41 protein-coding genes and 1 CRISPR repeat array (1 of these 42 running past the window's edge) are annotated in these 57,671 nt (G+C 66.3%); of the genes, 19 read left to right on the top strand and 22 right to left on the bottom strand.

The features are described 5' to 3' along the window. Window positions 1–98: 98 nt before the first annotated feature. From DFQ59_RS17610 to DFQ59_RS17625, 4 genes are all read right to left on the bottom strand, one after another. Window positions 99–1,451: a cyclic 2,3-diphosphoglycerate synthase gene (locus tag DFQ59_RS17610; protein WP_114281049.1), complete on the bottom strand. Its 1,353-nt coding sequence runs from the start codon at window positions 1,449–1,451 to the stop codon at window positions 99–101. A gap of 397 nt (window positions 1,452–1,848) precedes the next feature. Further along, window positions 1,849–2,373: a DsrE family protein gene (locus tag DFQ59_RS17615; protein WP_114281050.1), complete on the bottom strand. Its 525-nt coding sequence runs from the start codon at window positions 2,371–2,373 to the stop codon at window positions 1,849–1,851. Window positions 2,374–2,509: 136 nt separating this feature from the next. Continuing rightward, window positions 2,510–3,085 (bottom strand): TetR/AcrR family transcriptional regulator, encoded by a 576-nt coding sequence (locus DFQ59_RS17620; protein ID WP_114281051.1) that lies wholly within the window; start codon window positions 3,083–3,085, stop codon window positions 2,510–2,512. A 212-nt stretch (window positions 3,086–3,297) separates the two neighbouring features. Beyond that, the gene (locus tag DFQ59_RS17625; RefSeq protein WP_114281052.1) at window positions 3,298–3,717 is read right to left on the bottom strand and encodes a hypothetical protein; all 420 of its coding nucleotides are present in this window, start codon (window positions 3,715–3,717) and stop codon (window positions 3,298–3,300) included. 435 nt (window positions 3,718–4,152) lie between these two features. Between DFQ59_RS17625 and DFQ59_RS17630 the strand changes: the two genes are divergently transcribed. From DFQ59_RS17630 to DFQ59_RS17670, 9 genes are all read left to right on the top strand, one after another. Next, complete coding sequence (locus tag DFQ59_RS17630) at window positions 4,153–4,530, top strand: c-type cytochrome (protein ID WP_114281053.1); 378 nt, start codon at window positions 4,153–4,155, stop codon at window positions 4,528–4,530. A 168-nt stretch (window positions 4,531–4,698) separates the two neighbouring features. Then, on the top strand, window positions 4,699–7,884 hold the full coding sequence (locus tag DFQ59_RS17635; protein ID WP_114281054.1) for a response regulator: 3,186 nt from the start codon (window positions 4,699–4,701) through the stop codon (window positions 7,882–7,884). An 8-nt stretch (window positions 7,885–7,892) separates the two neighbouring features. Further along, entirely contained in the window at window positions 7,893–8,285 is a 393-nt protein-coding gene (locus DFQ59_RS17640) for a response regulator (protein ID WP_114281055.1), read from the top strand. Next, window positions 8,278–9,918 carry a diguanylate cyclase gene (locus DFQ59_RS17645; protein WP_114281056.1) on the top strand — a complete coding sequence of 547 codons (1,641 nt, stop codon included), beginning with the start codon at window positions 8,278–8,280 and terminating at the stop codon, window positions 9,916–9,918. Before DFQ59_RS17640 ends, DFQ59_RS17645 begins: the two co-directional genes overlap by 8 nt. A 134-nt stretch (window positions 9,919–10,052) precedes the next feature. Continuing rightward, window positions 10,053–11,153 carry a polyamine ABC transporter substrate-binding protein gene (locus DFQ59_RS17650; RefSeq protein WP_114281057.1) on the top strand — a complete coding sequence of 367 codons (1,101 nt, stop codon included), beginning with the start codon at window positions 10,053–10,055 and terminating at the stop codon, window positions 11,151–11,153. 127 nt (window positions 11,154–11,280) lie between these two features. Continuing rightward, window positions 11,281–12,423 (top strand): ABC transporter ATP-binding protein, encoded by a 1,143-nt coding sequence (locus tag DFQ59_RS17655; protein WP_114281058.1) that lies wholly within the window; start codon window positions 11,281–11,283, stop codon window positions 12,421–12,423. Then, complete coding sequence (locus DFQ59_RS17660) at window positions 12,420–13,424, top strand: ABC transporter permease subunit (RefSeq protein WP_114281059.1); 1,005 nt, start codon at window positions 12,420–12,422, stop codon at window positions 13,422–13,424. The genes DFQ59_RS17655 and DFQ59_RS17660 overlap by 4 nt, the downstream gene beginning before the upstream one ends. After that, complete coding sequence (locus DFQ59_RS17665) at window positions 13,421–14,257, top strand: ABC transporter permease subunit (RefSeq protein WP_114281060.1); 837 nt, start codon at window positions 13,421–13,423, stop codon at window positions 14,255–14,257. Before DFQ59_RS17660 ends, DFQ59_RS17665 begins: the two co-directional genes overlap by 4 nt. Window positions 14,258–14,465: 208 nt before the next feature. Further along, window positions 14,466–16,604, top strand: coding sequence for a putative bifunctional diguanylate cyclase/phosphodiesterase (locus tag DFQ59_RS17670; protein WP_170142212.1), 2,139 nt, complete (start codon window positions 14,466–14,468; stop codon window positions 16,602–16,604). 73 nt (window positions 16,605–16,677) lie between these two features. On the opposite strand, the gene DFQ59_RS17675 is transcribed toward DFQ59_RS17670, so the two are convergent. Next, window positions 16,678–17,790 (bottom strand): Glu/Leu/Phe/Val family dehydrogenase, encoded by a 1,113-nt coding sequence (locus DFQ59_RS17675; protein ID WP_211314991.1) that lies wholly within the window; start codon window positions 17,788–17,790, stop codon window positions 16,678–16,680. 234 nt (window positions 17,791–18,024) lie between these two features. Next, window positions 18,025–19,749, bottom strand: a complete 1,725-nt coding sequence (locus DFQ59_RS17680) for an AMP-binding protein (protein WP_114281062.1) — start codon at window positions 19,747–19,749, stop codon at window positions 18,025–18,027. Between the two features lie 230 nt (window positions 19,750–19,979). Between DFQ59_RS17680 and DFQ59_RS17685 the strand changes: the two genes are divergently transcribed. Together DFQ59_RS17685 and DFQ59_RS17690 are read left to right on the top strand one after the other, a co-directional pair. Continuing rightward, window positions 19,980–20,906: a homocysteine S-methyltransferase family protein gene (locus DFQ59_RS17685; protein WP_114281063.1), complete on the top strand. Its 927-nt coding sequence runs from the start codon at window positions 19,980–19,982 to the stop codon at window positions 20,904–20,906. A gap of 74 nt (window positions 20,907–20,980) precedes the next feature. Then, window positions 20,981–21,229 (top strand): hypothetical protein, encoded by a 249-nt coding sequence (locus DFQ59_RS17690; protein ID WP_114281064.1) that lies wholly within the window; start codon window positions 20,981–20,983, stop codon window positions 21,227–21,229. 206 nt (window positions 21,230–21,435) lie between these two features. Here the strand turns inward: DFQ59_RS17690 and DFQ59_RS17695 are convergent, their stop codons facing one another. Then, the gene (locus tag DFQ59_RS17695; protein ID WP_114281065.1) at window positions 21,436–22,056 is read right to left on the bottom strand and encodes a hypothetical protein; all 621 of its coding nucleotides are present in this window, start codon (window positions 22,054–22,056) and stop codon (window positions 21,436–21,438) included. Between the two features lie 163 nt (window positions 22,057–22,219). Here DFQ59_RS17695 and DFQ59_RS17700 point away from each other — a divergent pair, with 163 nt between their 5' ends. Next, window positions 22,220–22,810, top strand: a complete 591-nt coding sequence (locus DFQ59_RS17700; RefSeq protein ID WP_114281066.1) for a DNA-3-methyladenine glycosylase I — start codon at window positions 22,220–22,222, stop codon at window positions 22,808–22,810. 41 nt (window positions 22,811–22,851) lie between these two features. Here the strand turns inward: DFQ59_RS17700 and DFQ59_RS17705 are convergent, their stop codons facing one another. Next, window positions 22,852–24,015 carry an MFS transporter gene (locus tag DFQ59_RS17705; RefSeq protein WP_114281067.1) on the bottom strand — a complete coding sequence of 388 codons (1,164 nt, stop codon included), beginning with the start codon at window positions 24,013–24,015 and terminating at the stop codon, window positions 22,852–22,854. A 137-nt stretch (window positions 24,016–24,152) separates the two neighbouring features. Between DFQ59_RS17705 and DFQ59_RS17710 the strand changes: the two genes are divergently transcribed. Beyond that, window positions 24,153–24,488 (top strand): cupin domain-containing protein, encoded by a 336-nt coding sequence (locus DFQ59_RS17710; RefSeq protein WP_211314992.1) that lies wholly within the window; start codon window positions 24,153–24,155, stop codon window positions 24,486–24,488. Here DFQ59_RS17710 and DFQ59_RS17715 read toward each other — a convergent pair. Both DFQ59_RS17715 and DFQ59_RS17720 read right to left on the bottom strand, forming a co-directional pair. After that, window positions 24,467–25,816: an ATP-binding protein gene (locus DFQ59_RS17715; RefSeq protein WP_211314993.1), complete on the bottom strand. Its 1,350-nt coding sequence runs from the start codon at window positions 25,814–25,816 to the stop codon at window positions 24,467–24,469. The genes DFQ59_RS17710 and DFQ59_RS17715 overlap by 22 nt on opposite strands. 10 nt (window positions 25,817–25,826) lie before the next feature. Then, entirely contained in the window at window positions 25,827–26,531 is a 705-nt protein-coding gene (locus tag DFQ59_RS17720) for a response regulator (protein WP_114281069.1), read from the bottom strand. Between the two features lie 172 nt (window positions 26,532–26,703). Here DFQ59_RS17720 and DFQ59_RS17725 point away from each other — a divergent pair, with 172 nt between their 5' ends. The 3 genes from DFQ59_RS17725 (at window position 26,704) to DFQ59_RS17735 (ending at window position 28,768) form a co-directional block, all read left to right on the top strand. Continuing rightward, the gene (locus tag DFQ59_RS17725) at window positions 26,704–27,327 is read left to right on the top strand and encodes a cytochrome c (protein WP_114281070.1); all 624 of its coding nucleotides are present in this window, start codon (window positions 26,704–26,706) and stop codon (window positions 27,325–27,327) included. A 66-nt stretch (window positions 27,328–27,393) separates the two neighbouring features. Further along, the gene (locus DFQ59_RS17730) at window positions 27,394–28,545 is read left to right on the top strand and encodes an OmpP1/FadL family transporter (protein WP_114281071.1); all 1,152 of its coding nucleotides are present in this window, start codon (window positions 27,394–27,396) and stop codon (window positions 28,543–28,545) included. 19 nt (window positions 28,546–28,564) lie between these two features. Beyond that, complete coding sequence (locus DFQ59_RS17735; protein WP_114281072.1) at window positions 28,565–28,768, top strand: YgaP family membrane protein; 204 nt, start codon at window positions 28,565–28,567, stop codon at window positions 28,766–28,768. A gap of 299 nt (window positions 28,769–29,067) precedes the next feature. Here the strand turns inward: DFQ59_RS17735 and polX are convergent, their stop codons facing one another. The 6 genes from polX to DFQ59_RS17765 all read right to left on the bottom strand — a co-directional run bounded on the left by polX (window position 29,068) and on the right by DFQ59_RS17765 (window position 36,555). Continuing rightward, window positions 29,068–30,792: a DNA polymerase/3'-5' exonuclease PolX gene (gene polX, locus DFQ59_RS17740; RefSeq protein ID WP_114281073.1), complete on the bottom strand. Its 1,725-nt coding sequence runs from the start codon at window positions 30,790–30,792 to the stop codon at window positions 29,068–29,070. Window positions 30,793–30,968: 176 nt separating this feature from the next. Then, window positions 30,969–32,399, bottom strand: a complete 1,431-nt coding sequence (locus tag DFQ59_RS17745; protein ID WP_114281074.1) for an RtcB family protein — start codon at window positions 32,397–32,399, stop codon at window positions 30,969–30,971. Window positions 32,400–32,505: 106 nt separating this feature from the next. Beyond that, window positions 32,506–32,922 carry an archease gene (locus tag DFQ59_RS17750; protein ID WP_114281075.1) on the bottom strand — a complete coding sequence of 139 codons (417 nt, stop codon included), beginning with the start codon at window positions 32,920–32,922 and terminating at the stop codon, window positions 32,506–32,508. Window positions 32,923–32,926: 4 nt separating this feature from the next. Beyond that, the gene (gene ftsH, locus DFQ59_RS17755) at window positions 32,927–34,837 is read right to left on the bottom strand and encodes an ATP-dependent zinc metalloprotease FtsH (protein WP_170142213.1); all 1,911 of its coding nucleotides are present in this window, start codon (window positions 34,835–34,837) and stop codon (window positions 32,927–32,929) included. 86 nt (window positions 34,838–34,923) lie between these two features. After that, window positions 34,924–35,778, bottom strand: a complete 855-nt coding sequence (locus DFQ59_RS17760) for an alpha/beta hydrolase (protein WP_114281076.1) — start codon at window positions 35,776–35,778, stop codon at window positions 34,924–34,926. Window positions 35,779–35,829: 51 nt separating this feature from the next. Further along, window positions 35,830–36,555, bottom strand: a complete 726-nt coding sequence (locus tag DFQ59_RS17765) for an MlaA family lipoprotein (RefSeq protein ID WP_114281101.1) — start codon at window positions 36,553–36,555, stop codon at window positions 35,830–35,832. Window positions 36,556–36,856: 301 nt separating this feature from the next. Here DFQ59_RS17765 and DFQ59_RS17770 point away from each other — a divergent pair, with 301 nt between their 5' ends. Further along, complete coding sequence (locus tag DFQ59_RS17770) at window positions 36,857–38,056, top strand: MiaB/RimO family radical SAM methylthiotransferase (protein ID WP_170142214.1); 1,200 nt, start codon at window positions 36,857–36,859, stop codon at window positions 38,054–38,056. A 188-nt stretch (window positions 38,057–38,244) separates the two neighbouring features. Beyond that, window positions 38,245–46,742: a CRISPR direct-repeat array (repeat unit 28 nt; unit sequence TTTCTGAGCTGCCTGTGCGGCAGTGAAG). 129 nt (window positions 46,743–46,871) lie between these two features. Here DFQ59_RS17770 and cas6f read toward each other — a convergent pair. From cas6f to cas1f, 6 genes are all read right to left on the bottom strand, one after another. Beyond that, on the bottom strand, window positions 46,872–47,438 hold the full coding sequence (gene cas6f / locus DFQ59_RS17775; RefSeq protein WP_114281078.1) for a type I-F CRISPR-associated endoribonuclease Cas6/Csy4: 567 nt from the start codon (window positions 47,436–47,438) through the stop codon (window positions 46,872–46,874). A 3-nt stretch (window positions 47,439–47,441) separates the two neighbouring features. Continuing rightward, entirely contained in the window at window positions 47,442–48,476 is a 1,035-nt protein-coding gene (gene csy3, locus DFQ59_RS17780) for a type I-F CRISPR-associated protein Csy3 (protein WP_114281079.1), read from the bottom strand. A gap of 12 nt (window positions 48,477–48,488) precedes the next feature. Then, window positions 48,489–49,463, bottom strand: a complete 975-nt coding sequence (csy2, locus tag DFQ59_RS17785) for a type I-F CRISPR-associated protein Csy2 (RefSeq protein ID WP_114281080.1) — start codon at window positions 49,461–49,463, stop codon at window positions 48,489–48,491. Next, the gene (gene csy1 / locus DFQ59_RS17790) at window positions 49,456–50,760 is read right to left on the bottom strand and encodes a type I-F CRISPR-associated protein Csy1 (RefSeq protein WP_245937312.1); all 1,305 of its coding nucleotides are present in this window, start codon (window positions 50,758–50,760) and stop codon (window positions 49,456–49,458) included. Before csy1 ends, csy2 begins: the two co-directional genes overlap by 8 nt. 197 nt (window positions 50,761–50,957) lie before the next feature. After that, window positions 50,958–54,212, bottom strand: coding sequence for a type I-F CRISPR-associated helicase Cas3f (cas3f, locus tag DFQ59_RS17795; protein WP_114281082.1), 3,255 nt, complete (start codon window positions 54,210–54,212; stop codon window positions 50,958–50,960). Beyond that, entirely contained in the window at window positions 54,209–55,186 is a 978-nt protein-coding gene (gene cas1f, locus DFQ59_RS17800) for a type I-F CRISPR-associated endonuclease Cas1f (protein WP_114281083.1), read from the bottom strand. The genes cas3f and cas1f overlap by 4 nt, the downstream gene beginning before the upstream one ends. A 507-nt stretch (window positions 55,187–55,693) precedes the next feature. On the opposite strand from cas1f, the gene DFQ59_RS17805 reads away from it, so the two are divergent. Beyond that, on the top strand, window positions 55,694–55,933 hold the full coding sequence (locus DFQ59_RS17805) for a FeoA family protein (protein WP_114281084.1): 240 nt from the start codon (window positions 55,694–55,696) through the stop codon (window positions 55,931–55,933). A 199-nt stretch (window positions 55,934–56,132) separates the two neighbouring features. After that, window positions 56,133–57,671, top strand: partial view of a ferrous iron transport protein B gene (gene feoB / locus DFQ59_RS17810; RefSeq protein WP_114281085.1) — the 5' portion only. 249 nt of this gene lie beyond the right edge of the window; only the first 1,539 of its 1,788 coding nucleotides appear in the window; it begins with the start codon at window positions 56,133–56,135; its stop codon lies off the right edge, out of view.

Genomic DNA, 57,671 nt, shown 5'->3' on the forward strand with positions numbered 1-57,671 from the left:
ACACGGAACACGGAACACGGAACACGGAACACGGAACACGGAACACGGAACACGGAACACGGAACACGGAACACGGAACACGGAACACGGAACACCCCTCACGCTTTGTCCGCCAGCCCCCGTTCCCGCAGGAAGGCGTCCACCAGCGTTCCCAGTCCCGGCTCGCCCACCTCGGCGAACTCGTAGCGGGCGTGCACCACCGGCTTGTCCAGCTGCAACAGGGCGCCCAGGTCGCAGGGAGTGGCGGCCACCACCACATCGGCCGCCACGGCATTGATGGTGGCCTCCAGCGCCCGCAGCTGCTCCGGGTTGTAGCCCACCGCGGGCAGCACGGGACCGATGTGGGGATACTGGTCGAAGACCGCGGCGATGGCCTCCGTCGCGGCACTGCGCGGATCGACGATGGTCGCCGCCTGGGCCCGGGTGGCGGCAACGAAGCCGGCGCCGTAGGCCATGCCGCCATGGGTGAGAGTGGGCCCGTCCTCCACCACCAGCACCCGCCGGCCGCGGACCGCCTCCGGGTTGTCCAGCGTGACCGGGGAGGCGCCGCGGATCACCGCCGCGCCGGGATTGATGCGCCGGGCCGCCTCGGTGACGGCCTGGATGTCGGCGTCGGCGGCGGAGTCGACCTTCGCCACCAGGATGATGTCGGCCATCCGCAGCACCGCCTCGCCGGGGTGATGGGTGGTCTCGTGGCCGGGCCGGAGCGGGTCCACCAGGACCAGGTGCAGATCCGGGCGCAGGAAGGGAAAGTCGTTGTTGCCGCCGTCCCAGAGCAGGATGTCCGCCTCCGCGCCGGCCCGCTCAACGATGGCGCCGTAGTCCACACCGGCGTAGACCACGCTGCCCAGCGCCAGGTGCGGTTCGTACTCCTCGCGCTCCTCCACCGTGCAGGCGGCCGCGTCCAGGTCGGCGCGGGTGGCGAAGCGCTGTACCGCCTGCCGCTCCAGGTCGCCATAGGGCATGGGGTGGCGGATGACCGCCACCCGCAGGCCGCGGGACTTGAGCCGCTGGGAAAGCCAGCGGGTGGTCTGGGACTTGCCGCAGCCGGTGCGGACCGCCGAGACGGCAATGACCGGCACCGCCGCCCGCAGCATGGTGCGTTCCGGCCCCAGCAGGAGGAAGTCGGCGCCGTTGGCCAGTGCCACCGAGGCGGTGTGCATCACGTGGGCGTGGCTGACGTCGCTGTAGGCGAACACCACCTGGTCCACCGCCTCGCGGCGGCACAGCGCGGCCAGACCCGACTCCTCCACGATGGGGATGCCCTCCGGGTAGAGGGGGCCGGCCAGCGCGGGCGGGTAGCGGCGCCCGGCGATGCGCGGTATCTGGGCGGCGGTGAAAGCCACCACCCGGCTGCCGGGATCGTCGCGGTAGATCACGTTGAAGTTGTGAAAGTCCCGCCCCGCGGCGCCCATGATCACCACCCGCAGGGGAACCTCGCCCGCTGCCATCGCCGCCTCCCCGGTCCGTGGCCCACTAACAGTCTAGTGTACTGCGCCACTCCGGGAGGCACATTCAGCGAGTTGCCGGCCGGTCAGATGCAAGGGCGCTTGCGCAGGAAGGGCAGGCCCCCATTCAAGCGGGCGCAACGCCGCAGATGGCCGGCCGGCGGCGCGCCCGCAGGGAGTCCCCCGAGAGCACCATGACCGCGTTGCAGCGCTTGACAGGGGAACAACCATTGCCTGCGCACTGCGCCTTGTCCTGGCGCTTTCGGGGGGCTCTGAACGTACCTCCAGGAGTGGGGCAGTACACTGGTGCACCGCGCCGTCGGCGAATGGCCGGGAAACCCTCTGCCGGAGACAAAAAAGCCCCCGCATCGCGGGGGCAGGTCGAGGGAGGAAACGGTCGTTACTGCTGCTTCAGCTCGGGGTGTTCAAGGTAGCGCACATCCTTCACCGACAGGGGCAGCGGATTCACGTAGGCGTAACCCTGGGACTGGAGGGAGGCGATCTCGGGGAAGCCCGCGGGGACGACGGTGATGAACCCGTGCATGTCCTCGGCGCTGAAGCCGGCGGCCCGCATGGCGTTGTTGCACATGCGGAACTCCACGCCCTGCTCGGCCAACTCGGCCATCTTGTCCACCACCGGCTGGTATTTCTCGTAGTTCTCCTTGGCGAAGACCCGCAGCTCCGGCCCGTGGGTCACCACCACCATCTTGCCGTTCAGTTGCTTGGAGGTGTTCTTGACGAAGTTGTAGAGGATGTTGAGCTTCGCGGGGTCTTCGTAGTTCACGTCGAAGACCGCGTTGATGGTCTGGTACTCGTGCATGTCGGTTGCGGCCGTGCCGTAGGGGGCGAAGCCCTCCGCGGCATGGGTGGGCCCGAGGGCGAACAACAGCGCGGCGGCGGCCGCAAGGATGCTGGTTCTCTTCATCTGGCAATTCTCCGCACAATCATGATTGGAGAGGACCGGTGGCATGTCCCCTGTGTCACGCCTGCCCGCTGGGCGGCGCTGTCGCGGCATCCGGCCTGTGTGGTCCCGGACCGTCCGCGGTCCGGTCGTTGTGGATTCAGTTCGCGACCCGCTGCCTCAGCCAGGTCTTGAGGCGATCGGTCTCGCGTACGATGGCGCCGGGATCATGAAAGGCGTTTCCCACCAGGCTGGCGCCCTGCAGCGCCATCACCAGGTGTTCCGCGCCACCGCCGGGATCGGCCGCACCGAGAATCCGGAACTGCTTTTCGCTCCATTCCCGCAGCAGCAGGAGCGGCCTGGCCGCCAGCCCGGCCATCCGTGCCCCGGCCCGCGACAGTTCGTAGCAGAGGCTGCCGATGGGGCAGCCGTAGCGGGCGTCGATTTCGGAGTCCTCCCGCCAGATATCCACCAGGGCCTCGAGGCGGGCGAGGGGAGGTCGATCCCGCTCCCACTCCTCCATGCGCCGGGTCAGCTCCGCCATCCGGGCGGTGATGATCTGCTCGACCATGCTCTCCTTGGTGCGGAAGTAGTAGTAGATTCCGCCCACCGGAACATGGGCCTCCCGGGCGATATCCGCCAGGGTGGTGAGGTGATAGCCCTGCCGGTGCACCACCGCCTCGGCCGCCTGCAGCAGGCGTTGGTGCTTGTCGATGGAACGCTGTTGTCTGGTCATGAATAAAGTAAGTTGGCTGACTTAAATAAAGGCCGGAAATCGAACCCTGTCAAGCGCGGCGTCGTTGTCGGTCATGGCTGCCGCCGCTCCAGGGCTGGAGGGGAGCCCGGCCGGTGAGCTTCCGGAGTGGAGCGGCGTCGTGGTACCCGCCTCAGCTGTTCCCATGCACCGCTGTGGCGGCGGAACGACTGTTCCGCGGCGGTAATCCCTGTTCAGGTATCCGCGCCCCAGTCCTCATCGTCGGCAAAGCCCTCGTCCGATGATTCCGGATCGAGGGTCTGTTCTTCATCGAGGGGGGCGGATAGCGGTTCCGCGTCCGGCTTCCGCCGGGCGGCACTCTGGCTCGATGAAGCCAGCCGGACCCGCAGTTCCCGGGCCCGCTGATCGGCCAGCAGAGCCGCCCGCGCCGCCTCGAAGTCGGTCAGGGTGGCGTCCAGGTCCTGGAGCGTGTCGGGCTCGACCCAGCGCACCCGTTCGAGCACCCGGGCGGCCTCGAACTCGACGATGGCGCCGCGGCGGCCGTGGTAGAGGTAGATACGCCCCGGGGTGACGGGCTCCGGCAGCTGGGGATCACGGATGACCAGCGTGCTCCGCAGCCCGGCCTCGAGCCAGCCGAATATGATGCCGTTCACTTCTGTGCGACTTTTCCTGCCCATGTTCCGCGCACCTTTCTCAATCAGGTCGTTCTGGATGGCCCCGGGCTTTCCTGGGCCCGGAAGGTCCGACCCGGATCCGGGCCGGCGGCATCCTCCGCGCGCCGATATTACGACGAATTTCCGTATCGGGTCACCGGGTCTGGCGCGGCTGATTCATGGGCTGCCGGCCCGGAATCCGGGAAAATTTGCCGATGGTCAGCCGTGATTCTGACAACTGTCTGACGAAAAACAAAAAATAGCCTGCGGTCACGGCATGCCCTAGACTGTCCCGTAAGGGCGGTTGGAAGACTCCGGCCGGCCCGGGGCCGTACCGGGGAGCGGGCGGCAATCCAGGGTGGCGATCGCCGTGAAGTGTGCCAGGGACAGGGTGTCAAACAGCGGTGGGGCGATCGCGGCATAACGAGGTGAACCATGAAGAACCGCGTTGCGGGCGCAATCGCGCTGCTGATGGCTGTTTCCGGATCCTTCGCCATCCAGGCCTCGGAGGTGGATCAGGCGGCGGCCGAACGGGGGCGTGAGCATTTCAAGCTGTTCTGCACCAACTGTCACGGCCTGTCGGGGGAGGGTAATGGTCCCCTGGTGGCGATGCTCAAGATCCAGCCTGCGGACCTGACCCAGCTCGCCCGTAGGGATGGCGGTCATTTCGATGCCGAGCGGGTGCTGAAAGCCATCGACGGACGCCATGAGGTGGGTTCGGAAGGCACGAGAAACATGCCGGTATTCAGCGAGAACCTGGCCATCAGCACGGTCATCGATCTGGTCGAGTACCTCAAGACCATCCAGCGCTGAGACCGGTCCTGCCGGATCCAGGGGCGCAATCAGCCGCCCGGGCGTCTGCCCCGGGCGCGCTTAATCTCGCATTGCCCGGTTCAGGGGCGCTAAACTGAACCCGGTGCTCCGGCGCTGGACCCGGGTTCAGCCGGTGCCGTTTCCGAGACAAACCGGCGGCGAGAGAGCGTGAAATTCAGCGTCCACTTCAATCAGCCAACACGCATCGTCCTGCTGGTCGCGCTGGCGCTTCTCTCCCTCCTTGGCAACTACCAGGCCTTCCCGCTCTTCTTCCGCGTCGAGTTCCTCTTCGGCAGCATCGCCACGCTGATCGCGCTGCAACTGCTGGGTCGCCCCGCCGCGATGCTGGTGGCGGTCGTGGGGTCGCTGTACACGCTGCTGGTCTGGGGGCACCCCTATGCGCTCATCATCGCCCTGCTGGAGGTGGCGGTGGTGGGAATGCTCTCCCGCAGCCTCGTGCGCAGCATCGTGGCCGCCGACATCCTCTACTGGACCTTCCTCGGCGCACCCCTGTCCATCCTCTTCTATGCCGGGTTGATGGGTGCGCCCAGCGAACAGGCGGCGCTCATCGGGATGAAACATGCCCTCAACGGGGTCTTCAACGCCATCGTCGCGAGCATGTTGCTGTCGGTGCTGGTGCTTTATCAGCGCGGCTCCGGCCGGGGCATCGTGGTCCACAGCCTCTCCCTGCGCAACCTGGTGCTGAATATCCTCATCACCTCCGTATTCATGCCCTCGCTGGCGCTCATCGTCTACCAGAACCGCAACGCCTTGAGCGAGGTGCAGGCCGCCCTGGAGGGAGAACTGATCCTCCACGCCCGATTCCTGAAGGATTTCGTCGCCTCCGGCGCCCGGGAGCCGGATTTGCCCAGGATCCGCCGAGTGCTGGAGGTCTGGTCGCGGGGGGACGGGATGCACACGTCGCTGTTGCGAGCCGACGGCTCGGTACTGCTGAGCACGACCACCGCCCAGCGGATCCGGAGAGTGCTTGGCACCGGCAGGCAGACCCTACTGGGAGGGGGGCTGGTGCTGTGGGTGCCACCCGGCACCATGCCCGAGGTGGTGCGCTGGAACGAAGCCAGCTACTTCGTCCATGAGATGGTGGGCGTCGGGGAGATCGGGTCGGTGCTCGTACAGGTGCCGGCGGCGGAGAGCCTGCACCAGTTGGAGCGGACCTACCTGGAGGCCTTCCGGCTGCTGGGCGGCATCACGCTGCTGACCCTGCTGCTCGGGCCCGTGGCGAGCCATCTGCTGGTCCGGCCCCTGCGCCAACTCTCCGAGGTGAGCCGTGATGTCCCGGCCAAGCTGATGCACGCCACTCCCATCGACTGGCCGGTGAGCGGTGTGAACGAATTCGCCCGTCTGACCGAGAATATCCGCTTGATGGCCACCTCCCTGGGACGGACCTTCGCCGAGCTGCGGGCCGCCCGCGACGAGCTCGAACGTCGGGTGGAGGAACGAACCGCCAGCCTCAAGGAGAGCGCCGCCCGCACCCAGGCCATCGTCGACAATGCCGTGGAGGGCATCATCACCATTGACGAGGAGGGGCTCGTAGAGAGCTTCAATCCCGCCGCCGAGCGAATCTTCGGCTACTCTGCCGGTGAGGTCCTGGGGCGCAATGTCTCCATGCTCATGCCGGAGCCCTACCACACCGGTCATACCGGCTACATCCGCCGCTACCTGGAGACCGGCGAGCCGCGGATGATGGGGGCGGGCCGCGAAACGGAGGGTCGGCGCAAGGATGGCACCGTGTTCCCGCTGGAGATCGCGGTCAGCGAGGTGCCGTTTCCCGATCGCCACCTGTTTACCGGGATTGTCCGCGACATCAGCGAGCGCAAGAAGATGGATCGGATGAAGAGCGAGTTCATCTCGACGGTCAGCCACGAGCTGCGCACGCCGCTGACCTCCATCCGCGGCTCCCTGGGGCTGGTGATCGGGGGCATCTCCGGTGAGCTCCCGGAGCAGGCCCGGGGGTTGATCGAGATCGCCAGCAAGAACAGTGAACGCCTCTCCCGTCTCATCAACGACATCCTCGACGTGGAGAAGATTGAGTCGGGGCACATGGCGTTCGATATCCGCCCGGTCGCCCTGTGGCCCATCATCGAACAGGTGATCGAGGCCAACCAGGCCTATGCCACCCAGTACGGGGTGCATATCGTGCTCGAATCGGTGGACGAGGGGCTTTCCGTGCTGGCCGATCCCGACCGGCTGACCCAGGTCTTTACCAACCTGCTCTCGAACGCGGCCAAGTTCTCACCCCAGGGTGGCACGGTGAACGTCGCAGTCGCGGAGAACGCCGGCGAGGTGCGCATCGCCATAGCCGATCAGGGCACCGGCATTCCCGAGGAGTTCCGGACCCATGTATTCGAGAAGTTCTCCCAGGCGGACGCCTCCGATACCCGCCGCAGCGGCGGCACCGGTCTGGGCCTGAGTATCGCCAAGGCCATCGTTGATCGGCTCGGCGGACGCATCGATTTCGAGTCGATGCCGGGCACGGGTACCACCTTCACCGTCGACCTGCCCCTTTGGTCCGGTCCCGGCGCCCAGGTTTTCACCCGCCGGAGTCCTGGCGTCCGCGGCCGGGGGCGGGGCATAAGCCGGGTGCTGGTCTGCGAGGACGATCCCGATGTGGGCAACCTCCTGCGCCTGATGCTGGAGCAGGAGGGGTATCGTGCCGATATCGCCACCAGCCTCGGTCAGGCCCGCACCCTGCTGGCCAAGGAGCGGTATGCGGCCATGACACTCGATATCATGCTGCCGGACGGCAACGGTCTCGAGCTGCTCCACGAGCTGCGCCGGGATGAGCGTACCGTGGACCTGCCGGTGGTCATCGTTTCGGCGGTGGCCGACCTGCACCGGCAGGAGGTGGACGGCGAGGTCCTGGCGGTGGTTGATTGGTTGCGCAAGCCCATCGACCAGGACCAGCTGATTCGGGCGGTACGGCGCGCGGCCTCAGGGCCGCGCCCGCGGATTCTGCACGTTGAGGATGATCCGGATGTGCAGCGGGTGGTTGGGGACATCCTGCGGGATTTCGCCCAAGTGGAGGTGGCGAACAACCGCACCGATGCGGAGGCGGCGCTGGAGCAGGGCGGCTTCAGCCTGGTGATCCTCGACCTGGAGCTTCCGGATGGTTCCGGACTCTCGCTGCTACCCGTGGTGGGACGCTTCCATCCGCCGATTCCGGTGGTGATCTTCTCCGCACACCAACACAATCATGCGTTGGCCGACGAGGTGGCGGCCGCCCTCGTGAAGTCGAGAACGACAAACCACGAGCTGGTCGCCACCATCCGTGGCATTCTCGGCGAGCACGGGAAGCTGCCGGTAGCCGCGGATGGCCACCCCGAGAGGAGCTGAGGGAAGCGATGAGCACACAGCAACTGCGCCGAATTCTCTGTGTCGAGGACGAGCCGGACATCCAGACCGTGGCGCGTCTGGCCCTCGAGACGTTGGGCGGGTTCGAGGTGGCGTTCTGCGATACCGGACCGGAGGCCATCGAGAGGGCTCCCCGCTTCGGACCGGACCTGATACTGCTGGACGTCATGCTGCCGGAGATGGATGGCCCCCAGACCCTGGCGGCACTCCGACAGTTGCCGGAGCTGGGTGCCGTGCCCGTCGTGTTCATGACCGCCAAGGTGCAGCCGGGCGAGGTACGCCGCTATCTCGAGCTCGGCGCGGTCGACGTCATCGCCAAGCCGTTCGATCCCATGGTGCTGCCCCAGCGTGTTCGCGCCATCTGGGAGCGGGTGCATGACTGAACGCCAGCAGGAATTCGAACAGCAACTCGCCGAACTCCAGCGGGGGTACCGGGTGCGCCTGCCCCAGCGGGTCGCCGCCATCGCCCTGGCCTGGAACCGCCTGAGAGAGCCGCCGGGAACCGGGGAAGCGGCCCTGGACCTGCAGCGGCTCGCGCACAACCTGGCCGGGTCCGGGACCGCCTTCGGTTTTCCCGCCGTGAGCAAGGCGGCACGGGATCTGGAGACGGTGATCGAGGCCTGGCCCGGTGTCGGAGAAGGGGCGGTCGAGGAGGCGCTGGCCGTGCTCCACGGCACCGTCACCGAGTTGGCCAGCCAGGATGCCGGTTCCGCTGCCGCGGCGGCCGGGGCAGTGAAGACAACACCGTTACTGGACCTGGTTCTGGTGGCCGATTCTGGCAGCGAGCCCTGCCGGGAGCTGGCGGCGCAACTGGGCCATTACGGCTACCGTATCGAGCAGCTGCGGGATTCCGTGGCCCTGGAACAGCGCCTGGCCCAGAAGCCACCCGCGGCACTGATCGTCGATGCGAGCCACGGCCGGGGCAAGTTCTCGGGCATCGAGCAGATGGTCCACCTGCAGGAGTCCGGGGTTGCGCTGCCGCCGGTCTTCTACCTTTCGGACCGTGATGATGCGCGCACCCGCCTGGCTGGGGTGCGGGCCGGTGGTGCAGGTTTCTTCATCAAGCCGGTGGATGCCATCGACATGGCCGCGGCGCTCGAGCGCCTGATCCCCCATGAGTCACCGGAGCCCGGTCGGGTCCTGATCGTCGACGATGACACCGTTCTCGCCGCCCGTCATGCCCTGGTGCTCGAACAGGCCGGGATGCGTACGCGGGTGGTCAACGACCCCCTGCGGGCGCCCGAGGAACTGGCCGATTTCCACCCCGACCTCGTGCTCATGGAACTCTACATGCCCGAATGTGACGGGCTCGAGCTGGCGGCGATCATCCGCCAGCAGGAGGCCTACATGGGCACCTCCATCGTCTTTCTCTCCAGCGATACCGACACCTCACTGCATCTCCATGCCCTGCGTGCCGGCGGGGACGACTACCTGGTCAAGCCGTTGCCCCCGGAACGGCTGGTGGCCTCAGTGGCGGCACGGGTGCAGCGGGCCCGCACCCTCAACACCTTCATGGCGCGGGACAGCCTGACCGGGCTTTACAACCATTCGCGCATCGAGGAGCAGTTTCTCCGTGAACTGGCCCGGGCCCATCGCCTGGGGACGCCGTTCGCCTACGCGTTCATCGACCTGGATCACTTCAAGCAGGTCAACGACGTCTACGGCCACGCGGCCGGCGACCGCGTGCTCATGAGCCTGGCCCGGCTGCTGGTTCACCGTCTGCGGCGCACCGACCTGGTGGGACGCTACGGCGGGGAGGAGTTCATCGTGGTCCTGCCCGACACCGACTGGGAGCAGGCCATGTCCATCATCGACGAGTTGCGGGAGAGCTTCGCCGGCATCCGCCACCAGATCGCAGGCAGCGAGTTTCGCGTCACCTTCAGTGGCGGGGTGGCGGGCTTTCCCACTTTCTCGGATGCCGTGACTCTGGCCCGGGCCGCCGATCAGGCGCTCTACACGGCGAAGCGCACCGGCCGCAACCGGGTCGTGCGTGCGCCGCTGCCGCGACCGGGCTGACGCGCATCGGCGTGTCTGGCCCCCGGCTGGAATTGACAGACCTGGACACGCGACCGAAACTCGCAACCCCGGCTCCGGTTACGGTCAGGCGCCGGGACCGTAGCTGAAGTTCCCGACCCGAGGGGGATACAACCATGCCGAGGAAGTTCGCCAAGCTGCTGGCCGTATGCCTGGCCTTTACCGCTGCGGCCGTCGCCGCCGCCGAGGAACCGGTGGTCAACGTCTACAACTGGTCGGACTATATCGCCGAGGACACGCTGCAGCAGTTCGAGGCGGCCACGGGCATCAAGGTGGTCTATGACGTCTATGATGCCAACGAGGTGCTGGAGGCGAAGCTGCTCGCCGGCGCCAGCGGCTACGATGTCATCTTTCCCTCGGCGCAGCCCTTCGCCGAGCGCCATGTCAGCGCCGGTCTCTACCGGCCGCTGGAGCGGGACAAGCTGCCCCATTACGGCAACCTCGACCCGGACATCCTCGGGGCGCTGGCGGATTCGGACCCTGGCAACGCCCATCTCGTGCCCTACATGTGGGGAACCACCGGCATCGGCTACAACGTCCGGATGGTCCGGGAAATGCTGGGCGACGAGGCACCGCTGGACAGCTGGCGGCTGATTTTCGATCCTGCCATCGCCAAGCGGCTCGCCGGCTGCGGTATCAGTGTGCTGGATGACGAGCAGGAGGCCCTGGCCGCTGCGCTCACCTACCTGGGCAAGGATCCCAACAGCACCGATCCGGCCGACATCGAGGCGGCGGCGGAGGCCTTCGCGCAGGTGCGTCCCTTTATCCGCTATTTCCACTCCTCCCAGTACATCAACGACCTTGCCAACGGCGACCTGTGCGTGGCCCACGGCTACTCCGGCGATGTGCTCCAGGCCCGCGATCGGGCCGACGAGGCGGACAACGGTGTGGAAGTGGCGTTCACCATTCCGCGGGAGGGGGCGATCCTCTGGATCGACGTGATGGCAATCCCCGTCGATGCGCCGCATCCGGACAACGCCCACCGCTTCATCGACTTCCTCCTGCAGCCGGAGGTGATCGCGGACATCAGCAACTACGTGGCCTATGCCAATGCCAACAGTGCCGCCACGCCGCTCCTGGACGAGGAGGTGCGCGACGATCCGGGCATCTATCCCCCCGCCGCGGTCAAGGCCCGCCTGGTCACCGCCAAGGTGATGCCGCAGCAGCTGCAGCGGCTCCGGGTCCGCACCTGGACCCGGATCAAGACCGGGCAGTGAGCGAGCGGACGGCCTGAACGCGGCGGCTGTGCAGCCCCCCGCCGGGCGCGGCCGCCGCCGGACAACCTCTGAGCCTCGCCGCTGGCGTCCGTCGGGCGCCGCCGGCATTTTCGGGAGCCGTCGATACATGGCATTCCCCAAACGGGAGCAGACCCGCTTCGAACCCTGGCAGGATCCGGCCACGCGGCCGTTTCTCAGGATCGAGAACGTCACCAAGACCTTCGACGACCTCTACGCGGTGGATGCGGTCACGCTGAACGTCTACCAGGGCGAGTTCTTCGCCATGCTGGGCGCATCCGGGTGCGGCAAGAGCACGCTGCTGCGTCTCCTGGCCGGGCTGGAGCGTCCCACCGCCGGGCGCATCATCATCGACGGCCAGGACATGACCGAGGTGCCCCCCTACGAGCGCCCGGTGAACATGATGTTCCAGTCCTACGCCCTGTTCCCCCACATGAGCGTGGAGCAGAACGTGGCCTTCGGCCTGCGCCAGGAGCGCATGCCCCGGGGCGCGGTGCGCGAGCGGGTGGCGGAGATGCTGGAGCTGGTGCGGATGACGCCGCTGGCCCGCCGCCGACCCGACCAGCTCTCGGGCGGCCAGCGCCAACGGGTCGCGCTCGCCCGCTCGCTCGCCAAGCACCCCAAGCTGCTGCTGCTCGACGAGCCCCTCGGGGCGCTGGACCGCAAGCTGCGCGAACATACCCAGTTCGAGCTGGTGAACATCCAGGAGCGCACCGGCATCACCTTCATCATGGTCACCCACGACCAGGAGGAGGCGATGACCATGTCCACCCGCATCGCGGTGATGGAGGCGGGCCGGATCATCCAGGTGGGGACTCCCGCCAACATCTACGAGTATCCATCCAGCCGCTTCGTGGCCGAGTTCATCGGGGCGGCCAACGTCTTCGAGGGGCGCGTGGTCGCCGACCACGACGGCCGGCTCCTGATCCATTCCGAGGCGATTCGCGGCGACCTGCTCATGGAACATGCCCAGCCCCTGGCGCCGGGCACCCCGGTCACGGTGGCGCTGCGCCCGGAGAAGCTGGTGGTGAGCGAGAGCGAGCCGGAGGGCGAGGTGAACCGCGTCGTCGGCACCGTGGCGGAGATCGCCTACCTGGGGGATGTGTCCATCTACCACGTGCGCACGGCCGGAGGACAGGTGGTCCAGGTGCAGCTGACCAACATTTCCCGCCTGAGCCAGCCCCGGCTCACCTGGGACCAGGAGGTCTATCTCTCCTGGCAGCCCGGCAGCGGGGTGGTGCTGACCGCATGAACGGCCGGCCGCGGAGACCACCGGCCCGGGCCATCCCCGACACCGTCTTCGGGCGGGTCTGGACCTGGCTCAGCGGCCTGCCGCTGTGGTCGCGGGTGCGCGGGGTGGCCAGGCTCCTGCGCGGGCGCGGGCTGGTGACGGCGCTGCCGTTCCTGTGGCTGCTGATCTTCTTCCTGGTGCCCTTCGTCTTCGTGCTCAAGATCAGCCTGGCCGAGCCGGTGCTGGGGCAGCCTCCCTACAGCGCGCTGGCCACCCTCTCCGAGGGCTTCGTCCAGCTGCGCATCAACCTGGGCAACTACCTGTTCCTGCTGCAGGACACGCTCTACGTCTCGGCCTACCTGAACTCCATCAGGATCGCGGCGGTCTCCACCCTGTTGTGCCTGCTGATCGGCTATCCCATGGCCTACGCCATCGCCCAGGCGCGGCCGGCGCTGCGCAACGTGCTGCTGATGCTGATCATCCTGCCGTTCTGGACCAGCTTCCTGATCCGGGTCTATGCCTGGATCGGCATCCTCAAGAGCAACGGGCTCGTCAACAACCTGCTGCAATGGATCGGGCTCATCGACCAGCCGCTGCCGCTGCTGCACAGCGACTTCGCCGTCTACGTGGGCATCGTCTACTCCTATCTTCCCTTCATGGTGCTGCCCCTCTACGCCACCCTGGTGCGCATGGATCCGGCCCTGCTGGAGGCGGCCAAGGATCTGGGCTGCCGGCCGCTGAAGGCGTTCTGGCGCGTGACCCTGCCCCTGTCCATGCCCGGCGTCATCGCCGGCTCCTCGCTGGTGTTCATACCGGCGGTGGGCGAGTTCGTCATTCCCGACCTGCTGGGCGGGCCCGACACGCTGATGATCGGCAAGGTGCTGTGGACGGAGTTCTTCACCAACCGCGACTGGCCGGTGGCCTCGGCGGTGGCGGTGGCCATGCTGCTGTTCCTGGTGGTGCCCATCGCGCTGTTCCAGCGTACCCAGGAGCGGCAGGCCGAGCCGGGTGAGCCGCGGTGAACGGCCGGCGCCCGTTCTGGCTGTTCACGGCGCTCGCCTTCGGCTACGCCTTCCTCTACGGCCCCATCCTCTCCCTGGTGGTCTACTCCTTCAACGCCTCCCGGCTGGTGACGGTGTGGGGCGGCTTCTCCACCCGCTGGTACGGCGAGCTGCTCGCCAACGAGCAGATCCTCGCGGCGGCCTGGCTGAGCCTGCGCATCGCCGCGCTGAACGCCTCCGTGGCGGTGGTCCTGGGGACCCTGGCGGGTCTGGCCCTGTCCCACTTCGGCCGGTTCCGGGGGCGCACGCTGTTTTCGGCCATGGTGAGCGCGCCGCTGGTGATGCCGGACGTGATCCTCGGCCTCGCCTCGCTGCTCCTGTTCGTCTCCATGGGGCAGCTGCTGGGCTGGCCGGAGGGGCGCGGCGTCACCACCATCACCATCGCCCATATCACCTTCAGCATCGCCTACGTGACGGTCATCGTGCAGTCCCGCCTGTCGCAGCTGGACGAGTCCATCGAGGAGGCCGCGCTGGACCTCGGCGCACGGCCCTGGAAGGTGTTCCTGGTCATCACCCTGCCCATCATCGCCCCGGCGCTGCTGGCCGGCTGGCTACTGGCCTTCACCCTGTCGCTGGACGACCTGGTCATCGCCAGCTTCGTCTCCGGCCCCGGCGCCACCACGCTGCCTATGGTGGTCTACTCCAGCGTCCGCCTGGGCGTCAGTCCGCAGATAAACGCGCTGGCCACCATCATCGTCGGCCTGGTGACCGCCGGCATCGTGGTGGCCGGACTGGTGCTGCACCGGCGCGACCGCCGGGCCCGATCCGGCCCTCCCGAGCCCGTTGCCCGTTAACAAAATTTTACTTTCCATCGACAGCCCGGATTATCGGTCGCAGGCATATCGCTATACTCTGGATGGAACGGCCGGCCGCGGGCGCGCCCGGGGAGGGGGAGGAAGATGCCGGCCCGGCCTGGCCGGGAGGCACTTCGGCACTTTCGCGTCAGCAGGTAAATCCATGCATGCACCCGTATCCGCGGGTGCCCGGGGAGGGCGAGGACGGATGGGAGAGACGACAGGGACGACTCACCAGATCGCTCTGGCAGTCGACGACGACCCGTCCATGCGCCTGATGTTGCGCAAGACCCTGGAGCGGACCGGGCTCGAGGTGCACGAAGCGGGAAACGGCCAGCTGGCCCTGGATCGGTTCCAGGAACTCCACCCGGATATCGTGCTGCTCGATATCAGCATGCCGGTGATGGATGGTTTCCGGGCCTGTACCGAGATGCGGCGGCTGGAGAACGACCGCCAGACACCCATTGTCATGGTGACCGGCGCCGATGACCACGACTCCATCCGCCGCGCCTACGAAGTGGGCGCCACCGACTTCATCACCAAGCCCATCAACTGGCGCATCCTGAGCCACCGGGTCCGGTACATGCTCCGCGCCAGCCAGACCATGCGCCAGCTCCGCGAGAGCGAGATGCGCAATCGCGCCATCCTCGAGGCGATGCCCGACATCATGTTCCGTATCGCCGCCGATGGCACCATCCTCGATTTCCGCCCCGGACAGGCCTCCGCCCTGGATCTGAAAACCAGCCGGCCGGTGGGCCGTACCGTGAGCGAGGTGCTCTCCGGGACCACCGGCACCCTGATGGAAAACCACTTGCGCCGCGCCCTGCGCGCCAACGGGATCCAGCAGTACGATTTCGAGGTCAAGAGCGCCCTGGAGGAACGGGTCTACGAGTCACGCCTCGTGGCCAGTGGCCGCGACGAGGTGTTCGCCATCGTCCGCGATGTCACCGACACCAAGCGCGCCGAGGAGCGAATGCGCCAGCTGGCCTACTTCGACGAGATGACGGGGCTGCCCAACCGGCAGTTCTTCAAGGAACAGCTGGAGCAGAGCATTGCCCAGGCCCGGCGCTACAAGCGCCAAATGGCGCTTCTGTTCGTGGATCTGGACCGCTTCAAGCGCATCAACGATACCCTCGGTCACAACATCGGCGACCTGCTGCTCAAGCGCGTCGCCCACCAGATTTCCCACTCGGTGCGCGAGAGCGACGTGGTGGGTCGGGCGGGGGTGGAGGAGCTGGGCCAGATCGCCCGCCTGGGCGGGGACGAGTTCACGGTGGTGCTGAGCGAAATCAAATCCCCCGAGGAGGCCGCCCAGGTGGCGCGCCGCATCCAGGAATCCCTGGTTCAGCCCATGAAGGTGGGGGGCTACGAGATCGTCATCACCCCGAGCATCGGCGTGGCCATCTATCCCGATCACGGCGAGGATCTCAATACCCTGCTCAAGAACGCCGACGTGGCGATGTACTACGCCAAGGGCGAGGGGCGCAACAATTACCAGTTCTACACGCCCGCCATGAACGAACGGGCGTTCGACCGCCTGACGCTGGAGAATGCGCTGCGCCGGGCCCTGGACAACAACGAGCTGTTCATCCACTACCAGCCCCAGGTGAACCTGGAGAGCGGGGAGATGGTGGGCGTCGAGGCGCTGGCCCGGTGGCAGCACCCCGAACGCGGGCTGCTGTCGGCAGGCAACTTCATACCCCTCGCGGAAGAGACCGGCCAGGTGATACTGATCGGGGAATGGGTGCTGCGCCGGGCCTGCGAGCAGCATTGCGAATGGCTGCAGGCGGGGCTGCCGCCCCTGCGCATGGCGGTCAACCTCTCCGGGCTCCAGTTCCGCCAGGAGGGGCTGCTGTTTCTCCTGCGCGACGTGATCGAGAAGACGGGCATCGATCCCGCCTACCTGGAGCTGGAGGTCACCGAGAGCATCCTGATGCAGAACACCGAGCAGGCTCGCGAACGTGTGCAGGAGCTCAAGGACCTGGGCGTGACCCTGGCCGTGGACGATTTCGGCACCGGCTACTCCTCCCTCAGCTATCTCAAGAACTTCCCGGTAAAAACCCTCAAGATCGATCAATCCTTCATCCGCAACGTGGCGGAGGATGCCGACAGCATGGCCATTACCGATGCCATCATCGCCATGGCCCACAGCCTGGGCATGCGGGTTATCGCCGAGGGGGTGGAGAAGGATGAGCAGCTGAACTACCTGCGCCGGCAGAACTGCGACGAGGTCCAGGGTTTCCTGTTCAGCCGTCCCGTGGCGCCGGAGGTGATCGACGAGCATTTGCGCCGGCAGGCCGAGGGCGTGCTGCTCCCGGACCAGCCGCTCCTCGCCGCGGCGGAGTGAATTCAACGCCAGGGCGCAATTCTCTTGGCGTCTTGACGTTGAATCCTCGCAGGTCCAGCGCGGGGATTACCGCTCAGAACACCGACCAGCGGCGGTAGGACATGGCCCGCTTCACCCGCCGGGTGGCCAGGTCGATGGCCGCCTGCCGGGGCAGGACACCCTGGCTGCGCACCGTGTCGAGCACCTCGCGGACATTGGCGCGCAGCTTCTCCTCGATGGCCTGGAAGGCCTGGGTCTGGGTGCCGTGCAGGTACTCCACGGCGGCGCAGATCACCCCGCCGGCGTTGGCGATGAAATCCGGCACCACCAGCACGCCGCGCTCGTGCAGGGTCTGTTCCGCGTCATGGGTGATGGGGATGTTGGCGCCTTCCACCACCAGCCGGGCCTGCAGCCGGTCCACGTTGTCGGCGTGAATGACGTCCGGGCGTGCCGCCGGAATCCAGATCTCGCAGGGCACATCGATGATGCCGTCCACCGGCAGCTTCACGCCCCGGGGGTGATCGGTCACGCTGCGCCCCTCGGCCTTGAGGGCGATGAGCGCCTCCACGTCCAGTCCGTCCGGGTCGTGCAGGGTGCCGCCGGTGTCCGCGGCGGCCACCAGCACCGCGCCGCGCTCGGCCAGGAAACGGGCCGCATGGGTGCCCACCGCGCCGAAACCCTGGATGGCCACCCGTGCGCCGTCCAGGCCGAAGTCACAGAAGGGCAGGGTCACCTCCACCACGTGGCCGATACCGAAGCCGGTGGCCCCCACCTGGTCCAGGGGGATGCCGCCCACCACCCGGGGCAGCCCCACCACCCGGTCGATCTCGTCCTTGATCCAGGCCATGCAGGTCTCGTCGGTGCCCATGTCCGGGGCGAAGATGTATTCCTTCTCGCTCTCCATGGAGCGGCACAGGGCGCGGATGAGCCGCTCCTTCCCCGCAACCGGCATCTTGGGATCGCCGTAGAGCACCACCTTGCCGCCGCCATGGGGCAGCCCCGCCGCGGCGTTCTTGAACGTCATCGCCCGCGCCAGCCGGAAGCACTCCTCGGTGGTGACGTCCGGCGCCATGCGCACGCCGCCGATGGCCGGCCCCGCCGCCACGTTGTCCACCACCAGCACCGCCCGCAGGCCTGTCTTCGGCTCCCAGGTGTGCACCACCTTCGCCGGCCCCAACTCGTCGGCGAACCTGAACACATCTTCCATCGTATCCTCCCGTGTCGACCCAGTTCGGCCTGGATGATTCAACGCCAAGACGCGAAGGCGCCAAGACGCCAAGGAAAGGAAGGGTTGGTTCGGGAGGGGGTGGCCTGGCGACCTCTCCCGCGGACATTGAGCCCGGGCAGACGGCACCACCTCTCACCGTGTGAATGCCGCCGCTGCAGCGGACTCCGCCGGAACCATTGAACCTTTGCGTCCTGGTGTCCTTGCGTCTTGGCGTTAACGATTTCCCCCTTCCCCGAGCGTTTTCTCCATCGCCTCGCGCATGCGGAACTTCTGCAGCTTGCCGGTGACGGTCATGGGGAACTCCGTGACGATGCGCAGGTGGCGCGGCACCTTGTAGTGGGCGAGGTGCGCCGCGCACCACTCGCGCAGGGCCTCGACCGCCTCCGGCCGGCCCGGCTTGAGCTGCACCCAGGCGGCAACCTCCTCGCCCCAGTAGTCGTCCCGCACTCCGAACACCGCCGCCTGGGCCACCGCGGGGTGGGCGAACAGCACCTCCTCGATCTCGCGCGGATAGATGTTCTCGCCGCCGCGGATGATGAGTTCCTTCAGTCGCCCGGTGATGCGCAGGCTGCCGTCGGCGTCCATGCTGCCCAGGTCCCCGGAGTGGAGCCAGCCGTTGGCGTCCACTGTCCTGCGGGTCGCCGCCTCGTCGCCGTAGTAGCCCTTCATGACGTGGTAGCCGCGAAAGCAGACCTCGCCGCTCTCGCCGCGGGGCAGGGTGGCGCCGCTCTTGACGTCCACCACCTTCACCTCCTGGTGGGGAAGGTTGCGGCCCACCGTCTCCGTGCGCAGGCCCAGGTCGTCGTCACGACGGGTGAGGTGGGTGAGCGGCGAGGCCTCGGTCTGGCCGTAGCCGATGAGGATCTCCGGGCAGTGCAGCGCGCCCATCACCCGTTTCAGCAGCGGCACCGGGCAGGGCGCGCCGGCCATGATCCCGGTGCGCAGGCTCTCCACCGCCCGCGGCCGATCCGCCTGCGCCTCCAGCAGGGCGATGAACATGGTGGGCACTCCGTGGACGGCGGTGCAGCGCTCCGCCGCGATGGCGTCCAGGCAGGCCCCGGCATCGAAGTGCTCCGCCGGCAACACCAGGGCGGCTCCCGCAGAGAGGCAGAGCAGGTTGGCCAGCACCATGCCGAAGCAGTGGTAGAAGGGTACCGGGACGCAGAGCCGGTCGGCCGGGGTGAAGCCGAGCAGGCGGGCGGAGAACCAGGCGTTGTTGAGCAGGTTGTGGTGGGAGAGCAGCACCGCCTTGGGGAAGCCCGTGGTGCCCGAGGTGAACTGGATGTTGATGGGGTCGTCCCGGTCCAGGGCCGCCGTGGCCGCCTCCAACTCCGCGGCGTCGACGCCGCGACCGGCCTCCAGCACTTCGTTCCAGAGATTGAAGCCTGCCGCCGGCCGGGCGGGATCCGGGTCGCGGGGGTCGAAGAGCACTACCCGGCGCAACGCGGGGAACCGGGCGCTGCGCCAGTGACCGCCGGGTGCGGTGACCAGCTCCGGGACCTCCCCCGTGAGCATCGACACGTAGTCGCTGTGGCGGAAGGCGGGGATCAGGAACAGCCCCTGCACCCGGGCCCGCTCCAGCGCGTAGGCCAGCTCCCGCGGACGATAGGCGGGGTTGATGTTCACCAGCACCGCGCCGATGCGCGCCGTGGCCAGCTGCAGCAGCAGCCACTCCACGTTGTTGGTGGACCAGACGCCGACGCGATCGCCACGGCCGAACCCCAGCCCCAGCAGGCCGCGGGCCAGCCGGTCCGCCGCCGCCATCAGCTCGCCGTATGACAGGCGCCGCCCCTGGTGCCGGGAGATCACCGCCGGCGCGCCGGCCTGCGCCGCCGCCACCGACCGGAGATGCGCCGGCAGCGTCGCGCCCAGCAGGGGTTCGACGCCCCCCAGGTGGCAGTAGCTCGGCGCGCCGGAACGGCCCGGAACGGGTGTCATCAAACCGCACCTCCTCGCGTCGGTGCGCCCGCATGCCACGGGCGCCGACCAAATCCCTGAGAATAGTATGGCAGCTGCGGCGTGAAGCACTGTTCCGCGGTGGTGGAGGTGCGCACATTTGCAAAGCTCCTCCTCGCCACGCCATCCTGAGGCGGCTCCGGCGCATTCCGGGCACGGAAGTGGCCGGACCCCGGCAACCGTGCCACCACCAGAGATCATGCAGGACGCCCATGACCCCGCTTGACCGGAACACCCTCGACCGACACGACTTCATCCTGATGGAGGCCGCCATCGTCGAGCGCCTGCGCCGCGAAAGCGGCGTGGCCCTTCACCCGGAGCTGGTGAACGCGCCGCTCGTCCACGAAGAGCCGGGGCGGGCGGCGATGGCGCGCATCTACGGCGAGTACCTCGCCATCGCCGCCGCGGCGCAGCTGCCGATGCTCATCCTCACCCCCACCTGGCGGGCGAACCGGGAGCGGATCGAGGCGGCGGGGGAGGCGCGCGATCTCAACGGGGACGGCGTGCGTTTCCTGCGCGGGCTGGGCGCGGGGCGGGAGGCGGGCGCGCCGGTGTGGATCGGCGGTCAGATGGGGTGCCGCAACGACTGTTACCGTCCGGAGGAGGGTCTCTCCGCCACGGCGGCGGAGCGTTTCCACGCCTGGCAGGTGGAGCGGCTGGCGGCGGCGGAGCCGGATTTCCTGCTGGCGGCGACGCTGCCGGCGGTGACGGAGGCGACGGGCATCGCCCGGGCCATGGCCCGCAGTGGCCTGCCCTACCTCCTCAGCTTCGTCATCGGCCGGGACGGGCGGGTGCTCGACGGCACTCCCCTGGCCGACGCCGTCGCCGTCATCGACGCCGGCGTGGATGCCCCGCCGCTGGGCTACCAGGTCAACTGCTCCTATCCCACCTTCCTCGACGGCGTGCGGCAGTCGCCGGAGCTGTCCCGGCGGCTGATCGGATTCCAGGCCAACGCCTCGGCGCTGGATCAGGCGGCCCTGGACGGGGCCTGCGCGCTGCAGGCCGAGCCGGTGGCCGAGTGGGGGGAGGCGATGCTGCGGCTGCGGCGCGAACGCGGCCTGAAGCTGCTCGGCGGCTGCTGCGGCACGGGGGCCGCGCACCTGCGCTACCTGGTCGCGCACCGCCGGGAGCTGCCCTGAGCCCGAGCCGTTCCGTCCGGCTCCCGTGCTGTTACACTTCCGCCTGTCCAGGGAGCGGTGACAGGAGTCGGGTGATGGTCAGTCTGCGCATCAGGGTGTTCAAGGGCGGGGAGTCCTCCCCGGAGACCACGGTCAGCATACCCGTGGCCATGCTCCGCTTCGCCGCGCGGCTGCTGCCGCGCCAGACTGCCGGCGCCCTGCGGGAGAAGGGGATCGAGCTGGAGGAGATCATCCGCCTGGCGGACAACCCCGAGGCGCGCGGGACCCTCATCGAGGTGCAGGAGCACCGCAAGGACCAGCGCATCGTGATCGCCCTGGAGTGAGCGCCGGGTCTGATCGGGGATGGTCGGTCTTGAACGCTAAGACACCATGACGCTAAGACGCCAGGAAGCTGAGACAGGTTATTTCAGGATCCAGGTGTTGACTGCGATATCGGGCGGCCGTTTCATGGCACGGCCCGATTATTTCCTTACTCCATCTTGGCGTCTTGGTGCCCTTGCGCCTTTGCGTTGATCATTCCAGGCCGGCATCAGGGTGCGGGTACCTCGCGAACCGTGCTCTCGCCGCCGTCGGCCACGATACGCTCCACCCGGTCGCGCCAGGCCCAGCGGAAGCGGGCCCGGGTGACGGCGTCGGCGGCGCCCTTCAGCACCGCCTGCATGGCCGGGGCCAGGATCGGGTCCGCCGAGATGGACGCGGGGTCATAGGCCAGCGTCACCCCCGCGCCGGTGTCCATGCGCTCGAAGGTGCAGCGCAGCGGCCCCTCGGCCGCGGCGCCGAAGCCCAGCAGGCCGGCGCGCCGGTAGTGCCCGCCCAGGCCCTGGAAGCCGTTGCGGCCGGCGGCGCCCGTCAGCAGGGTCAGGACCTGGCTGAAGGGGCCGTTGGCGCCGGACTCTTCCGCGCCGTGCAGGGTGATCCGAAGCTCTCCGCGGATGCAGGTCTCGCCGCCATAGAGCCGCCGCACCGCCTGCACCGCGGTGACATAGGCCCCCGCCACCGTGGGGCAGGCGTGGCCGGCCAGGCGCACGGCGTCGTCGAAGGTGTAGGTCCAGGTGCCGTCGCCGGCGCCGAGCAGTTCCGCGAGCGGATCGTGGACGGTGAGGCTGGGGCCGGCGTCGAACAGACGCTCGCGGGGGTGGATATCGGCCATGATCACTCCGTGTGCGGTGTGGTTCCGTCCCCGGCAAAATAGTCCGCGTCCGCGGCACCCACCTTGACCTGTCTCAAGTGTCCCCGGGAGAACTGCCGGGGACCCTGTATCAGGGTTGGGATAGACTGGCGGTGATCATCTATTCCGTCTCCGGGAGAACAGAATGGAGAAAGCCAACGCCGCCCGCTGCCCCTGGTGCCTGGGCTCGGCGCGCTACCGCGACTACCACGACCGCGAATGGGGCGTTCCTGCCCGCGATCCCGCCCACCTGTTCGAGATGCTGATCCTGGAGGGCGCCCAGGCGGGACTCTCCTGGTCCACCATCCTCAACAAGCGGGAGAACTACCGCCGCGCCTTCCACGGCTTCGACCCCGAGCGCATGGCGCGCTACAACGCCCGCAGCATCGGGCGGCTGCTCGCCGATCCCGGCATCGTCCGCAACCGGCTGAAGGTGGAGGCGGCGGTGGGCAACGCCCGCGCCTGGCTCGATCTGTGCGGGCGGGAGGGGGACGTGGCCGCCTTCCTGTGGCAGTTCGTGAACGGCCGCCCGGTGGTGAACCGCTGGCGCGCCATGGAGGAGGTGCCGGTCACCACCCCCGCCGCGGAGGCCATGAGCCGCGCCCTGAAACGGGCCGGGTTCCGCTTCGTGGGCCCCACCATCTGCTACGCCTACATGCAGTCGGTGGGGATGGTGAACGACCACCTGGTGAGCTGCTATCGGCATGCCGAGCTGGCCGGCGCTGCCGCTGGTTGAGGGCCGGGCGCCCCCTTTACCGGCGGACGCGGGGCGCCGGGTCAGGCCCGGAACCGGCCCAGCAGGGGCAGGAAGGCCAGGGCGCAGAGCACCTCCAGGCCGCCCACCACCAGGAAGGCGGCCGGGTAGGCCGGGGCTCCCTCGCTGCCGAGCAGCGTCACCAGGGCGCCGCCGGCCAGGGGACCGGCGACGAAGCCCAGCGATCCGGCCAGGTTGAAGCCGCTCATGGCGCTCGCCTTCTGCTGCGGGCCGGCCAGCTCGGCTGTGAGCACCAGCGAGGGGGCGTACATCAGCGCCGCCACCACCCCGCCGCCGAGCATCAGCCAGACGATGGCCCTCCCGGGCGCGAAGCCCACCGCGGTCAGCACCACCCCGTAGAGGAGACTGCCCAGGATCATCATTCCCAGCCGGTTCCAGCGCCGCGACAGCAGTCCCGAGGGGTAGGTGAGCAGGGCGAAGGGGATGAGGAACGCGGCCATCACCGCCCCGATCTCGCGGGCCGACAGCCCCTGTTCGGTGGCGAGGTAGAGGGAAAGGGTGGAGACGATGAAGCCCACCGTCAGGCGGTCGATGAAGGCGAAGGCGTAGGGCACCAGCAGCCGGCGGCCGGCCAGCAGGGATCGCAGCAGGCGGCCCAGCCCCGGGCGGCTGCCCGTTGCGGGGCCTTCGCGCAGGGCGGCGAGGGCGAACAGGGCCAGGGCCAGCATCAGCGCGCTGCCGTAGCCCGGCACCCGCAGGGCGTCGCCGTGTCCCACCACGCCGCCCAGTGGTGCGCCGGTGGCCACGCCCAGGCTCACCGCCGCGCCCACCAGGCCCATGGCGCCGCCCTCGCCGCCGCGCCGGGCATGGTCCGCCCCGAGGGCCATGAGCAGGCTCAGGGCGCTGATGTGGGCGCAGCCCTCCAGGAAACGCCAGCCCAGGTAGGCCGGGTAGGACCACTCACGGGTCAGCATCCACAGCGCCAGGGTGTTCACCAGCAGGGCCGCGACGATGATCACCCGGCGCCGGCCCAGGGCGTCGGAGACGATGCCGGCGATGGGGGCGAAGAGCAGCGCGCCGGCCATGTTGGCCGACATGAACAGGTGCTTGTCGAAGTCCGTGAGGTGGGGGTGCCGCCCCAGGGTCAGCTCGTTCAGCACCGGCACCATCCCGGTGACCGGGAGCATCAGCAGGTAGATGCAGATCGTGACGGGAATCAGGTGCATGCCGGCCTCCGGGACATCTGCGGGGCTCCCTCAGGGCGAGTGGTGAATGTGGTTTTGTCCGGGTCTGGGTGGGTAAGATACCGCGACCGGGAACCGGGACACAGTGACCGGGCAGCTAGCCGGAGGAGATCGACACGGTGTTCACGAAGGACGCGATGAAGCGGGAATGGCGCGAACCGGTGGCGGGGGTGCGCCAGGTGACCACGGTCCACGGCGAGAAAACGCTCATGACCGAGTTCCGCCTGGAGGCGGGTGCGGTGATCCCGCCCCATGCCCACCCCTACGAGCAGACCGGGTATCTGATATCAGGTCGGATGCGGATGCGCATCGGGCCGGACTGGTTCGAGGCCCGGGAAGGCGACAGCTGGTGCATCCCCGGCGGCGTCGAGCACGAGGTGCGGGTGGAGGCGGCGTGCCGGGTGGTGGAGGTGTTCGCCCCGGTGCGGGAGGACTACCTGCCGGCCGCGGTCTGAGCCCCCTTCCGCTTCGTCTCCAGCGGCACGCTGACCACCGCCGCCATGCCGCCGCCCTCCCGGGGCTCCAGCCGGAGCCCCCAGCCGTTGGCGCTGGCGAGCTGGCGCACCACGGCGAGCCCCAGTCCGCTGCCGCCCGTGGCGCTGCTGCGCGAGCCTTCCAGGCGGTAGAAGGGCCGGAACACCGCCTCGAGCTGGTCGGCGGGGATGCCGGGCCCCCGGTCCAGCACCCGGATTTCCACCGCGCCGGCGTCACAGCGGCAGGTGACCTCCACCGGCGCCCCGTCCCCGTAGCGGACGGCGTTCTCCAGCAGATTGGCCACCACGCGGCGCAGGGCCAGGGCGTGCAGGGCATGGCGGCAGCCGCTGCAGCCGGGCCCCGTCACCTCCGTGCCGCGCAGCCCGAACTGCGTCACCAGGTCGGCAAGCAGCGCCCCCACCACCACGGTCTCCCCGCCGCCGCCCTCCAGTTCCCGGCTGATCTCCAGGAACTGGGCGATGAGGCGGTTCATGTTCTCCAGGTCGCGCCGGATGCCCGCCATCAGCTCCGGGTCTCCGCCCTCGTCGGGCAGCATGGCCAGCGCCAGCTGGATCTGGGTCATGGGGGTGCGCAGGTCGTGGGAGATGCCGGCCAGCAGGGTGGTGCGGTTGGCCACCAGCTCCCGGACCCGGCGCACCATGCGGTTGAAGCTGGCGGCCAGGGCCGCCAGCTCCTCGGGACCCTGTTCGGGCACCGGCTCGGGCCAGTCGCCCGCGCCGAGTCGCTTGGCCGCCCCCGAGAGCCGTTCCAGCGGCGCGGTGAGACGGCGCACCAGCGCGATGGCGGTCAGCAGCGTCACCCAGGCGCCCACGCTGAGCACGAGAATCAGCGCGACGGGTGGCTGCACCCCGATCCGGGTCCGGGAGAATCCGACCCGGATCGGGCCGTCGGCGGAGGGCAGGTCGGCCCAGAACCAGGGCTGTCCCTCCGCGTCCCGGCTGCTCAGCAGGGTCAGGGGCGCGCCCGTGCGCTGCTCCAGCGCCTGCTCGAGGAAGTAGCGGTAGGGCAGCCAGCTGCGGCTGGGGGGCAGGTCGGGGCCGGGCGCGACGATGACCAGTCCATCCCCGGCGTAGAGCCGCTCGGCGAACGCCGCCGGGTCCGCCGCGGCGCGCCACTCCGCGGCGGTCTTGAGCATGAGCGCGGCCAGATCGTCGGCCGAGCGCTGCCCCAGGGGCATCAGCAGCAGCACGGCGATGACCGCCAGGGTGAAGATCTGGAAGCCCACCGACACCAGGGCGATGGTGGCCAGGGTCCTGCCGAACAGGGTGCGGGGTCGCGGCAGGCGCATCGATCGCCGTTCAGCCGCTGGTGGAGAAGAGGTAGCCGGCGCCCCAGGCGGTACGCAGGTAGACGGGTGCGGCGGGGTCGGTCTCGATCTTGCGCCGCAGCCGGTTGACGCAGACGTCGATGCTGCGATCGAAGGGCCCGCGCTCGTAGCCCTTGGTCTGCTCGAGCAGGAAGTCGCGGCTGAGCACCCGGTCGGGGTGGAGGACGAAGACCCGCAGCAGTCCGAACTCGCTGGCGGTCAGGGCGATCTCCTCCTCCCCGCGGGTGAGCCGCCGGCGGGCGAGATCCAGGCGGAAGGGGCCGAAGCTGCGTTGCGCTTCCGCCGCGCCGGCCGGTTCTGTCGCCTGGCTGCGGCGCAGGACGGCCCGCACCCGCGCCAGCAGTTCGCGGGGATTGAAGGGCTTGGCCAGGTAGTCGTCGGCGCCCACCTCCAGGCCCACGATCCGGTCCACCTCGTCCCCCCGCGCCGAGAGGATGATGATGGGCTGGCTGCCCTGGCCGCGGAGCTTGCGCGCCAGGGACAGCCCGTCCTCGCCGGGCAGCATCAGGTCGAGGATGACCAGGTCCACGGCCTGGCGCGCCAGGTGGCGCTCCATGGCCGCGCCGTCGGCCACGGCCTCCACCTCGAAGCCCTGTTCGCCGAGGTAGCGTGTCAGCAGCGCCCGCAGCTCCGGCTGATCGTCCACCACCAGCAGTCTGTAGGGCCGTTCTGTCATCGGCTCGCTCGCATCCGGTTGATCCCGCCCCGTTACAACCTGTTACAGCCTGTTACCGCCAGGCAATCGGGTCCACACAACTCTGCGCCAGTTTTGGGGGCAGGGCGGCCACCCGCGTTCGGGCGGGAAAGCCGGCCCCTGAACCATCCCTGGACAGCAGAGGAGAGACTCGATGAGAAATGCATTCCGTGCGCACCGGCCGCCGCGCCGCGCAATTCTGGCGTTGTCGCTGGCGTGTGGCCTGTTGGTGGGCCCTGGCGCCTCCGCCCAGCAGCCGGCCAAGCCGACCCCGGAACAGATGCAGGCGCTGCAGCAGATGATGCAGCAGCAGATCCAGCTCATGCAACCGGAGCTGGCGCAGCGGGTCAAGGGACTCTCCCCCGAGACCAAGCAGCTGCTGCTGCGCATCTACTCGCAGCACAACCGCCACAGCGACAGAATCACCCTCCGCCACGTGATGCACGAGGTGCTCGCCGACTACCACAGCATGAATGCCGGGATCCTCACCGACAACCCGGAACAGGCCGCCGACAGCGCCCGGCGGCTGGCCAACCACCGCATTCCCCGCGGCGGCCTGCTGCCCTACCTGAAGCTCGACGACATCACCGACGAGAAGCTTTCGGCCCTGGCCAGCTTCAACGACAGCGTGGAGGGCAATGCCAAGCGGCTCGCCGCGGCGGCGGAGCAGGGGGACATGGCCGGGGCGGCCGGGCTGGTGGGCGAAATCACCGCCGGCTGCGTCGGCTGCCACCAGATGTTCCGCGGCGTTCCCGGCATCTCGCCGCTGCTCAAGTAGACCAACAACACGCCCCGGCAAGGGGCGGGAATTGACGTTCAGTTCTCCGATGGAGGAGCACGCACAATGAACAGAATCGCTTCGATGGCCGCCACCGTGGGTGTCGGCATGGGGATCCTCTCGGCGCCGGCACTGGCCACCAACGGCGACCAGATGCTCGGCGTGACCGCCATGCAGTGGGGCATGGCCGGCGCCTACACCGCCGCCCCCCAGGATGCCGCCACGGTGCTCACCAACCCCGCGGGGCTGGCCAACCTGCCCATGGAGGAGTTCCGCGCCGATCTGGGCTTCGGTTTCCTCAATCCGCCACGCAAGGCCAACGGCCTGGACAGTGACTCCGATCTCTACCTGATTCCCTCCGGCGCCATGGCCTACCGGATCAACGACCGGCTCACCTTCGGCATGGGCATGGCGGGACTCTCGGGCATGGGGGTGGACTTCCCCGACACCGCGCCGGGGCTGGCGGGCAACCAGGCGGTGGTGACCACCAAGCAGTTCTACAAGATCGCCCCGGGCATCGGCTTCCGGGTCAACGATCGCCTCTCCCTGGGGGCCGCGCTCAATCTCGACTACCAGAGCCTGGCCCTCTACAACCCCAACTTCCAGCTGCCCCAGAACCAGGTCTACGGCTTCGGCGCCACCCTCGGCGCCACCTACCGGGTGAGCGACGCCCTCACCCTGGGTGTCTCCTACGCCACCAGGCAGGCCATGGACGAGTTCAAGTGGAACACGCTGGCGGGCGAGTACGGCATGACCATGGACGCACCGCCCATCCTCAGCGTGGGCCTCGCCTTCGAGCCCATGCCCGGGCTGCTGGTGGAGGCGGACGTGAAGCACATCGGCTTCAGCGAGGTGCTGGACAAGGTGGACTTCAACACCCCCGGGGGCAAGACCCAGATGAACTTCGGCTGGGACGACCAGACCGTGTTCGCCATCGGCGTGCAGAAGCAGGTCAACCCGAAGACCACCGTGCGCCTGGGCTTCAACTACGGCGAATCGCCCATCGGTCCCGAGGACGTGGACAGCAACATCGGCTCCCTGGCCATCACCGAGAAGCACCTTTCCCTCGGCGTGACCCGCCAGCTCGGCCAGCGGCTGTTCGGCTCGCTCTCCTTCGCCCACGCCTTCCACAACAAGGTGACCTCCAACTCGGGCAGCGGCAACACCATCGAGCTGGAACAGAACATCGTCAACCTGCAGATGACCTACCGGTACTGACCAAGAGGAGAACCGGATCATGAACGTGGATCGAATCGTGCACCTGGTGGCGGGAGTGATGGTGCTGCTCGGCATCACCCTCTCGCTGACCGTCCACCCCTACTGGATCGCCCTCAGCGCCTTCGTGGGCATCAACCTGACCCAGAGCGGGCTGACCAACTTCTGTCCGCTCGCCGCCATCCTCAAGCGCGCCGGGGTACAGGAGGGCTCCTGCTGTAGTTGAGTGATTTCACCACGAAGGCACGAAGGACACGAAGAGAAAACAGATGAGTTAACCGCAGATTGGCGTTGATTGACGTTGATTTCCCATTGACCGCTCACCGCGCTGGTAACGGGATGGTGCGTTTGGGTGGTTCCCGGGGAGATCTTGTTCTCTTCTCCCCGTGGCTGTTGCAGGGTATTAAGGCAGCCGCAGGCGAATCAGCGCAAATCAACGTCAATCTGCGGTCAACAAGGTCCTTTCGCTTTTCTTCGTGACCTTCGTGCCTTCGTGGTGAATCTATTAGTTTTTCCCACGGCGGGTCATTGCCTCCGCTGCAGCAGTTTCCGCAGAGCGGTCAGGGACCGCGTGTTGAGGACGTCGCCGGGCTCCAGCCAGCCGCGGCGGGCCTGGCCGATGCCGTCGCGCAGGTGGTCGAAGTCCTGGACGCTGTGGGCGTCGGAGCTGATGGCCACCTTCACCCCTTCCTCCTTCGCCAGCCGGCAGTGGGTGTCGAGCAGATCGAGCCGCTCGGGGTGGGCGTTGAGCTCCAGGAAGCAGCCGTGCCGCTTCGCCGCGCGGATGATGCGCGGCATGTCCACGTCGTAGGGTTCGCGCTCGCCGATGAGACGCCCGCCGGGGTGGGCGAGGATGTGGACGTTGGGGTTGGCCAGCGCCGTGAGGATGCGGCGGGTCTGGCGCTCGCGGGAGAGGTCGAACTTCCCGTGGATCGCCGCCACCACCAGGTCCAGCTCCCCGAGCACCTCGTCCGGCAGGTCCAGGCTGCCGTCCTCCAGGATGTCCACCTCGATGCCCTTGAGCAGGGTGATGCCCCGCAGCCGCCCGTTGAGGCGGTCGATGGCGCGGCCCTGCTCCCGCAGCCGCTTCGGATCCAGGCCGTGGGCCATGGTGAGGCGGCGCGAGTGCTCGGTGATGGCGAGATACTCCAGGCCGCGTTCCCGGGCCGCCGCCGCCATCTCCTCCAGTGAGGCGTGGCCGTCGGTGGCCGTGGTGTGGGCATGGAGGTCGCCCCGCAGCGCCTCCAGGGTTACCAGCTCCGGGAGCCGGCCCGCCTCGGCGGCCTCGATCTCGCCCTGGTTCTCGCGCAGCTCGGGCGCGATCCACGGCAGCCCGACGGCCGCGAACACCGACTCCTCCGTCCCGCCCGCCACCCGCTTCCCGCCCCTGAACACGCCGTACTCGTTGAGCTTCAGCCCGCGGGACTGGGCGCGGCGGCGCACGGCGATGTTGTGGGCCTTGCTGCCGGTGAAGTAGTGCAGCGCCGCGCCGAAGCTCTCCGCGGCCATCACCCGCAGGTCCACCTGCAGGCCGGAGCGCAGGGTCACGGTGGCGCGGGTGGAGCCCCGGGACTGCACCTGGACCACCTCGTCGTAGGCGCTGAAGCGCTCCATGACGGCCTCCGGGTTGGTGGCGGTCACCAGGATGTCGATGTCGCCCACGGTGTCCCGGCAGCGCCGATAGCTGCCGGCGATGACCGCCCGCTCCACGCCCCGCACCTTCGCGAGGTAGTCCCGCAGGGGTTCGGCGTACTGGGCGGCGACGGCATGGCGGAAGCGCCGCGTCGTGCCCAGCCGCGCCTCCAGCGCCGCCAGCAGCTTCTGCTCGGTCTTCTCGCCGAAGCCGTGGAGCTCCCGCAGGCGCCCGTCGCGGGCGGCGCGGTAGAGCTGCTTCGGGGTCTCGATCTCCAGCTCGTGGTAGAGGGCGTGGACCCGCTTCGGCCCCAGCCCCGGCAGGTGCAGCAGCTCGCCGAGGGACTCGGGCACCTCGCGCTTGAGCTTCTGCAGCGCCCGCAGCCTTCCCGTCTCCACCAGCTCCCGGAGCTTCGCCGCCAGGTCCTTGCCGATGCCCGGCAGCTCGGTCAGGTCCGCGCCCGCCGCGAGCATCTCGCCCACCTCCCGCGACAGGTTCTCCACCGTGCGCGCCGCGTTGCGGTAGGCCCGCACCCGGAACGGGTTGGCCGCCTCGATCTCCAGCAGATCGGCGATCTCGTTCAGCGCTGCGGCGATGTCGGCATTGTGCGTTGGCATGTTCAGTTATCCGCAGATTACGCAGATTACGCAGATTCCGTAGATAAACCGCTGTTGCCTTCCGGATGCCTCGTAAGCGATCCCGCGTTTGCGCTGCTTGTCCGCCCTTGAAAACCGCTCCAATTCCACCGGAAAACCATCTGCGTAATCTGCGTAATCTGCGGAAAAGAAGGTTTCTAGCCCTTGATGCAGACCATTGGTTCGAGGCGGGCGACCTTCTTCGCCAGGCCCGCGGCGTGGGCGGCGTCCACCACCGCGCCGACGTCCTTGTAGGCGCCGGGGGCCTCCTCGGCCACCCCGCGCAGGGAGGTGCTGCGGATGAGGATGCCGCGGCTGGCCAGCTCCTTCACCACCTCGCCGCCGCGCCACTGGCGGGTGGCCTGGTGGCGGCTCATGCTGCGCCCGGCGCCGTGGCAGGCGGAGGCGAAGGCGCGCTCCCCGCCGTCGCCGGCGCCGGCCAGGATGTAGGAGCCGGTGCCCATGCTGCCGCCGATGATGACCGGCTGGCCGGCCACGCGCAGCTCGGGGGGCAGCGAGGGGTGGCCGGGGCCGAAGGCGCGGGTGGCGCCCTTGCGGTGGACGAACAGCCGCCGGTCGCGCCCCGCCACCCGGTGATTCTCCTCCTTGCAGGTGTTGTGGGAGACGTCGAACAGCAGGTCCAGGCGGGCCTCGGGCAGCACGTGGCCGAAGGCGCGGCGGGTCAGGTGGGTGAGGATCTGGCGGTTGGCGAGCGCGCAGTTGATGCCGGCGCGCATGGCGCCCAGGTAGGCGCGGCCGATGTCCGATTCGAGCGGGGCGCAGGCCAGCTCCCGGTCGGCCAGGGTGATGCCGTGGCGGGCGGCCGCAACGGCCATCTCCTTGAGGTACTCGGTCCCGATCTGGTGGCCGAGGCCGCGCGAGCCGCAGTGGATGCTGACCACCACGTCGCCCACCGCCAGGCCGTAGGCGCCGGCGGCGGCCTCGTCGTAGACCGCCACCACCTGCTGCACCTCCAGGTAGTGGTTGCCCGAGCCGAGGGTTCCCATCTCCCGCTTCTGCCGCTCCTTGGCGCGCACGGACACCCGGGTCGTGTCGGCGCCGGCCATGCAGCCATGCTCCTCGGTGCGCTCCAGGTCCGCCGCCTCGCCGTAGCCCTGCTCCACCGCCCAGCGGGCGCCGCCCTCCAGCATGGCGTCCATCTCCCGCGCCGAGAGGCGGATGGAGCCGGTGCTGCCCACGCCGGCGGGGATGGAGTTGTAGAGCACCGCGGCAAGGGTCTCCTTGTGCTTCTCCACCGCCGCGCGCTTGAGTCCGGTGTGCAGGGTGCGCACGCCGCAGGAGATGTCGAAGCCCACCCCGCCGGCGGAGATGACGCCGCCCTCGCGCGGGTCGAAGGCCGCCACCCCGCCGATGGGGAAGCCGTAGCCCCAGTGGGCATCGGGCATGGCGTAGGCCGCCTCCACGATCCCCGGCAGCCCCGCCACGTTGCAGAGCTGCTCGTAGACCTTGCTGTCCATCTCCCGCAGCAGCGTCTCGTCGGCAAACAGCACCCCGGGCACGCGCATGGGGCCATGGGGCGGGATGCGCCACTCGGTGTCGTTCACCTTCTCGAGCAGATGAAGGTCCATGGATGATCCGTGTTCCGTGTTCCGTGTTCCGTGTTCCGGAGAACGGCTGTGTTTCCGGATGTGTTTTACGGATCAATCGGTGGTGGACGGACAACCTGGCGTGGCTTCAGACGTCCACGACGCAGCGGGCGTTCCAGTCGCCGTCCGCGTCCCGGTAGACCCTGAGTTCAGTATAGGTGGCGCCCTTCACCTCCACCGTGGGCTGGTGGCGCCCGCGGTCCACCGCCTCGCCCCAGGCCCTGCCGTGCAGCGTCCCGCCGTCGATGCGCACCTCGAAGCGAGAGAAGAGCAGGCCGCGGGTGGCCATCTCGTAGACCAGGGCGTTGAGCCAGTCCACCAGCAGCAGCTCCGCATCCGGTGCTTCGCAGTCGATCTCGACCAGGGTCTCGGGGCGGACGCCGGCGGGGTCGGTGATGACGGCGGTGAGCGCCAGCGCGGCCTGTTCGAAGGACTCGCCGAGGGTGGCGCCGCGGCCGTGGACGCCGATGTCCGCCACGTGGTGGAAGTGCTCCCAGGCGGGCATCGGCTCAGCCCTCGCCATGCAGGCGGTGGACCGGCCCGGTTGGATGTTCGGGTATGACGGCGGGGCCGAGGCAGGCATCGATGGCGGCCCGCTCCAGGGTTTCATGCTCCTCCAGTTCCCCGATCAGCCGCTCGAGCGCCTCGCGGCGTTGCTCGATGAGCTTGCGGGCGCGGGCCTCCGCCTGCTGCAGCAGATCATGAACCGCCTCGTCCACCGCCTGGGCGGAGTGCTCGCTGAAGTGGCGGGGCTGGGCGATCTCCCGGCCCAGGAACGGGTGGGACTCGCTGTCGCGCAGGTCCACGGGACCGACGCTCTCCGACATGCCCCAGCGCGCCACCATGGCGCGGGCGAGGTTGGTGGCCTGGCGGATGTCGTCGTCGGCCCCCGAGCTCACCGAGCCGAGCAGGACCTGCTCGGCGGTACGTCCGGCCAGGATGACCGCGAGCCGGTCGTGCAGGTACTCCTCGGGCAGGGTGTGGCGCTCCTGCTCGGGCAGCTGCTGGGTCCCGCCGAGCGCCTGCCCGCGGGGAATGATGGTGACCTTGTAGAGGGGATCCGCGTGGGGCAGGAAGTGGGCGGCGAGGGTGTGCCCGGCCTCGTGGACCGCCAGCCGGTGGCGCTCCTCGGGCTGGATGACCAGCGTCCGCACCGCCCCCATCAGCAGTCGGTCGCGGGCCTCGTCGAAATCCTGCGCCGTCACTTCCCGGCGCTGCTGCCGGGCGGCGAGAATCGCCGCCTCGTTCACCAGGTTCTTGAGATCCGCCCCGGAGAAGCCCGGGGTGCCGGCGGCCACGGTGTCCAGCGCCACGCCGGCGGCCAGCGGCACCTTGCGGGTGTGGACTTCCAGGATCGCCAGCCGGTCCCGGCGGTCGGGCAGGTCGAGGGTCACGTGGCGGTCGAAGCGGCCCGGGCGCAGCAGGGCCGGGTCGAGCACGTCCGGGCGGTTGGTGGCCGCCACCACGATGACCGCCTCGCGGCCGGTGAAGCCGTCCAGCTCGGCGAGGATCTGGTTCAGGGTCTGCTCGCGCTCGTCGTGGCCGCCGCCGAGCCCGGTGCCCCGGGTGCGGCCGATGCTGTCCAGTTCGTCGATGAAGATGATGCTGGGCGCGCTCTTCTTGGCCGCCTCGAACAGGCGCCGGACCCGGGCCGCGCCCACACCCACAAAGACCTCGATGAACTCGGAGGCGGAGATGGTGTAGAAGGGCACCCCCGCCTCGCCCGCCAGGGCCTTCGCCATCAGGGTCTTGCCGGTCCCGGGCGGGCCCATCAGCAGCACGCCGCGGGGCACCTCGGCGCCCACTTGGCGGAACTGCTCGGGGTGGCGCAGGTAGTCCACCAGCTCGCTCACCTCGCGCTTGGCGTTCTCCTGGCCGGCCACGTCCTCGAAGGTGATCTTGCTGGTCTGCGGCTTCAGGGTTTCAGGCTCGAGGAACTGCTTCAGGTCGCCGCGGCCGCCGAGGCCGCCGGCCAGGTTGCGGTAGGTGCGGCGCAGGAACCAGATGTAGAAGCCGATGAGCAGCAGCCACGGCAGGGTGGAGACGAGCGCCGGGCCCCAGCCGCCCTCGCCGGTCTCGGGCGGCAGGGCGCGAACATCCACCCCGTGCTCCTCGAGCAGCGGCATCAGTTCGGGGTCGCCGAGGTCGGGCACCCGGGTGCGGAAGGCCTCGGCCGGACGGCCGCTGCGCTCGTCCATGATCGGATTGCGCAGCCGCCCCCGGACGACCGGGCCGCGCAGATCCACCGCCTGCACCTGCTCGTTCACCACCAGGGACTTGAACCGGGTATAGGCGATCTCCGCCTCGGGCGCCGCCGGCTCCCGGGGCGTGCTGAGCAGCAGCATGGCCATGAACAGGGCGAGGGCGCCCAGCACCAGCCAGCGCTGCAGGGGCTGCGGGGATTCGGGTGTCTGGTTCATGGCCGGGCCTGACCGGTTCCCGGGGACCATGGCTCAACTCGGCGGGCCCCTGACCTCAGGTTAGAACCGGGCGGGGGTTTTCGCCACTACCGGGGGCGGGCCGGGCGGTCCCGCAGGGCGTCGAGAAAGGCCGCCAGCCCGGCCCGGTAGGCCGCGCGGCCGAGGTGGTAGCCGGTGTTGTGGCTGCCGTGCAGGGTGAGGAACCGCTTCGGCTCCCGGGCCGCGGTGTAGAGCCGCTCGCCGTGGGCGAAGGGAATGATCTCGTCCTCCCGGCTGTGCACCACCAGCACGGGAACGTCGATGCGCGCCATCAGCCCCAGGGTGTCGTAGCGCAGCCGGGAAATCAGCCGCACCGGCAGCCAGGGGTAGAGCTCGGCGCCGAGGTCGGGCACCGAGGTGAAGGTGGACTCCAGGATCAGGGCGCGCGGCGGCGTGGCTGCCGCTGCCAGGTCCGCCGCCAGACGTGCGGCGACGGCGCCGCCGAGGGAGCGGCCGAACAGTACTACCCGGCCCGGTTCAAAGCCGCGGGTCCCCACCAGGTGCTCCCAGCCGGCCCGGGCGTCGTGGCGGGTGCCCGCCTCCGAGGGCTCCCCCTCGCTGTCGCCGTAGCCGCGGTAGTCGAGGATCAGCACCGCCAGCCCCAGGTCGTGGAACAGCCGCAGGGAGTCGAGCCGGTGGCCGCGGTTGCCGGCATTGCCGTGCAGGAACAGCAGGGCGGTGTCGGCCCCTTCGGCGGGGAGATACCAGGCGCCGAGCCCGAACCCGTCGGCGGTGGCGAGGCGTACCGGTTCCCAGGCCAGGCCCGCCTGGTCGGGCGTGGTGGTGAGATCCCGGGCGGGCAGGTCGGGCAGGTAGAGCAGACGCGGCTGGGTGAGGGCGATCCAGAGCACCACCGCCCCGTAGGCGGTGGCGGGGAGCAGGAGCAGGTGCCACCAGCGCATGGTCGGGGTGCCGGAAACGGCGCGGGCACCCGAAGGTGCCCGCGCGTCGAATCACTCCGTTTCCTGGTCCTCTTCCGGCGGCGCCGCGCCGTCCAGGATCAGCCGCTCCCGGCGCTGCAGGTAGCCCTCGCGCAGGAAGACGTAGGGATCCATGGCCGCCTCGTCGAAGACCCGCTCCGCCCGCAGCAGATCGGCGCGGGTGTCCACCGTGTCCAGCGCGTAGAGCCAGTAGCGATCCTCGTCGGGGTTCACCTGGGCCAGCGGGTGGGTATAGGTGTCCACCACCAGGCCGAAGGTGTCGCGCACCGTGCTCGGGCCGAAGAAGGGCAGCACCACGTAGGGGCCGCTGTCGATGCCCCAGACGCCCAGGGTCTGGCCGAAGTCCTCGTTGCGCTTGGGCAGGTCCATGTGGCTGGCCACGTCGAAGACGCCGAGCAGGCCGAAGGTGGAGTTGAACACCACGCGGGTGAAGCCCTCCGCCGCCTCCACGGGCTTGCCCTGGAGCAGGGCGTTGAGGAAGCTCAGGACATCGTCGAGGTTGCCGAAGAAGTTGGTCACCATGCGGCTCACCGGCGCCGGCACCGCGGCGTCGTAGATCTCGCCCATGGGCTTGATCAGCATGGTGTCCAGGCCGTCGTTGAAGGTGTACATGGCGCGGTTGAAGCCCTGGAACGGATCGCGGGCGTCGCGCTCCTCCATGGGCACCGAGGCGCAGCCGCCGAGGAGCAGCAGCAGGACGAGGAGGGCTAAGGCTTTCCAGTGCTTCTTGTTGTTCATGGGGTAGTCCATCCCATCCGTTAAGTCTGTCTGGTTGCCCGGGGAGAGTCTGGCAAACTCCCCGGGGCTGCTACGGTACCGCTACCGCTCCGGCGCTGCGCCAGGGCGCTTGCCGCCCGTCCCGACGGCGGGGTCATGGTGGCTCATTCTAGCGGAAAAGTGCTGAATGAACAGACGACTCGTGCCGTTTTGCCAACGAATTGCCGTTTTCGGCCTCCACGGCCGGGCTGCGGTTCCTCGCTGGCGTCTGCCTCGTTTATACTCAGCGATTGTTCCCTGGACCGTTTCCAGACCTCCCCCGGTGAAATTCCACATCCGCAATCTCGGCTGCAAGATGAACTGGCTCGATGCCGCGCGCGTGAGCGCCGCGTTGCAGGGCGCCGGGCACGTGCTCGTGGATGACGAGGCCGAAGCCGAGTATGTCCTGGTCAACAGCTGCACCGTGACCGCCGAGGCCGATCGCAAGTCGCGCCAGATGGCCCAGTCGGCCCGGCGGGCGGAGAAGGAGGTGGTGGTGTTCGGCTGCGGGCCCCGGGCCGACCGGGAGGGCTGGCGCCGGCGCCTGCCCGTGGCGGTGCGGCTCGAGGACGAAAGCGCGCTGCTGCGGCGGTTCGGCGCGGAGGAGGGCGGGGAGCCCTTCCCGGCCCTCTCCCGCACCCGCCTGCCGGTGGCGATCCAGACCGGCTGCGACGACACCTGCAGCTTCTGCATCACCCGCATCGCCCGCGGCGCCCACCGCAGCCATCCCGCGCAGCGCATCGTCGAGCATGTCCGCACGGCGGCGGAGCTGGGGATACGGGAGGTGGTGCTCACCGGCATCAACCTGGCCGCCTGGGGCAGCTCCCACACCAAGGCGGCGCCGGCCGAGGCGCGCCTCGGCGAGCTTCTGCGGCGCCTCCTCGACGAGACCGGCATTCCCCGGATTCGCCTCTCCTCCCTGGGTCCGCAGTACCTGCAGCGGGACTTCTTCGCCGCCTTCGCCGATCCCCGCGTCTGCGATCACCTGCACCTGTCCATCCAGAGCGGCTCGGACAGCGTCCTGGAGCGGATGGACCGCGGCCACGACGCCGCCACCATGGAGCGGGTGGTGGAAAGGGCTCGGGCCCTGCGCCCCGACCTGGCGCTGACGGCCGATTTCATCGTCGGCTTTCCTGGCGAGAGCGGGGCGGAGTTCGCCGCGACCGCGGGCCTGGTGGAGCGGCTGGGCTTCGCCAAGCTGCATGTCTTCCCCTTCTCGCCCCGCGAAGGCACCCCGGCGGCGGCGTTGCCCGACGGGCTCGACCCCGCTGAGCGCAAGCGCCGCGCGGCCGAGCTGCGCGCCCTGGGCCAGGCGACCCGCCGGGAGTTCCTCGACAGCCAGCTGGGACGCCGGCACACCGTGCTGACCGAGCGCAACGAAACCGGCCTGACCACCAACTACATCCGCGTCCGCACCCCCGGCGCCGCGGAGGGCGACCTGGTGGAAACGGTGCTGGCACGGGACAACCTGGCCGATTCGTGAAAAAGGCTCACCACGAGAAAATCACTCACCACGAAGGACACGAAGAAAGACACAAGGCCGCCAACCACAGATTGACGTTGATTTACGTTTATTGATCAGAATCTGCAGGGTTCTGATGATTTTCTGTAAGTTTCTGGGCTCTGTGCGGCAGTGAACTCCAGCGCCACGAACGCGCAGGACTCGGCAATTTTCTGAGCTGCCTGTGCGGCAGTGAAGCACCTCGGCGGTGTCGGGGCTCTGCAGCGTCATTTCTGAGCTGCCTGTGCGGCAGTGAAGAGATTTCCTCCAGTGTACCGGGTTCTCCGTGTTTTCTGAGCTGCCTGTGCGGCAGTGAAGGTCTACGGCGACATCGGCGCCAGCTGGGACGATTTCTGAGCTGCCTGTGCGGCAGTGAAGTTGATGCGGCGCAGCCAGTCGGCGTGCAGCTCTTTCTGAGCTGCCTGTGCGGCAGTGAAGGCGTAGTCGCGCAGCTCGGCGCTGTTGCCGATTTTCTGAGCTGCCTGTGCGGCAGTGAAGATCAAGAAGGGCGTACCGGAGTCCTACGACCATTTCTGAGCTGCCTGTGCGGCAGTGAAGATGTCCGATACCTGGGGCAAGTTCGTGGTGGTTTTCTGAGCTGCCTGTGCGGCAGTGAAGGACGGCGAATACTCGCGCGTATCCGGTTCCGTTTTCTGAGCTGCCTGTGCGGCAGTGAAGGTGTCCACGGCGCCGAGACTGGCCTTGCCGTTTTTCTGAGCTGCCTGTGCGGCAGTGAAGGTGTACAACCACGTGCTACCGGCTGCCCGGGTTTTCTGAGCTGCCTGTGCGGCAGTGAAGCCAGCCAGCCGATGGGGTCTAGGTCGCCGGCCTTTCTGAGCTGCCTGTGCGGCAGTGAAGCGGATAGCCATCGCGTCGCCGGTCGCCTCCAGTTTCTGAGCTGCCTGTGCGGCAGTGAAGTTCGTGTTCCAGTCATAAGCCCATCGAGCGATTTTCTGAGCTGCCTGTGCGGCAGTGAAGAGAACGCGCGCCCGACGAATCACCGTGTCGATTTTCTGAGCTGCCTGTGCGGCAGTGAAGTAATGCGCTGACAGATTGGCCAGCGCCGGACTTTTCTGAGCTGCCTGTGCGGCAGTGAAGGTCCGGCTGCCCCGTGACGCAATTCTGCTGAGTTTCTGAGCTGCCTGTGCGGCAGTGAAGCTCCCAGGCCTCCGGCTTGTCCGTCATGCCCATTTCTGAGCTGCCTGTGCGGCAGTGAAGGAACCCGGAGACGGGGCGCACGGTTGCTGTGTTTTCTGAGCTGCCTGTGCGGCAGTGAAGGGCGGGCGCTCATCACGCGGCCCTGGCGGCCGTTTCTGAGCTGCCTGTGCGGCAGTGAAGGCGTTGCATGCGCCCATTCTCCGCGACACTCATTTCTGAGCTGCCTGTGCGGCAGTGAAGCACCGCCGTCCAGGCGATGACGTCAGCGAATTTTTCTGAGCTGCCTGTGCGGCAGTGAAGGGCAGGGTCGGTGCCGAGTTGCTCGGGGTAGATTTTCTGAGCTGCCTGTGCGGCAGTGAAGGAAGGGCGAAACAATCGCCGGGCAGGTGTCGCTTTCTGAGCTGCCTGTGCGGCAGTGAAGGTGGCCGAGGAGCTGCGCCTGGAACTGGTGCTTTTCTGAGCTGCCTGTGCGGCAGTGAAGGCTTTGGCTCCCGTCGAGCAGACGGTGGCCCATTTCTGAGCTGCCTGTGCGGCAGTGAAGGTTTGCCTATCCACTGGCGCCCGTTGGTCAGATTTCTGAGCTGCCTGTGCGGCAGTGAAGGCGGCCGCTCACGGGCCACAACTACCTGTGGCTTTCTGAGCTGCCTGTGCGGCAGTGAAGGGTGTAGGTGAGGATGTCCCTGTCCTCATCCTTTTCTGAGCTGCCTGTGCGGCAGTGAAGGCCAACCCACTCGCCCAACTCCGACCTCTCCCTTTCTGAGCTGCCTGTGCGGCAGTGAAGATGACACACTGCTCCGTCTGCATCGGCCAGACTTTCTGAGCTGCCTGTGCGGCAGTGAAGTAGATGTAGCCGGCCGTTGTACCGGCCCGGCTTTTCTGAGCTGCCTATGCGGCAGTGAAGACGCCACGCAAGGCACCACCATCGGGCACGTATTTCTGAGCTGCCTGTGCGGCAGTGAAGCCCTCCCAAGATCATCCACGCGAGCGCCGCTTTTTCTGAGCTGCCTGTGCGGCAGTGAAGAAGTGGGTCGAGTGGCTCATGGGGTGGCCGCTCTTTCTGAGCTGCCTGTGCGGCAGTGAAGTTACCCACCCAGCCACGCCAAGCATCCGAGTATTTCTGAGCTGCCTGTGCGGCAGTGAAGGTGACTCGACGACACACAACGCTCGTCTTGATTTTCTGAGCTGCCTGTGCGGCAGTGAAGAGGGCCTTGCCCTACCTCGTCGGCCTCGCCCGTTTCTGAGCTGCCTGTGCGGCAGTGAAGGTACCTCACAGGTCAGAGTTTTTCCGCCAGCTTTTCTGAGCTGCCTGTGCGGCAGTGAAGGGGGTAGCGTCCGGCCAGCACAGCAGCCCGCCTTTCTGAGCTGCCTGTGCGGCAGTGAAGCGTCACCATTGGCATCCACCACCGCGCCGGCCTTTCTGAGCTGCCTGTGCGGCAGTGAAGCGTCACCATTGGCATCCACCACCGCGCCGGCCTTTCTGAGCTGCCTGTGCGGCAGTGAAGGCAGATTGGACTGTCCGGGTCGATTTCAGCCTTTTCTGAGCTGCCTGTGCGGCAGTGAAGGATGTGCTTGAGCACTTCTTCGGGCACCTGATTTTCTGAGCTGCCTGTGCGGCAGTGAAGGTCAGCTGGGGGCTGGAGCACGATGTCAGCATTTTCTGAGCTGCCTGTGCGGCAGTGAAGTGATTGTCTGGTAGCTGGCACTTGGCGTCGCCTTTCTGAGCTGCCTGTGCGGCAGTGAAGTTGCTGCGCGGGTCGAAGTGCCACAGCAGATCGTTTCTGAGCTGCCTGTGCGGCAGTGAAGATGTAGACGCAAGCACCCTTCGGTGCGCTCTGTTTTCTGAGCTGCCTGTGCGGCAGTGAAGGAGGGCAGCGACCCGGCGCAGATCCGCGAGACTTTCTGAGCTGCCTGTGCGGCAGTGAAGCAGTGAGAGAGGCTAGCAGCGCGCCACGGGTGTTTCTGAGCTGCCTGTGCGGCAGTGAAGATCGGCACGGGCTACTGGGAACAGCTTCAGGCTTTCTGAGCTGCCTGTGCGGCAGTGAAGGCCGGCTCCGCCTGAAGGCGCAGCACCGGGATTTTCTGAGCTGCCTGTGCGGCAGTGAAGTTCTTTTCCGTTGTCGTTGTGGTGGTTGTTGTTTTCTGAGCTGCCTGTGCGGCAGTGAAGGCATGGGCCAAGGTGGAGCGCGCGGTGCGCGTTTTCTGAGCTGCCTGTGCGGCAGTGAAGGTGGTGACGGACTCCAGCGCGAATGTCATCGATTTCTGAGCTGCCTGTGCGGCAGTGAAGGTATAGCCGCCGTTTTGCTCGAGGCGCTGGATTTTCTGAGCTGCCTGTGCGGCAGTGAAGCTCGTGCGCGAGAACAAACAGCACGTGCGACTTTTCTGAGCTGCCTGTGCGGCAGTGAAGGAGTTCGTTCAGGGCTCGAAGAGCATCCAGGTTTTCTGAGCTGCCTGTGCGGCAGTGAAGTACGTGGGCGACAAAGGCAACCCGATCCGGCTTTTCTGAGCTGCCTGTGCGGCAGTGAAGTGGCTCGCGCCCACGCCAGTGGCATCGGTAACTTTCTGAGCTGCCTGTGCGGCAGTGAAGTTTCACGTCCACATGATGCAGGTGCCCCATATTTTCTGAGCTGCCTGTGCGGCAGTGAAGCTGCCGCGCCTCCGTATATGGCTATATCAGCATTTCTGAGCTGCCTGTGCGGCAGTGAAGCCCGGCTTGGCCGACTGGCTGTTAACCGTAATTTTCTGAGCTGCCTGTGCGGCAGTGAAGGTGCTTGCCACGAAGTTGATGGTGTCCTCATTTTTCTGAGCTGCCTGTGCGGCAGTGAAGTATGTCTCCGATTTCGGAGAGGTCCGTTTTGTTTTCTGAGCTGCCTGTGCGGCAGTGAAGTGAGCCTGCAGCCCAACGACATCATCCCGCTTTTTCTGAGCTGCCTGTGCGGCAGTGAAGTCCCTTGCCAGGACATTAGCGTTGCCGGTCGTTTTCTGAGCTGCCTGTGCGGCAGTGAAGGGCAGCGGCAGCGGACTCACTGAGCACGCCGTTTTCTGAGCTGCCTGTGCGGCAGTGAAGGAAGTGACCGGACACACGTACCTGATCAAACATTTCTGAGCTGCCTGTGCGGCAGTGAAGGATCTCCAATACCGCACCACCGGACGCGCTGATTTCTGAGCTGCCTGTGCGGCAGTGAAGCTCCCGTTCTGCCGCCTTCACCGCCACCTGCATTTCTGAGCTGCCTGTGCGGCAGTGAAGCAGGGCGTGGTATGGAATGAGTCCGGGGGGTTTTTCTGAGCTGCCTGTGCGGCAGTGAAGGCCCGGGCCCGCCTGGAGGATGTGACGCCAGAGTTTCTGAGCTGCCTGTGCGGCAGTGAAGGGGTCCAGGAACCAGGGCGGTGCTGGAGCATCTTTCTGAGCTGCCTGTGCGGCAGTGAAGTACGTGGCCGCTGTAAATGCCGCGGTGGCCAATTTCTGAGCTGCCTGTGCGGCAGTGAAGCCGGAACGGTGCGCCGGCCTCCCAGTCCCACATTTCTGAGCTGCCTGTGCGGCAGTGAAGGACGTAGATGTTCATGGTTCACACTCCTTGCTTTTCTGAGCTGCCTGTGCGGCAGTGAAGGGAGACGGTTTTTCACCCAACCGCGCCCGTCTTTTCTGAGCTGCCTGTGCGGCAGTGAAGTTATCTCCATCCCGAGCAATGAATTTCGGGACTTTCTGAGCTGCCTGTGCGGCAGTGAAGCTGCCCTTGTTCCAGTAGATCGTGGTACTGGTTTTCTGAGCTGCCTGTGCGGCAGTGAAGTTGGCTTCAACCGTGGGCGGCGAGTTCGTCAATTTCTGAGCTGCCTGTGCGGCAGTGAAGGACTCGGCTGCGGTCGCTGCAGTCTCGGCATCTTTCTGAGCTGCCTGTGCGGCAGTGAAGGACTACGAGGAGAGCGAGCGCGTCGCCGCCAATTTCTGAGCTGCCTGTGCGGCAGTGAAGCCCGCCTGGGGCGGCAGTATGTCCCGATGTGCTTTCTGAGCTGCCTGTGCGGCAGTGAAGGGACCCTAACGCGTATCGCCATAGCCCCGTAATTTCTGAGCTGCCTGTGCGGCAGTGAAGTTCAAGTTCATCGTTACCACTCAGCCGACCAGTTTTCTGAGCTGCCTGTGCGGCAGTGAAGGTTTCATTCGACGTACTCAGGGCGGTGAGTTTTTTCTGAGCTGCCTGTGCGGCAGTGAAGCTCCGGTCTCGTCGCCCCAGGCGTAGAGCCCATTTCTGAGCTGCCTGTGCGGCAGTGAAGGAGTGCGGCCGCTACGCGCTCCAGCGTGTCCTTTTCTGAGCTGCCTGTGCGGCAGTGAAGGCCGTAGGCCGCCAGCTGTTCGAGGGTCTGCTTTTCTGAGCTGCCTGTGCGGCAGTGAAGGTGCTCCCCGGCGCAAGGGGTCCTCCCCCTACTTTCTGAGCTGCCTGTGCGGCAGTGAAGACACCGGCGAAATCCACAGCGGCGGTGATGGTTTTCTGAGCTGCCTGTGCGGCAGTGAAGCTCTGGTTCGGACCGCCGTGCCCGCCGTCGCTTTTCTGAGCTGCCTGTGCGGCAGTGAAGCATGATTCTGTCGTATCGGAGTTTGCCGAGGGTTTCTGAGCTGCCTGTGCGGCAGTGAAGACCGACTGCCGGGAGCGTCACCGCGCCGCCGTTTTCTGAGCTGCCTGTGCGGCAGTGAAGCTGGAGCAGCCGCCCGAGGACGTGCTCGTTGTTTTCTGAGCTGCCTGTGCGGCAGTGAAGAAGCTGGCATCGGTTGAGCGCGCCATCGAGCATTTCTGAGCTGCCTGTGCGGCAGTGAAGGACAGGGCTCGACTACGACGCCTGGCGGTTCTTTTCTGAGCTGCCTGTGCGGCAGTGAAGCTGGCGCAGCTTCTCGCCGGCCTCGCGCATGCTTTCTGAGCTGCCTGTGCGGCAGTGAAGACGAGCTGGGCGAGGCCGCGCCCTACTCGCCCTTTCTGAGCTGCCTGTGCGGCAGTGAAGCGGTCGGCCATCCAGTGGGCCCGGGTGCGCCATTTCTGAGCTGCCTGTGCGGCAGTGAAGGGGCGGACCCCTGGAGCTGGGGCGGGAGTGGATTTCTGAGCTGCCTGTGCGGCAGTGAAGCTCCACGGCCGCCTCGGCGGCCGCCCGCTCCCTTTCTGAGCTGCCTGTGCGGCAGTGAAGTGTCCGGCGCGGCCGGCCCGGTAGCCACCGGCTTTCTGAGCTGCCTGTGCGGCAGTGAAGGGCGAAATCGAGTACCTCATCGCACTCCCGGCTTTCTGAGCTGCCTGTGCGGCAGTGAAGTCTCCGCCCGCCGCCTGCCACTTTGCCTCCCTTTTCTGAGCTGCCTGTGCGGCAGTGAAGTACCCCTACGCCCGCCCGCATGTGGCCGAGGTTTTCTGAGCTGCCTGTGCGGCAGTGAAGTTCATCCGGGGCGGCCGCTGGCCGGGACTGTTTTTCTGAGCTGCCTGTGCGGCAGTGAAGATCCGCTCCGGCCGTGGCGAGGAAGTGCTAAATTTCTGAGCTGCCTGTGCGGCAGTGAAGAACCCGTGCCATACACATTCACGACCGAATAATTTCTGAGCTGCCTGTGCGGCAGTGAAGTGCGCGCGGTAGTCGAGCGTGACGCTCTCGGCTTTCTGAGCTGCCTGTGCGGCAGTGAAGTCTCGAGCGTGGCCGAAGCCCGGGCCGCGCTTTTTCTGAGCTGCCTGTGCGGCAGTGAAGGAAGGCGGCTTTCACCTTGGGCATGTTCTCCATTTCTGAGCTGCCTGTGCGGCAGTGAAGCCGGTCGATGGCGCCCCGGTTGACCCGCGTCCGTTTCTGAGCTGCCTGTGCGGCAGTGAAGCGTCGAGGACGGAAGGTCCGGCACCCCTGGAATTTCTGAGCTGCCTGTGCGGCAGTGAAGTGCAGCGTCCAGGATCTCGCCGCCGGTCTGCTTTTCTGAGCTGCCTGTGCGGCAGTGAAGGTACGTATTACCAGCGATCCCGCTCTCGGTGTTTTCTGAGCTGCCTGTGCGGCAGTGAAGTGGTGCGCAAGGCCCGCGAGCTGTCCATCTATTTTCTGAGCTGCCTGTGCGGCAGTGAAGGAGCTCGGGGAGCGCCACTACCTGCGCTACATTTTCTGAGCTGCCTGTGCGGCAGTGAAGGTGCTCGGGAGCAGAGACGGGGGGCGCGTCGATTTCTGAGCTGCCTGTGCGGCAGTGAAGTAGGTTTCTCGGATTCCGCCCGGGCCGGTTCCTTTCTGAGCTGCCTGTGCGGCAGTGAAGGGTCTCATACATGTACCGATGTTCTGCGCACATTTCTGAGCTGCCTGTGCGGCAGTGAAGCTTTGGGGTGCGCTGTGGTGAGTCCATCACATGTTTCTGAGCTGCCTGTGCGGCAGTGAAGGCTGACCCGCAGGTCCTGGTAGTCCGCAGACCTTTCTGAGCTGCCTGTGCGGCAGTGAAGACCAAGGTGCCGAGTGCTCGGGAGCAGAGACGTTTCTGAGCTGCCTGTGCGGCAGTGAAGACGCGGGTCAACCGGGGCGCCATCGACCGGGTTTTCTGAGCTGCCTGTGCGGCAGTGAAGGCGGCGATGGAATCGCGGCTCATGCCCTGGGTTTTCTGAGCTGCCTGTGCGGCAGTGAAGGGTGGGCGGTGCCGCCAGCGCCGCGCCGGTGATTTCTGAGCTGCCTGTGCGGCAGTGAAGGAGGGGTGGTTCCCTGGGTTGCACGTGCACGATTTCTGAGCTGCCTGTGCGGCAGTGAAGAAACTGGGCCCTTATGCCAAGGATGCCCGCAATTTCTGAGCTGCCTGTGCGGCAGTGAAGGTGGCTGTTCGAGGAGGCGCAGCTCCTGCGCGATTTCTGAGCTGCCTGTGCGGCAGTGAAGGAGCGGCTCGGGGTGTATGTGCTGGACACCGATTTCTGAGCTGCCTGTGCGGCAGTGAAGGGGAAACAGCATCACATGCTGAGCGGGACAGCTTTCTGAGCTGCCTGTGCGGCAGTGAAGGTGTTCGGCGCGAACCCGACCGCGGCGAACCATTTCTGAGCTGCCTGTGCGGCAGTGAAGCCTGCCCCGGTGCGGGCCATCGGTTGCACGCATTTCTGAGCTGCCTGTGCGGCAGTGAAGGCCTGCCGCCAGCTCGACCGCCAGCGGGCCAGTTTCTGAGCTGCCTGTGCGGCAGTGAAGTTTCGCATCCGGCGGGAAACGCGGGCGCCCCATTTCTGAGCTGCCTGTGCGGCAGTGAAGACCATGCGACGGACTGCGGATGCGCTGACGATTTTCTGAGCTGCCTGTGCGGCAGTGAAGGCCCCGGGTGCGGATGTTCGGCCGGGATCGCCCTTTCTGAGCTGCCTGTGCGGCAGTGAAGTTGCCGCCGCTGTCCGCGGCGGTGGTTCCGCTTTTCTGAGCTGCCTGTGCGGCAGTGAAGGGCACACAGCGCCGGCGCGCCGATCCTGCTTTTTTCTGAGCTGCCTGTGCGGCAGTGAAGTTGGTCCCGCCGGCGGACTTGGCGGCGCTGGCTTTCTGAGCTGCCTGTGCGGCAGTGAAGTATTGGCTATGATCTCTAATGCCTTGTTGTTAAAGAGCTTGCTTCAAAAAGAAGCGCCCACACCCTTTTTCAGGGTGTGGGCGTAACTATTTGATCTTCAATACGTTGATTCTGAGTGCAGGGAAAGGGTCAGAACCAGGGGATCGTTGCCTCTGAACTCAAGCCATACGTGTTGAATGCTCCATCGACCGGCTGTTCCTGGGGGGGCAGATGTTCCAGAAACAGGCAGAACGAATGCCCATTGCTCTGGCTCTTCAAGCGGAGAAATGGAAGTTTTATCCGCGTCTCTATGGAATCGGGCAGCTTTGCCTCGACGTCTTGATTAGTGAGTTGGGGATGGCGTTTGAGATAGCGACGTCGCAAACGTTCGGCGTTGGACTTCGGCTGCACGCGCCGTATTCGGCAATGCTGAACATTGTTTGGCACGATGGATAACTGCGGATGTACGAGGTGGTCCTGCATTCCGACCAGCCAATTCTCCGCCATCAATCTCTCGAGGTGATCGGCCGTCCCGTGTAGTCGCAGACACCGCCCCAGAGATGGCTTTTCCTGCTGCACCTCGGGGAAGCTGATTCCGATTGTTCGGCTGTCAATCTGAACCAAGGCGCGGTGGAGCTTTGAGAAAAGGGCATTCATCAGCAGCGGCGCCGGGAATTCCGGGTCGGGAAGTAGCCGAAAATTCAGGTAGTGGTCCATGATTTACTCCTTTTCGCCGAACACGCCGCCTCGTATCAGCGTTGCCATCACAAAGTGTTGATGACCTTTCTCAGGCGCCTGTTTCTTCAGGACCCAGTTGTCGAGCAGATTGTAGAAGTCGGTCTTCTGCTTGGGCTGGCGGTACGCCTTGCCCTGGGAGGTTACGGAGCCGTAGGGTTCCACCGCGATCGGTCCCAAGTCGATCGTATCTGCGTACCAGGTATCGATGGTCCTGATTGCATTGCCGATTTTCTGGCTGTGCATTCCCGCAACTTCACCGACCGTGTAGAGGGTCTTGCTCTTCTGTCCCCGCTTGTCGCCCCTATCGAGAATGAGTTCCTGGGACGGGTAGACCTCCTGGCCGTCGCCGACGCGGGCATAGGCGATAATCTCCAGCAGGACATGGCTTCTGCTGGAAAGCCCCATTTCCACTACAGCGGCCAGTTGCTCGAGTTGTTTCGCCACCGTGTCTGGGGCGCCAAACTCCCGCAGGGAGAGTCTGTGAGCATCAAAGACCCACTCCTTCGTCACGTTTCCTTCTTCCAGATGGCGTATCTGCACTTCGATGGACTCCGCACCGATCCGGTTGCGCCACAGGAACCGGGCGTTGGCCAGGTTGCTGGCGTAGCGGTACGCCAGCTCGGAAAACCCTATTTCTCCGATGTATTGTTGAACGACTGCATGCAGCTGCTCCTGATAGTCGGCGTTGTTGCAGGCCGAGGGTACCCCGGCACCGCCGAGGACGCGCAGGGTGAAGCGGACCCGTAGCGTGTCTGCATTATTGGGCAGGGTGGCGACATCGACGGTCTGCAGGTTGGGCGCCTGAATCGAGGCATCCAGTTTGGCGGGGTCCTGCTCTTTGGTCTTCAGGCGGTTGGAGATTGTGCCGCGTATGGATTTTTCGCGCACTTCGACGGCTGGCCATTGAGCACCGTTTTTCCTGTCTTCCCACGCGCCGGCACTGAAGAGTGCGTCGGAGGGGTCCAGCTTGCGTTCAAAGGCGAGGACGGATGCGGTTTTCAGGTCGTTCTTGGCCATGCTTGATACTCCTTATGCGATGCCTGTAGTGGCGGTTTCCATTGCCTGGGAATAGCGATTGATGCAGCGGTAGATGCCCTTGGCTGAGTCGGCCTCGCTGTACCAAAGCAGTTGGTTGAGATCCGTGAGTCGGTGCGGGCTGACCCATTCCCCCAGCGAATAGAGGCTTTCCACGAAACGGAAGGGTGTGGAATCGTCACGGGAGTTCGCCACCTCTTCAGCCGCATAAAGTGGCGACAGGGCGGCATAGCCGACCGGGATCGGTACCAACCATCCTGGTTTCCTGCGGATGCCCCACCGCAGCTCACCCGGCTTTTCCGGATCAGGCATATCGGGATCGAAGTTCAGGCGGGTGAGATCCAGCAGTGCATCCAGGGCGCATGCGTCAGGTTGTCGCTCCCGCAGCTCAGACAGGCGTTCCGCCAGGCGATCGGGCCGTTCAACCAGGGCAAAGCCGGGTAGAAGACGCCGGCGGAACTTTCGCAGGAGTAGTCTCTGACCCTCGAGATCCTCCTCCAGTGGCCACCACTGGGCGTCAAAGCGCCTGCCCTCGCGCTTGGGCAGGATGCTGCCCCCGGCAATGCGCATGCCGTGGACTACGGTCATGGCATCATCGGCGAATTCACGCCCCTTCCTGGCCGGCAGATAGTCGCGTACGGCGATCACAAGGCTGACCTCCATGTGGGTCCGTCCCTCCTCCACGAGCGCCTGGGTCGATCCATCTTTTCCAACTGGATTTCGGGTCAAACGGAAGACCTGGGTGCGTTTCCCTGCCGGTTGGGAGATTTGGGGCTCGAAGTCGTGGCAGACAATGCCCACACCTGCGAAGCCTTTTTCCAGAACGCTGGTGAATTGGCGCTCCAGTGCGTGAACGAATCCGGTGAACGCGGTGGGAGAGGGGAACCCCCAGCTGAGGGGGCCGGATATGGCATTGGCGTTCTGGACCCGCAGGCGCGGCAAAAGCAACAAGGCGGTCGGTTCAGTCATAGAAGTCGAGCTCCATGCGCATAAGGTTGATTTCCTTCTCCATCACCGACTGCCATTCGCGTGCTTCCAGTTCTCCCATGGGTGTCTGGGTCGATGTGAGCTGAGCGTTCAGCCAGTTGGCAAAGCGTCTGCAGATACCATCTCTCCAATCGACCCCGGTGCAGAGAGCCGCAAAGGATTCATCCTGTCCGGCTCGCTCCGGATCGAGCCAGCACTGTTCATCCACGTTCAACCGGCACATTTCATCCAGGGTCCAGCCCGGTTCGTTTTCCTGGGTTTCAGCGGCAAACAGCAGAACTTCGTCGCGGAGATGTGCTATCAGTTCCGCGCGGGTGTTGCGGATGCGGACGTTGTTGACGTCCTGAACACGCGCAAGAAAATCACGCAGGATGCGGAGCAGATCCCGCACCCGCGGCCGTCTGCCGAACAGTCGGTCGAAGATGCTTTCCGTTCTTAGCGGCGGACGCACCGGTTCCGAGAGCCAGAGGGGAGGGACAGCTGCCAGCAGGTAGTTTTCACCATAGCGCTCGCTGTTCAGTTGGCTTATGTTTTGCGGTTTGGTGCCGCCGAAATTCTGGATGGCCAGATGAGGGTATTCGCGGAAACCGTGCGGGTATGGCTCCCGCTCCCGGTAAGCCTTGCGGGCGGCTTTTGCTTCTTCCGAAAACCTGTCTTCACGGATGGTGCTTACAACGTGGTGCACCAGCGAGGTTGGGAAGAGGGGGGCTAGCAGGTGGTAGCCGTTACCCTCCATGGGCCAGTAGAGTTGCTTGGCGAACTTGTGGGAGGCCGGCTGTCCCTTGGGCTTGGACAGGTCGGCGAAGGCCGCCATCCAGCTTTTGGCCTGCTCTTCGTCATTCGAGAAAGCGGCCTGCAAAGCCGTGTTGCCCTCGATGGCCAGATCGAGGAGCGTTTTCCCACCGACCTGCAATTTCAGGAATTTGTAGACATCAAGCGCGGCGGCATTGCCGACGACATCAGCGGTGACCTCATCGATCGTATGGGTGCCGACCAGCAATTCATCGGCTTCCGGATTGCCGGGCGCATTCAGGCTGGTGCCTTTGGCATCGGGGTGGGTGTACTTGAGCGCATGGGTGACCTGCTGGATCTGCCCGACACGGTTGGCCGCGTTGGCTATCCACCGCGCCGGCTGATGGTCCTTCAGCAGTCTTTCGCGCTCGTGGACCTCGTTTTCCTTGACCCGCTCCAGTTTGGGCTGAAGCCGCTCTTGGAGGAAATCTTTGATCACCTGCCGGATAAGAGCCGTACTGATGGGAGATTCGGCCGAATTAGCCACAAGCGCACACTCCTTGTGATCTGCTGATTTGACTGTCGAGACGATACACGCCATAAAACAACATGACAATCATGTGTTTGTATTAGTGGTCATGTTTTGGTTATTGCTGGTTCGTGATGCGGTTCATAAAAAATGCGGGTGTCACCACTGATTTAACAACCACAAGGCTTGCGTGCTACGGGGCACTTTGCGCGGTGTTATCGGGCTCGACTGAACCCGAGGGCCGGGTGGTAGATCCAGCCTTTCACTTCACCATTGGCCGGGAGGTCGACAATGCCGAACAGCCGGGCACAATGCGGAATTTCCATACCAAGCCTTTCTGCCAGCGATTCCAGGGCTTCGCTGTAGTCTGGCTTGCCCCAGAATTCGATGCGTGGTCCGGGCTTGAGCTCGGGTGTTTGCAAGAGGTTGCCTGCCGCTGTCCTGTTACCGTCGCGCTCAAGACGGAAGAAGTCGATCTCATCGTCATCATCTGGCAGCAGACCGTATCGCTGTCGGCCCACCGGGTCCAGGCGGAAAGGCGCGGTGCGCTGCAGTTCGCCGCTCAGGGTGGCGCGTGTATTCCACCACAACGCGATGGGCTTCAATTTCAGCGCACCACCCGCCGTCGTTCCCAACATCAGGGAGCGAAGCTTGGCATGCTCCAGATCCACGAGATTCCGTGTCGGGACGAGTGGTTCGCGCTCGCGGATCCGGGTGGAGGAGTCGATGGCGTTTAACTGCTGAGGGCTCAGGAGCTCGGTCAGCCTGTGGGTTGCAAGCGGAAAGGTTTCACTCTCGAAGCCAGGACGGCAGAAGGCGGGCCCGCCCGGCTGGATGAGGTGCTGAACGTTGGTGTCCAGCAGATAGACATTGGCCGTGTCGCAGGGCCCTGGACGATGACGGCGTACCCGGCCGGCCAACTGGATGATGGAGCGCATGGAGGAGGGTTCGACCACCGCCCAGTCGTAGTCATGATCCCGGCCCACTTCGGCGACGGCGGTAGCCAGAACAACGAAGATTTGCTCAGGCTCTGAACCCTTATCAAGATACTCGTGAATTTCTGATTCTTCGAATACCGCGTCAGGATTCTTCCTGTTCAGGAACCTATCCAGTTGGTGTTCTATGCCTGAACGAACCAGCAGCGGATGCTGTGCATGGTAAACGCAGAGATGAATCCTGTGATCCTCCTTCGCGCCCAGGGTATAAAGCGCCTTGGCCGTATCCGTCAGCGGACCGATATTGGCCATCCGTATCAGGCCAAAGCTGAACCGTTTTCCGGTTCTCGGATCCCGCGTGTGATGTCGCGCGTGGAGTTCGTGGATATACCCATGCAGATGCCTTGCCAGCGCCGTCGTTACTATTTCCTGATCTTGGCAATGTGTGATTTGCAGGGGTTTGATGACGGCTCTGCGACGAACCTCTGCCTCCGACAGCTTGCGGAGACGTCTGTCTACGAAGGCGTGATGGGCCCTTGAATAGCTATCGCTCTCTGCGTGATCCCCAGCCTCGGCTGAGTACTCGTCAAACCAGGCGCAGCATACAGACAGGGGTTGGCCGGGAACGCCGCGGTTGCGCTGATAGATTCGCCGGCCCTCCAGGTATGCCTGGAACAGGCCCCGTACCAGGGCGGGGGGGAGGGTTGCGGACGAGAGCAGGACACGGCTGCCCAGCAGGCCGGCCCAATGAACGAGGCGGCTAACCGCGGGCAGATCGTCGGTGTCGAAGTCGTCCGGTTCATCCAGGACCAGGTCCGCGCTCATGAGGCGCAGCATCGGTGCGATTTGACGGCCGCCGCGAGTACCCTCCGTTGCCGGGATCAAGTGATCGATTGTGCAGGCGAGAACAGGTGCATTGAGGAGTTTTTGGGCGTCTATGTTATTCCTCAGCCAGCGGTTCAGGGGACCGTCCTCCAGACTCCCCTCGAAGTGGACGTAATGCTGTTCTGGCAACAGGTCGGCGCTGGACTCTGAGCCCTCCACTGACAATCGATTCTCCTCCTCACGCTGCTGTTCATGTAACCGCCGAATGGCGCCCCCACCCACCAATACTGCAAGGTCCTCGGCGCCCAGGCCCATACGCTCCCGATAGGCGTCGCCTGTCTGCAGCGTCAGGGTACGCAGCCCCAGGGCAATGCTGAAACGGGCACCTTGCCGTGGATCGGCCAGTCCATAGAGGATACGACCATTTGCCAGCGTCTTGCCCGTGCCGGTCGATGCCATGTTGACACCGAAAAAGCCCTGGTACGAACTGCGAGCCTGAATGCTTGAGGCCAGGTCGAAGGCGCGATCCTGCCACCGAAATGCACGGTTCTTGGTGCGCTGCCGGAAACCCTTGTGCCGGGCAATGCTTGGAAGCTGCCTGGTCAGCCGGGGCAGTGTGCGGACAATCCGGCTGGCATTGACCTCGACGCCGATCAGGTGTTCGTCGAGCCGTTGCTTGAGGGCGCCTGATTCGTGATCCGTATTGGCATGGAGTGGGTATCCAGGACTTCCATACCGGCTGTGGCTGGGTTGGCTGGAGTAGTAGTGGTCGGCCAGCATCAGGGCCATGCGTGCGTGGTGCAGCACGTATGGGTCATCCAGCCAACTGGCATTCAGCATGGCGGCACGCTGCAGAATCGTTCGGGCGATCTTGGATGCGTGGGCACGCCACTGCACACTGGCAAAGGGTAGATCCTTGCCGAAACGCCAACAGGCTTCAATTTCGTTTTCCGTGACATCGAACTGGAGCCCGCACCATTCGTCTTCGATTTCCCCCGGCAGGTTTGCCAGCAGTTCGGAACGGACAGGACTGCCCTTTACCTGGGTTGGCAGGCGATGGTGGCTGACTATGAGCCAACCGACGACGCGCGCCAGCGGAGGCAGTTTCTCAAACGGCCCGGAAATACGGCGATCCATCCCGTCCCGAGAAAGCCGATCCAGCACGCCTTTCTCTCCACCTTGCTTCAGTGCCGCCAGTCGCTGCAGCCATGTTTCGTCATTGTCCCGGTCGACAAAGGCTTCGAACAGCCGCAGCGAGACCCATTCGTGGCGGTAGGCGTCCGCGACCGGCTTCTTGCCAGTAAGCTTTTTCTGAAAGGCCTGGTTTGCCTTGCCGAAATCATGGAAGAGCGAGGCAAGTGCCGCCAGTAGCCGTATGTCCTCGGCGGTATGCCAATCGTTTTCGTCCTGGCCACGCAGTACATCCCGGGCAGTCGTGTTGGTGGGGGTGGTCCCTTGGGCGTTGAACCGTCGGGCGTCGCCGACGATCCACAAAAGTTCACTGTGATCCTTTCCGCGTATCCAGTGGCAGGCCACAGCCGTATTCTTGCGGGCGGTCTTGCGTAGCATGCGACGCAGTGTCTCGAGCCCCTGTGCGGTGATGGGGGTTTGCCAAGTGCGATCTCCGCGCCGCTCGGCGAACTGATCGAGGATACGGCGGCTTTCGGTCAGTGCATTCTTGCTGCATTGGGAGACCAGGAGGACATTCAAGCGGCCGATCCCCCAATCTCTTTTGCGATTCGCTTGAGGGTGTCGATCATGAAATCGAGCGCTTCGTTGCGTGTCAGCCCGTCTATGCAGGCCTGACGGAACTCCTGTTCGTCATGTCCGGCCATGGCGGAGATGAAAGCTTGCGGGAGTATGATGGCATCCTTCACCAGATCCGCCACATCAAACACCAGACCGCCCCGGCGTGTCTTGCCGTGCAGAACCGCCAGCCCGTGCGGCAGGCCGAGGACCCAGGTGGCCGTTGCGCCCAGGCCATAAGCCAGGTAGTTGCCGTGGTCCAGAAAAGCGTTGGCTGGATCGGTTCCGGTGCCCATTTTTGCGCGGACAAACTCGCCGTATCCCATGGTGCTGGCGGCGATTTTGAAGAGTTCCTTGGTGAGGCGGGCTTCGAGCGTGAGCAGGTTTGTTGTATCGGATGAGGCCTCAATGCCCGCTCGAGTCCGTTTCAGCAATGGGGCCAGGGCGCGTTCCGCTACCTCGAAACCCGCGTCCTGCAGGGCCCGGCTCTTCAGCCAGTGGGTCTCAATGCGCTGCAGTCGGGCGTATTGGAATGCTTTCGCGGCTTCCAGGCGTAGTGAGTCGTCAAACCAGAAGCGGACCCAGTGCTGCAGGTATTCCGTTGGCCGGTATTCGCTCTGTGGAGTGAGCCAGGCCACTTCCACATCCACTTCATTGGCACTGAACAAGGGTGTTCCGCCACCTCCGCAGAAACCCACCAGAACGCCCGCCTTGGCCAACTCACGCATCGCCGCTTGGGTTATCGATGTGCCCGTCCCCAGCAGCAGGCAGGTGGTGTTGGCGATGGGTATGTTCCAATACAGGGACTGCTTCCCTTCATCCGTGACGTATTCAACCCGGCCGCCATTGACGAGAACGCGACAATGCTGAATGTAGTAGAGGTTGGCGCGCTTCGAATGTAAAACGCTCTTGAGGTCGCTTGGTGACAAATCGTCCATCGAACGTCTTCCCTTGACTGCGGACTCTGAATCGGACGTTTCCTTTCGGTTGGGGTGGTCGATCTGGTGGTGAGGTGTCGCACCCGCGCCCGCGCGCTCACATCCGTGCTCGGATCAGTGAGGTGATATCTCATCACCATATGCATATCAAGGCGTTGGTCAAGTGGTCCTGGCGGAGTTCTCTGGGCTGTGATTGACGTGGGCGGTTGCGGGGAGGGGGAGGTGATTAAGCGAGAAGCCATGGGTGTACCGGGCTTGGCCGGCAAGCAGGATGAGTTACCTCCCGCGTTCCAGGATTCACGCCCGTCACGGTTCTTGCAGAATCTCTGGAGTGTTGGAGGATGCTGGTTAGACTTTGTATTCAATATGTTTTTACTTCGTGTCCTTCGTGTCCTTCGTGGTGAAAAATCGGGTTCGAGTCGCCACCAGGACAGTATGAGCAGTTGCTAATGGGCCGGGTTCGGGATAAGATGCGAATCATTCTTATTTGACTCCGGATCGATCCCGATGGATTCCACGCTCAGGCTGTCCCAGCTTCAACCCGGCGAACGGGCCGTGATCCGCGCGGTGCACGCCGAGCAGGGGCTCCATCAGCGTCTCCTGGCCCTCGGCTTCCGCGCCGGCAAGAATCTCGAGGTGCTGCGCCGCGGCATCCTCAACGGCCCCCTGCACGTGCGCATCGGCTGCACGGAGGTGGCCATCCGCACGGTCGACGCCCGCAAGATCGAAATCCTGCGCGCGGCCTGACCCGCTCCACAACTCCCGGCGGCAACCCGCAGCAGTGTGCGGTCGGACAGCGGTCCGGGCCTGCGTGCGCGGGATGGGCCAAACCCCAGTTTTTCCGGGGGGATGGGTTCCGTCGCGGGACGGAGCGGGCGTAATGTTGACAGTCCGCCCTGACCGGTGAAGGGTCCGGGGGGGTGTCCAGGAGAAGAAGCCGAACATCATGAAACGCATCGCCCTGCTGGGCATGCCCAACACGGGCAAGTCCACCTTCTTCAACCGGCTGACCGGCGCCAGCGCCCGGGTCGGCAATTGGCCGGGGGTCACCGTGGACCTGCTCGGGGCGAAGGTGCTGGTGGGCGATGCCATGGTGGAGGTCGTGGACCTGCCGGGCATCTATGATCTGCACGGCTTTTCCGACGACGAGCGGGTGGTGCGGGAGTTTCTGGAGAACAATCCCCTCGACCTGGTGGTGGTGATCCTGAACACCACCCAGATCGATCGCCAGCTGGGTCTGGCCCTGCAGCTGAAGGAGCTGGGCATCCCCATCCTGATGCTGCTGAACATGGCGGACGAGGCGCGCAAGCGCGGGGTGCACGTGGACATCGACCGCCTGTCGGGGTCCCTGGAGGCCCCGGTGGTGACCCTGAGCGCGAAGTACGGCCAGGGCTTCCCCAAGGCGCTGGAGATGCTGCGGATGGTCCTGCAGGACAGCCGCCCGGTGAGCGCGGCCTGGCTGCGGGCGCAGCTGCAGCAGGACGACCGCCTGCAGGTGGAGATGGAGCATATCCTCGGTCATGCGGTGGAGCTGTCCCGGCCCCTCGGCGAGGATGCCACCGCGCGCCTGGACCGGGTGCTGCTGCATCCCTGGTTCGGCCTGCCGCTGTTCTTCCTCGCCGTGTTCCTGCTGTTCCAGCTGGTCTACACCCTGGGCGCGCCGCTCCAGGACGGGACCGCCTGGCTGCTGGAGCAGTTCAAGGGGTTGGCGCTGGCGCCGCTGGCCGGGGTGCTGCCCGCCTTCCTCTACGGACTGCTGGTGGAGGGGCTGTTCGACGGGCTGGGAACGGTGGCCTCCTTCGTGCCCATCATCGTGCTGTTCTTCCTCGGCATGGCGGTGGTGGAGGACAGCGGCTACCTGTCCCGGGCCGCCTTCATCATGGACGCCATGATGTCGCGGCTGGGGCTCGACGGGCGCAGCTTCGTGATGCTGCTGATGGGGTTCGGCTGCAACGTGCCGGCGCTCATGGGCACCCGGGTGATGCGCACCCGGGCCATGCGCCTGCTCACCATGCTCATCATTCCCTTCTCCCTGTGCTCGGCGCGGCTGCAGGTCTTCCTGTTCCTGACCACCGCGCTGTTCGCGCCTGCCCAGGCCCCGCTGGTGCTGTTCAGCCTCTACATGGTGAGCTTCCTGCTGGCGTTCCTCACCGCGTGGCTGTTCCGCGGCCGCTACCGCAGCGAGGAGCCGTTCGTGCTGGAGCTGCCGCCCTACCGCCTGCCCACCCTGCGCCAGGTGTTCATGCGCGGCTGGCTGGAGGTGAGCCACTTCCTGCGCCGGGCCACCACCTTCATCATCATCGGCGTGGTGCTGGTGTGGCTGCTCACCCACCTGCCCACCGGTGTCATGCCGGCCGGGCCCGAGACCCTGGCCGGCCACATCGGCGCGCTGTTCGAGCCGCTGCTGGCGCCGCTGGGCATCGACCAGCAGCTCACCGTGGCGCTCATGTTCGGGTTCGTGGCCAAGGAGGTGCTGATCGGCGCC

The sequence above is a fragment of the Thioalbus denitrificans genome (assembly GCF_003337735.1).
GTDB lineage: Bacteria > Pseudomonadota > Gammaproteobacteria > DSM-26407 > DSM-26407 > Thioalbus > Thioalbus denitrificans.

Excerpts from the sequence above, each read along its gene's own strand:
- DFQ59_RS17730 (WP_114281071.1), top strand. The coding sequence starts at position 27,394 with ATGAACAGAATCGCTTCGATGGCCGCCACCGTGGGTGTCGGCATGGGG.
- DFQ59_RS17720 (WP_114281069.1), bottom strand. The coding sequence starts at position 26,531 with ATGACAGAACGGCCCTACAGACTGCTGGTGGTGGACGATCAGCCGGAG.
- DFQ59_RS17805 (WP_114281084.1), top strand. The coding sequence starts at position 55,694 with ATGGATTCCACGCTCAGGCTGTCCCAGCTTCAACCCGGCGAACGGGCC.
- csy3 (WP_114281079.1), bottom strand. The coding sequence starts at position 48,476 with ATGGCCAAGAACGACCTGAAAACCGCATCCGTCCTCGCCTTTGAACGC.
- DFQ59_RS17670 (WP_170142212.1), top strand. The coding sequence starts at position 14,466 with ATGGGAGAGACGACAGGGACGACTCACCAGATCGCTCTGGCAGTCGAC.
- DFQ59_RS17715 (WP_211314993.1), bottom strand. The coding sequence starts at position 25,816 with ATGCGCCTGCCGCGACCCCGCACCCTGTTCGGCAGGACCCTGGCCACC.
- DFQ59_RS17650 (WP_114281057.1), top strand. The coding sequence starts at position 10,053 with ATGCCGAGGAAGTTCGCCAAGCTGCTGGCCGTATGCCTGGCCTTTACC.
- DFQ59_RS17745 (WP_114281074.1), bottom strand. The coding sequence starts at position 32,399 with ATGGACCTTCATCTGCTCGAGAAGGTGAACGACACCGAGTGGCGCATC.
- DFQ59_RS17680 (WP_114281062.1), bottom strand. The coding sequence starts at position 19,749 with ATGACACCCGTTCCGGGCCGTTCCGGCGCGCCGAGCTACTGCCACCTG.
- DFQ59_RS17610 (WP_114281049.1), bottom strand. The coding sequence starts at position 1,451 with ATGGCAGCGGGCGAGGTTCCCCTGCGGGTGGTGATCATGGGCGCCGCG.
- DFQ59_RS17725 (WP_114281070.1), top strand. The coding sequence starts at position 26,704 with ATGAGAAATGCATTCCGTGCGCACCGGCCGCCGCGCCGCGCAATTCTG.
- DFQ59_RS17645 (WP_114281056.1), top strand. The coding sequence starts at position 8,278 with ATGACTGAACGCCAGCAGGAATTCGAACAGCAACTCGCCGAACTCCAG.
- DFQ59_RS17620 (WP_114281051.1), bottom strand. The coding sequence starts at position 3,085 with ATGACCAGACAACAGCGTTCCATCGACAAGCACCAACGCCTGCTGCAG.
- cas6f (WP_114281078.1), bottom strand. The coding sequence starts at position 47,438 with ATGGACCACTACCTGAATTTTCGGCTACTTCCCGACCCGGAATTCCCG.
- cas1f (WP_114281083.1), bottom strand. The coding sequence starts at position 55,186 with ATGGACGATTTGTCACCAAGCGACCTCAAGAGCGTTTTACATTCGAAG.
- DFQ59_RS17655 (WP_114281058.1), top strand. The coding sequence starts at position 11,281 with ATGGCATTCCCCAAACGGGAGCAGACCCGCTTCGAACCCTGGCAGGAT.
- DFQ59_RS17750 (WP_114281075.1), bottom strand. The coding sequence starts at position 32,922 with ATGCCCGCCTGGGAGCACTTCCACCACGTGGCGGACATCGGCGTCCAC.
- DFQ59_RS17695 (WP_114281065.1), bottom strand. The coding sequence starts at position 22,056 with ATGGCCGATATCCACCCCCGCGAGCGTCTGTTCGACGCCGGCCCCAGC.
- DFQ59_RS17705 (WP_114281067.1), bottom strand. The coding sequence starts at position 24,015 with ATGCACCTGATTCCCGTCACGATCTGCATCTACCTGCTGATGCTCCCG.
- DFQ59_RS17630 (WP_114281053.1), top strand. The coding sequence starts at position 4,153 with ATGAAGAACCGCGTTGCGGGCGCAATCGCGCTGCTGATGGCTGTTTCC.
- DFQ59_RS17685 (WP_114281063.1), top strand. The coding sequence starts at position 19,980 with ATGACCCCGCTTGACCGGAACACCCTCGACCGACACGACTTCATCCTG.
- DFQ59_RS17760 (WP_114281076.1), bottom strand. The coding sequence starts at position 35,778 with ATGCGCTGGTGGCACCTGCTCCTGCTCCCCGCCACCGCCTACGGGGCG.
- DFQ59_RS17700 (WP_114281066.1), top strand. The coding sequence starts at position 22,220 with ATGGAGAAAGCCAACGCCGCCCGCTGCCCCTGGTGCCTGGGCTCGGCG.
- csy2 (WP_114281080.1), bottom strand. The coding sequence starts at position 49,463 with ATGACTGAACCGACCGCCTTGTTGCTTTTGCCGCGCCTGCGGGTCCAG.
- DFQ59_RS17640 (WP_114281055.1), top strand. The coding sequence starts at position 7,893 with ATGAGCACACAGCAACTGCGCCGAATTCTCTGTGTCGAGGACGAGCCG.
- DFQ59_RS17660 (WP_114281059.1), top strand. The coding sequence starts at position 12,420 with ATGAACGGCCGGCCGCGGAGACCACCGGCCCGGGCCATCCCCGACACC.
- DFQ59_RS17675 (WP_211314991.1), bottom strand. The coding sequence starts at position 17,790 with ATGGAAGATGTGTTCAGGTTCGCCGACGAGTTGGGGCCGGCGAAGGTG.
- polX (WP_114281073.1), bottom strand. The coding sequence starts at position 30,792 with ATGCCAACGCACAATGCCGACATCGCCGCAGCGCTGAACGAGATCGCC.
- DFQ59_RS17690 (WP_114281064.1), top strand. The coding sequence starts at position 20,981 with ATGGTCAGTCTGCGCATCAGGGTGTTCAAGGGCGGGGAGTCCTCCCCG.
- ftsH (WP_170142213.1), bottom strand. The coding sequence starts at position 34,837 with ATGAACCAGACACCCGAATCCCCGCAGCCCCTGCAGCGCTGGCTGGTG.
- DFQ59_RS17735 (WP_114281072.1), top strand. The coding sequence starts at position 28,565 with ATGAACGTGGATCGAATCGTGCACCTGGTGGCGGGAGTGATGGTGCTG.
- DFQ59_RS17765 (WP_114281101.1), bottom strand. The coding sequence starts at position 36,555 with ATGAACAACAAGAAGCACTGGAAAGCCTTAGCCCTCCTCGTCCTGCTG.
- DFQ59_RS17615 (WP_114281050.1), bottom strand. The coding sequence starts at position 2,373 with ATGAAGAGAACCAGCATCCTTGCGGCCGCCGCCGCGCTGTTGTTCGCC.